The organism is Stenotrophomonas sp. STM01, assembly GCF_014852135.1.
Lineage (GTDB): Bacteria > Pseudomonadota > Gammaproteobacteria > Xanthomonadales > Xanthomonadaceae > Stenotrophomonas > Stenotrophomonas capsici.
This window is the reverse complement of the sequence record NZ_JACVBA010000003.1, coordinates 229,484-286,676: the sequence shown is the minus strand read 5'-3', so window position 1 is coordinate 286,676 and position 57,193 is coordinate 229,484. Positions and strand designations below refer to the sequence as shown.

Annotated in this window: 50 protein-coding genes (2 of these 50 cut by a window edge); 17 read left to right on the top strand and 33 right to left on the bottom strand. The window is 66.5% G+C overall.

All coding sequences use genetic code 11. The annotated features are described in order from the left end of the window. The 12 genes from guaA to ndk all read right to left on the bottom strand — a co-directional run. Positions 1-1,254, bottom strand: the 5' portion of a protein-coding gene (guaA, locus tag IB227_RS15515; protein ID WP_132862844.1) for a glutamine-hydrolyzing GMP synthase. It extends 312 nt beyond the left edge of the window; the window shows 1,254 of its 1,566 coding nt (coding positions 1-1,254); its start codon is at positions 1,252-1,254; its stop codon lies beyond the left edge, outside the window. A 104-nt stretch (positions 1,255-1,358) separates the two neighbouring features. Next, positions 1,359-2,816, bottom strand: a complete 1,458-nt coding sequence (guaB, locus tag IB227_RS15510; RefSeq protein ID WP_132862843.1) for an IMP dehydrogenase — start codon at positions 2,814-2,816, stop codon at positions 1,359-1,361. A 270-nt stretch (positions 2,817-3,086) separates the two neighbouring features. After that, a complete protein-coding gene (gene folD / locus IB227_RS15505; protein ID WP_192288127.1) occupies positions 3,087-3,968 on the bottom strand; it encodes a bifunctional methylenetetrahydrofolate dehydrogenase/methenyltetrahydrofolate cyclohydrolase FolD in 882 nt (293 codons plus the stop codon). Positions 3,969-4,049: 81 nt separating this feature from the next. Beyond that, on the bottom strand, positions 4,050-5,888 hold the full coding sequence (locus IB227_RS15500; protein ID WP_192288126.1) for a monovalent cation:proton antiporter-2 (CPA2) family protein: 1,839 nt from the start codon (positions 5,886-5,888) through the stop codon (positions 4,050-4,052). Positions 5,889-5,978: 90 nt separating this feature from the next. Further along, positions 5,979-7,118, bottom strand: a complete 1,140-nt coding sequence (gene moeB, locus IB227_RS15495; RefSeq protein ID WP_192288125.1) for a molybdopterin-synthase adenylyltransferase MoeB — start codon at positions 7,116-7,118, stop codon at positions 5,979-5,981. Between the two features lie 169 nt (positions 7,119-7,287). Next, positions 7,288-8,688, bottom strand: a complete 1,401-nt coding sequence (gene der / locus IB227_RS15490) for a ribosome biogenesis GTPase Der (RefSeq protein ID WP_192288124.1) — start codon at positions 8,686-8,688, stop codon at positions 7,288-7,290. A 12-nt stretch (positions 8,689-8,700) separates the two neighbouring features. Beyond that, a complete protein-coding gene (gene bamB / locus IB227_RS15485; RefSeq protein WP_192288123.1) occupies positions 8,701-9,897 on the bottom strand; it encodes an outer membrane protein assembly factor BamB in 1,197 nt (398 codons plus the stop codon). Beyond that, on the bottom strand, positions 9,897-10,538 hold the full coding sequence (locus IB227_RS15480) for a tetratricopeptide repeat protein (protein ID WP_192288122.1): 642 nt from the start codon (positions 10,536-10,538) through the stop codon (positions 9,897-9,899). Before IB227_RS15480 ends, bamB begins: the two co-directional genes overlap by 1 nt. A gap of 55 nt (positions 10,539-10,593) precedes the next feature. Then, on the bottom strand, positions 10,594-11,442 hold the full coding sequence (locus tag IB227_RS15475; RefSeq protein WP_192288121.1) for a helix-turn-helix domain-containing protein: 849 nt from the start codon (positions 11,440-11,442) through the stop codon (positions 10,594-10,596). Positions 11,443-11,448: 6 nt separating this feature from the next. After that, positions 11,449-12,249: a type IV pilus biogenesis/stability protein PilW gene (pilW, locus tag IB227_RS15470; RefSeq protein WP_192288120.1), complete on the bottom strand. Its 801-nt coding sequence runs from the start codon at positions 12,247-12,249 to the stop codon at positions 11,449-11,451. Next, positions 12,236-13,441: a 23S rRNA (adenine(2503)-C(2))-methyltransferase RlmN gene (gene rlmN / locus IB227_RS15465; protein ID WP_192288119.1), complete on the bottom strand. Its 1,206-nt coding sequence runs from the start codon at positions 13,439-13,441 to the stop codon at positions 12,236-12,238. Before rlmN ends, pilW begins: the two co-directional genes overlap by 14 nt. Before the next feature lie 21 nt (positions 13,442-13,462). After that, positions 13,463-13,888 carry a nucleoside-diphosphate kinase gene (gene ndk / locus IB227_RS15460; protein ID WP_108749396.1) on the bottom strand — a complete coding sequence of 142 codons (426 nt, stop codon included), beginning with the start codon at positions 13,886-13,888 and terminating at the stop codon, positions 13,463-13,465. Positions 13,889-14,101: 213 nt separating this feature from the next. On the opposite strand from ndk, the gene IB227_RS15455 reads away from it, so the two are divergent. The 3 genes from IB227_RS15455 (at position 14,102) to IB227_RS15445 (ending at position 18,447) form a co-directional block, all read left to right on the top strand. After that, a complete protein-coding gene (locus IB227_RS15455) occupies positions 14,102-14,752 on the top strand; it encodes a TetR family transcriptional regulator (protein WP_132862833.1) in 651 nt (216 codons plus the stop codon). A gap of 34 nt (positions 14,753-14,786) precedes the next feature. After that, positions 14,787-17,159: a 3-hydroxyacyl-CoA dehydrogenase/enoyl-CoA hydratase family protein gene (locus IB227_RS15450; RefSeq protein ID WP_192288118.1), complete on the top strand. Its 2,373-nt coding sequence runs from the start codon at positions 14,787-14,789 to the stop codon at positions 17,157-17,159. A 79-nt stretch (positions 17,160-17,238) separates the two neighbouring features. After that, positions 17,239-18,447 carry an acetyl-CoA C-acyltransferase gene (locus tag IB227_RS15445; protein WP_192288117.1) on the top strand — a complete coding sequence of 403 codons (1,209 nt, stop codon included), beginning with the start codon at positions 17,239-17,241 and terminating at the stop codon, positions 18,445-18,447. Positions 18,448-18,626: 179 nt separating this feature from the next. Here the strand turns inward: IB227_RS15445 and galU are convergent, their stop codons facing one another. From galU to cmk, 8 genes are all read right to left on the bottom strand, one after another. Beyond that, positions 18,627-19,505, bottom strand: a complete 879-nt coding sequence (gene galU / locus IB227_RS15440) for a UTP--glucose-1-phosphate uridylyltransferase GalU (RefSeq protein WP_192288116.1) — start codon at positions 19,503-19,505, stop codon at positions 18,627-18,629. Then, positions 19,505-21,418 carry a nucleoside-diphosphate sugar epimerase/dehydratase gene (locus tag IB227_RS15435; protein WP_192288115.1) on the bottom strand — a complete coding sequence of 638 codons (1,914 nt, stop codon included), beginning with the start codon at positions 21,416-21,418 and terminating at the stop codon, positions 19,505-19,507. Before IB227_RS15435 ends, galU begins: the two co-directional genes overlap by 1 nt. Continuing rightward, positions 21,419-22,399 (bottom strand): glycosyltransferase family 4 protein, encoded by a 981-nt coding sequence (locus IB227_RS15430; protein WP_192288114.1) that lies wholly within the window; start codon positions 22,397-22,399, stop codon positions 21,419-21,421. Positions 22,400-22,408: 9 nt separating this feature from the next. Continuing rightward, the gene (lapB, locus tag IB227_RS15425) at positions 22,409-23,587 is read right to left on the bottom strand and encodes a lipopolysaccharide assembly protein LapB (protein WP_192288113.1); all 1,179 of its coding nucleotides are present in this window, start codon (positions 23,585-23,587) and stop codon (positions 22,409-22,411) included. Positions 23,588-23,593: 6 nt separating this feature from the next. Then, positions 23,594-23,896, bottom strand: coding sequence for a lipopolysaccharide assembly protein LapA domain-containing protein (locus IB227_RS15420; protein WP_132862827.1), 303 nt, complete (start codon positions 23,894-23,896; stop codon positions 23,594-23,596). 77 nt (positions 23,897-23,973) lie between these two features. Next, on the bottom strand, positions 23,974-24,279 hold the full coding sequence (locus tag IB227_RS15415; protein WP_132866053.1) for an integration host factor subunit beta: 306 nt from the start codon (positions 24,277-24,279) through the stop codon (positions 23,974-23,976). 94 nt (positions 24,280-24,373) lie between these two features. Continuing rightward, positions 24,374-26,053, bottom strand: a complete 1,680-nt coding sequence (gene rpsA / locus IB227_RS15410; protein WP_132862826.1) for a 30S ribosomal protein S1 — start codon at positions 26,051-26,053, stop codon at positions 24,374-24,376. A 191-nt stretch (positions 26,054-26,244) separates the two neighbouring features. Then, the gene (gene cmk / locus IB227_RS15405) at positions 26,245-26,922 is read right to left on the bottom strand and encodes a (d)CMP kinase (protein ID WP_192288112.1); all 678 of its coding nucleotides are present in this window, start codon (positions 26,920-26,922) and stop codon (positions 26,245-26,247) included. 191 nt (positions 26,923-27,113) lie between these two features. Here cmk and ykgO point away from each other — a divergent pair, with 191 nt between their 5' ends. After that, positions 27,114-27,239 carry a type B 50S ribosomal protein L36 gene (ykgO, locus tag IB227_RS15400; protein WP_005409283.1) on the top strand — a complete coding sequence of 42 codons (126 nt, stop codon included), beginning with the start codon at positions 27,114-27,116 and terminating at the stop codon, positions 27,237-27,239. A gap of 10 nt (positions 27,240-27,249) precedes the next feature. Here ykgO and IB227_RS15395 read toward each other — a convergent pair whose 3' ends face one another. Then, positions 27,250-27,444, bottom strand: a complete 195-nt coding sequence (locus IB227_RS15395; RefSeq protein WP_192288111.1) for a hypothetical protein — start codon at positions 27,442-27,444, stop codon at positions 27,250-27,252. Between IB227_RS15395 and IB227_RS15390 the strand changes: the two genes are divergently transcribed. The 5 genes from IB227_RS15390 to IB227_RS15370 all read left to right on the top strand — a co-directional run bounded on the left by IB227_RS15390 (position 27,427) and on the right by IB227_RS15370 (position 31,708). Next, positions 27,427-27,756 carry a hypothetical protein gene (locus tag IB227_RS15390; RefSeq protein ID WP_192288110.1) on the top strand — a complete coding sequence of 110 codons (330 nt, stop codon included), beginning with the start codon at positions 27,427-27,429 and terminating at the stop codon, positions 27,754-27,756. The genes IB227_RS15395 and IB227_RS15390 overlap by 18 nt on opposite strands. An 83-nt stretch (positions 27,757-27,839) precedes the next feature. Next, positions 27,840-28,880 (top strand): agmatine deiminase family protein, encoded by a 1,041-nt coding sequence (locus tag IB227_RS15385; protein ID WP_192288109.1) that lies wholly within the window; start codon positions 27,840-27,842, stop codon positions 28,878-28,880. A gap of 171 nt (positions 28,881-29,051) precedes the next feature. Further along, complete coding sequence (locus tag IB227_RS15380; protein ID WP_192288108.1) at positions 29,052-29,939, top strand: carbon-nitrogen hydrolase; 888 nt, start codon at positions 29,052-29,054, stop codon at positions 29,937-29,939. A gap of 13 nt (positions 29,940-29,952) precedes the next feature. Beyond that, on the top strand, positions 29,953-30,483 hold the full coding sequence (locus IB227_RS15375; protein ID WP_192288107.1) for a GNAT family N-acetyltransferase: 531 nt from the start codon (positions 29,953-29,955) through the stop codon (positions 30,481-30,483). After that, the gene (locus IB227_RS15370; RefSeq protein ID WP_192288106.1) at positions 30,476-31,708 is read left to right on the top strand and encodes a TraB/GumN family protein; all 1,233 of its coding nucleotides are present in this window, start codon (positions 30,476-30,478) and stop codon (positions 31,706-31,708) included. The genes IB227_RS15375 and IB227_RS15370 overlap by 8 nt, the downstream gene beginning before the upstream one ends. A gap of 567 nt (positions 31,709-32,275) precedes the next feature. Here IB227_RS15370 and IB227_RS15365 read toward each other — a convergent pair. Genes IB227_RS15365 through IB227_RS15355 form a run of 3 tightly spaced genes read right to left on the bottom strand, consistent with a single transcriptional unit; the run spans position 32,276 to position 39,947 of the window. Continuing rightward, entirely contained in the window at positions 32,276-35,344 is a 3,069-nt protein-coding gene (locus tag IB227_RS15365) for an efflux RND transporter permease subunit (RefSeq protein ID WP_132862819.1), read from the bottom strand. A gap of 5 nt (positions 35,345-35,349) precedes the next feature. Then, positions 35,350-38,817: an efflux RND transporter permease subunit gene (locus IB227_RS15360; RefSeq protein ID WP_192288105.1), complete on the bottom strand. Its 3,468-nt coding sequence runs from the start codon at positions 38,815-38,817 to the stop codon at positions 35,350-35,352. After that, complete coding sequence (locus IB227_RS15355; protein ID WP_132862817.1) at positions 38,814-39,947, bottom strand: efflux RND transporter periplasmic adaptor subunit; 1,134 nt, start codon at positions 39,945-39,947, stop codon at positions 38,814-38,816. The genes IB227_RS15360 and IB227_RS15355 overlap by 4 nt, the downstream gene beginning before the upstream one ends. Before the next feature lie 225 nt (positions 39,948-40,172). Between IB227_RS15355 and IB227_RS15350 the strand changes: the two genes are divergently transcribed. Further along, a complete protein-coding gene (locus IB227_RS15350) occupies positions 40,173-40,559 on the top strand; it encodes a c-type cytochrome (protein ID WP_192288104.1) in 387 nt (128 codons plus the stop codon). Positions 40,560-40,568: 9 nt separating this feature from the next. Continuing rightward, positions 40,569-41,030, top strand: a complete 462-nt coding sequence (locus IB227_RS15345) for a cytochrome c (protein ID WP_132862815.1) — start codon at positions 40,569-40,571, stop codon at positions 41,028-41,030. A gap of 174 nt (positions 41,031-41,204) precedes the next feature. On the opposite strand, the gene IB227_RS15340 is transcribed toward IB227_RS15345, so the two are convergent. Together IB227_RS15340 and IB227_RS15335 are read right to left on the bottom strand one after the other, a co-directional pair. Beyond that, the gene (locus IB227_RS15340) at positions 41,205-42,995 is read right to left on the bottom strand and encodes a hypothetical protein (protein ID WP_192288103.1); all 1,791 of its coding nucleotides are present in this window, start codon (positions 42,993-42,995) and stop codon (positions 41,205-41,207) included. Positions 42,996-43,007: 12 nt separating this feature from the next. Continuing rightward, entirely contained in the window at positions 43,008-43,607 is a 600-nt protein-coding gene (locus IB227_RS15335) for an NfuA family Fe-S biogenesis protein (RefSeq protein WP_192288102.1), read from the bottom strand. 94 nt (positions 43,608-43,701) lie between these two features. Here IB227_RS15335 and IB227_RS15330 point away from each other — a divergent pair, with 94 nt between their 5' ends. From IB227_RS15330 to zupT, 3 genes are read left to right on the top strand one after another with little or no spacing between them, the layout of a single operon-like run. Continuing rightward, a complete protein-coding gene (locus IB227_RS15330) occupies positions 43,702-44,049 on the top strand; it encodes a 4a-hydroxytetrahydrobiopterin dehydratase (protein WP_132862812.1) in 348 nt (115 codons plus the stop codon). 1 nt (position 44,050) lies between these two features. Further along, the gene (locus IB227_RS15325) at positions 44,051-44,467 is read left to right on the top strand and encodes an energy transducer TonB (RefSeq protein ID WP_132862811.1); all 417 of its coding nucleotides are present in this window, start codon (positions 44,051-44,053) and stop codon (positions 44,465-44,467) included. 24 nt (positions 44,468-44,491) lie between these two features. Further along, positions 44,492-45,301 carry a zinc transporter ZupT gene (gene zupT / locus IB227_RS15320; RefSeq protein ID WP_132862810.1) on the top strand — a complete coding sequence of 270 codons (810 nt, stop codon included), beginning with the start codon at positions 44,492-44,494 and terminating at the stop codon, positions 45,299-45,301. A gap of 39 nt (positions 45,302-45,340) precedes the next feature. Here the strand turns inward: zupT and IB227_RS15315 are convergent, their stop codons facing one another. Next, a complete protein-coding gene (locus IB227_RS15315) occupies positions 45,341-46,312 on the bottom strand; it encodes an RluA family pseudouridine synthase (RefSeq protein WP_225591896.1) in 972 nt (323 codons plus the stop codon). Positions 46,313-46,722: 410 nt separating this feature from the next. Here IB227_RS15315 and rne point away from each other — a divergent pair, with 410 nt between their 5' ends. Further along, positions 46,723-49,884 (top strand): ribonuclease E, encoded by a 3,162-nt coding sequence (gene rne / locus IB227_RS15310; RefSeq protein WP_192288101.1) that lies wholly within the window; start codon positions 46,723-46,725, stop codon positions 49,882-49,884. A gap of 206 nt (positions 49,885-50,090) precedes the next feature. On the opposite strand, the gene IB227_RS15305 is transcribed toward rne, so the two are convergent. From IB227_RS15305 to ispG, 3 genes are all read right to left on the bottom strand, one after another. Next, on the bottom strand, positions 50,091-50,738 hold the full coding sequence (locus tag IB227_RS15305) for a response regulator (protein WP_132862807.1): 648 nt from the start codon (positions 50,736-50,738) through the stop codon (positions 50,091-50,093). A gap of 327 nt (positions 50,739-51,065) precedes the next feature. Further along, positions 51,066-51,755: a phosphatase PAP2 family protein gene (locus tag IB227_RS15300; protein WP_192288100.1), complete on the bottom strand. Its 690-nt coding sequence runs from the start codon at positions 51,753-51,755 to the stop codon at positions 51,066-51,068. Beyond that, complete coding sequence (gene ispG, locus IB227_RS15295; protein ID WP_192288099.1) at positions 51,736-53,001, bottom strand: flavodoxin-dependent (E)-4-hydroxy-3-methylbut-2-enyl-diphosphate synthase; 1,266 nt, start codon at positions 52,999-53,001, stop codon at positions 51,736-51,738. The genes IB227_RS15300 and ispG overlap by 20 nt, the downstream gene beginning before the upstream one ends. An 85-nt stretch (positions 53,002-53,086) precedes the next feature. Between ispG and IB227_RS15290 the strand changes: the two genes are divergently transcribed. Next, the gene (locus tag IB227_RS15290; protein ID WP_192288098.1) at positions 53,087-54,313 is read left to right on the top strand and encodes an ATP-binding protein; all 1,227 of its coding nucleotides are present in this window, start codon (positions 53,087-53,089) and stop codon (positions 54,311-54,313) included. After that, on the top strand, positions 54,310-54,876 hold the full coding sequence (locus IB227_RS15285) for a response regulator transcription factor (protein WP_132862803.1): 567 nt from the start codon (positions 54,310-54,312) through the stop codon (positions 54,874-54,876). Before IB227_RS15290 ends, IB227_RS15285 begins: the two co-directional genes overlap by 4 nt. 157 nt (positions 54,877-55,033) lie before the next feature. Here IB227_RS15285 and pgi read toward each other — a convergent pair whose 3' ends face one another. From pgi to panC, 3 genes are all read right to left on the bottom strand, one after another. Further along, on the bottom strand, positions 55,034-56,545 hold the full coding sequence (gene pgi, locus IB227_RS15280; RefSeq protein ID WP_192288097.1) for a glucose-6-phosphate isomerase: 1,512 nt from the start codon (positions 56,543-56,545) through the stop codon (positions 55,034-55,036). Further along, the gene (panD, locus tag IB227_RS15275; protein ID WP_192288096.1) at positions 56,542-56,922 is read right to left on the bottom strand and encodes an aspartate 1-decarboxylase; all 381 of its coding nucleotides are present in this window, start codon (positions 56,920-56,922) and stop codon (positions 56,542-56,544) included. Before panD ends, pgi begins: the two co-directional genes overlap by 4 nt. A 180-nt stretch (positions 56,923-57,102) precedes the next feature. Then, a protein-coding gene (panC, locus tag IB227_RS15270; RefSeq protein WP_192288095.1) for a pantoate--beta-alanine ligase crosses the window boundary here: on the bottom strand, positions 57,103-57,193 show its final stretch. It continues 752 nt past the right edge of the window; the window shows 91 of its 843 coding nt (coding positions 753-843); its start codon lies beyond the right edge, outside the window — the gene reads right to left on this strand; the stop codon is at positions 57,103-57,105.

Genomic DNA, 57,193 nt, shown 5'->3' with positions numbered 1-57,193 from the left:
CTCGGCGTACTCGCGCTTCACTTCGCCCAGGATGCGCACGCCCAGGCCCGGGCCCGGGAACGGATGCCGGTAGACCATCGCGCGCGGCAGGCCGAGCTCGACGCCGAGGCGACGCACTTCGTCCTTGAACAGTTCGCGCAGCGGCTCGACCAGCTTGAGCTTCATGTCTTCCGGCAGGCCGCCCACGTTGTGGTGGCTCTTGATGACGTGCGCCTTGCCGGTCTTGCTGCCGGCCGACTCGATCACGTCCGGGTAGATCGTGCCCTGCGCCAGCCACTTGGCGTTGCTGAGCTTGTTCGACTCTTCGTCGAAGATCTCCACGAACAGGTTGCCGATGATCTTGCGCTTGGCTTCCGGGTCGCTGACGCCTTCCAGCGCCTTGAAGTAGCGGTCGGCGGCATTCACGCGCACGACCTTCACGCCCATGTTCTCGGCCATCATCTGCATGACCTGGTCGCCTTCCTGGAAGCGCAGCAGGCCGGTATCGACGAACACGCAGGTCAGCTGCTGGCCGATGGCCTTGTGCAGCAGCGCGGCCACCACCGACGAATCGACGCCGCCGGACAGGCCCAGGATCACCTCATCGCTGCCGACCTGCTCGCGCACGCGGGCGATCTGGTCGTCGATGATGTTGGCCGCGGTCCACAGCGTGGCGCAACCACAGATCTCGGTGACGAAGCGCTTGAGCAACGCCGAGCCCTGCTTGGTGTGGGTCACTTCCGGGTGGAACTGCACGCCGTACCAGCGCTTGTCCTCGTTGGCCATCGCGGCCACCGGGATGCGGTCGGTCACGGCGGTGATGGCGAAGCCCGGCGGCACGTGGGTGACGTGGTCGCCGTGGCTCATCCACACATCCAGGCGCGGCTCACCGTTGTGGTCGGACAGCCCGCCCAGCAGGCCGTCGTTGCCCAGCAGCTTCACTTCGGCATGGCCGAACTCGCGCTGATCGGCGGCTTCGGTACCACCGCCCAACTGCTTGGCCATGGTCTGCAGGCCGTAGCAGATGCCCAGCAGCGGCAGGCCGCTGTCGAACACTTCCTGCGGCGCGGCCGGCGCACCCGGCAGCGTGGTGGTTTCCGGTCCACCGGACAGGATGATGCCCTTGGCGCCGAACGCGGCGATCTCGGCAGGATCGTGGTCCCACGCCCAGATCTCGCAGTACACGCCGAACTCGCGGATGCGACGCGCGATCAGCTGCGTGTACTGGGCGCCGAAATCAAGGATGAGGATCTTGTCGTTATGGATGTTGGTCATAAAGCCCGGCAGGTGATCAATGAAAACGGGAAACGATGCAAAACGGATGGCGGATAGAGAAAGAGGAACGGGACAGCGTCCTCGTTCCTCTTCTGCTTGCCGCATCAGGCGCGGTAGTTCGGCGGCTCTTTGGTGATCTGCACGTCGTGGACGTGGCTCTCACGCTGGCCGGCGCCGCTGATCTTCACGAACTTGGGCTGGGTGCGCATGTCCTCGATGGTGGCGCAACCGACGTAGCCCATGGTCGCGCGCAGGCCACCGATCAACTGGTGGATGATGCCGCCGACCGGGCCACGGTACGGCACGCGGCCTTCGATGCCTTCCGGCACCAGCTTGTCGGCGGTGGCGGCGTCCTGGAAGTAGCGGTCCTTGGACCCCTTCTCCATCGCGGCCAGCGAGCCCATGCCGCGGTAGCTCTTGTAGGAGCGTCCCTGGAACAGTTCGGTCTCGCCCGGCGATTCCTCGGTGCCGGCCAGCAGGCCACCGATCATCACCGTCGACGCGCCGGCGGCCAGTGCCTTGCCGATGTCACCGGAGTAGCGGATGCCACCGTCGGCGATCAGCGGGATGCGGTCCTGCAGCGCTTCGGCGACCAGGTCGATGGCGGTCACCTGCGGCACGCCGACACCGGCGACCACACGGGTGGTGCAGATCGAGCCCGGGCCGATGCCGACCTTGACCGCATCGGCGCCGGAATCCAGCAGCGCCAGCGCTGCCTCGCCGGTGCAGATGTTGCCGCCGACCACCTGCACGTTCGGGAAGGTCTTCTTCACCCAACGCACGCGGTCCAGCACGCCCTGCGAATGGCCATGCGCGGTGTCCACCACCAGCACGTCCACGCCGGCGGCGACCAGCGCCTCGACGCGACGCTCGGTGTCGCCACCGACGCCCACCGCGGCACCGACCAGCAGGCGCGTGGCGGCGTCCTTGGCGGCGTTCGGGTTGTCGCTCTTCTTCTGGATGTCCTTGACGGTGATCAGGCCGCGCAGTTCGAACGCATCGTTGACCACCAGCACCTTCTCGATGCGGTTGCGGTGCAGCAGCTGCAGCACCTCATCGGAGGCCGCGCCTTCCTTCACCGTGACCAGGCGATCCTTCTTGGTCATGATGTGGCGAACCGGGTCGTCCAGCTCGGTTTCGAAGCGCATGTCGCGGTGGGTGACGATGCCGGCCAGCAGGCCGTCGCTGCCCACCACCGGCACGCCGGAGATGTTGTGCGCCTGGGTCAGTGCCAGGACGTCGCGGATGCTGGTTTCCGGGCCCACGGTGATCGGGTCGCGGATCACGCCGGACTCGAACTTCTTGACCTTGGCCACTTCGGCGGCCTGCTGCTCCAGGGTCAGGTTCTTGTGGATGATGCCGATGCCGCCGAGCTGGGCCATGGCAATCGCCAGGCGGGCTTCGGTGACGGTATCCATGGCGGCCGAGACGATCGGCAACTTCAACCGCAGGTCACGCGTCAGGCGCGTGCCGAGGTCGACATCCTTGGGCAGGATCGTGGAGTGAGCGGGGACGAGCGAGACGTCGTCGTAAGTGAGTGCTTCAGCCTGGATGCGCAGCATCGGCGTGCCCGATTTGTGGGGAAGCGCGACATTTTACCCCTATTCGGGGGCCGATGTCAGGGGGCTGGTGCGACGCAGTGTCGCGTCCGGGAGGGGTTGTTCAGGCGTCCGTGGGGGAAAGCCCTTCCCTCTCTTCGTCCCTGCGCCCATGGCTAAGGGAAGGCGTGGTTCCTGCCGTGGATCAGGTCACGGCAGCGTCTGGCACCGGCTCCCTCCCCAGCGCCGCGGGCGCGAAGGGAGGGCTGGCGAGGGGCAAGCGCCCGCTCGAAATCAGCGCGCGGCTTCAGCGGCCTCGATGGTGTTCTGCATCAGGGTCGCCACGGTCATCGGCCCCACCCCACCGGGCACCGGGGTGATCCAGCTGGCGCGCTGCGCGGCAGCCTCGAAGCCCACGTCACCGACCAGGCGGCCGTCCTCCAGGCGGTTGATGCCGACGTCGATCACCACCGCACCCGGCTTCACCCACTCACCGGGGATCAGCTGCGGGATACCCACCGCCACCACCAGGATGTCGGCGTTGCGCACGGCCTGCTCAAGCACGTCCTTCGGGGTGAACTTGTGGCAGCTGGTCACCGTGCAGCCGGCGATCAGCAGCTCCAGCCCCATCGGACGACCCACGTGGTTGCTGACGCCGACGATGGTGGCATTGCGGCCGCGCACCGGCTGGTCGGTGTGGCCGAGCAGCGTGGTGATGCCACGCGGGGTGCAGGGGCGCAGGCCGAACTCGCGCAGCACCAGGTGGCCGACGTTCTGCGGGTGGAAACCGTCCACGTCCTTGCCCGGGTCGATCCGCTGGATCAGCCGGCTGGCGTCGGGGATACCCGGCAGCGGCAGCTGGATCAGGATGCCGTGGATCTTCGGGTCGGCATTGAGCTGGTCGATCAGGTCCAGCAACTGTGCCTCGGTGGTGCCTTCGGGCAGGTCGTAATCGAACGCCTCGATGCCCACCTTCTCGGCGGCACGGCGCTTGTTGCGCACGTACACCGCCGACGCCGGGTCGCCCCCCACCAGCACCACGGCCAGGCCCGGGCGTGAACGCCCTGCGTCCAGGCGCGCATCCACGCGGACCTTCAGGTCGTCGAGCAGTTCTTCGGCGATACGACGGCCGTCAAGGATGCGGGAGGTCTGCGCGGGTGCGGCGGAAACGGTCATGGGGCATGGGGGCGATGGCGGGGGAGCGTATTGTCCCCGATTACGGCAGGCGCGACACCTCGCCTGCGCCTATCCACGCCATTACCGGGCCGCATCGCCCTCCTCCTGCCCTGCCCCGGCCACCGCGTCGGGATTGAGCGTGCGCGATTCCCGGCGCGGCGGCGTGAACGGCGTGGGCTTGGGCCCGGCCGTGTTGCCGTACAGCAGACCAACGCCGGCCCCGACGCCGCCGGCCATCTCCAGCTCGAAGCGCTCGGCATCGCGGCGGCGGATCTCCTGGGCCACCAGGTCCGCCTCGAACTCCTCCACGCCCAGCTGCAGCAGCGCCGCCCGGCCGAACTCCACCGCCGATTCGAAGGTCTCGCGGATCTGGAAGTCCACGCCGGCGTGGATCAGCGACAGCGAGTGCTCGCGGTCATACGAGCGCACCAGCAGCTTGGCCTGGGGGAACTCATGCGTGGCCAGCTCGACGATGCGGTCGGCCGCGCCGCGGTCGTCCACGCATACCGCGATCGCCGCGGCGGTCTCGGCGCCGGACGCGCGCAGCACGTCCAGCCGGGTGCCATCGCCGTAGTAGACCTTGAAGCCGAAGTCGGCGGCGCTGCGGATCATCTCGATGTCGTTGTCGATGATGGTCACGTCCACGTCGCGCGCCAGCAGCGACTGGCTCGACACCTGCCCGAAGCGGCCGAAGCCGATCACCAGCACGGCACCGCTCAGCCCGTCGGCGGCCTCCACGCCATCGGTGGACACCTCCGCCTCCTTCACCAGGTGGCGATACACCAGCATGCACAGTGGCGTGAGGGCCATCGACAGCACCACCACCGCCGTCAGGTTGGCGTTGATCGGTGCATCGATCACGCCCGCGCTTGCGGCGGCGGCGAACAGCACGAAGGCGAACTCACCGCCCTGCGCCATCAGTACGCCACGGTCCAGCGCCTGCCGGTGGTCACTGCCCATCACCCGCGCCACCGCATAGATGCACAGCGCCTTGGCCGCCATCATCGCCGGCACCAGCAGCGCGATCAGCTTCCAGTTCGCCGCCACCACCGACAGGTCCAGGGCCATGCCCACGCTGAGGAAGAACAGGCCCAGCAGGATGCCGCGGAACGGCTCGATGTCGGCCTCGATCTGGTGGCGGAAGGTGGATTCGGACAGCAGCACGCCGGCCAGGAAGGCGCCCATCGCCATCGATAGCCCGCCCAGTTGCATCAGCAGGGCCGACCCCAGCACCACCAGCAGCGCGGCGGCCGTCATCACTTCCCGCGCCTTGGCCTCGGCCAGGATGCGGAACAACGGATTGAGCAGGTAGCGGCCCACGACTACCAGCCCGACGATGGCACCGGCACCGATGGCCACCCCCACCCAGCGCGAACCTTCATGCGCGCCGGCCTGCGTCGGCGCCATCCACGCCACCAGCGCCAGCAGCGGCACGATCAGCAGGTCCTCGAACAGCAGGATCGAGACGATCTTCTGCCCCGAGGGCAGGGTCAGGTCACCGCGTTCGGCCAGCAACTGCATCACCACCGCCGTCGAGGTCAGCACGAAGCCGGCCGCGGCGATGAAGGCGATCTGCGGCCGGTAGCCGAACAGCATGGCCACGCCGGTCAACACCGCCGCGCAGGTCACGATCTGCGCCGTGCCCAGGCCGAAGATCTCCTTGCGCAGGCTCCACAGGTGCGAGGGCCGCATCTCCAGCCCGATCACGAACAGGAACATCACCACGCCCAGTTCGGCCACGTGCAGGATCGATTGCGGGTCGGAGAACCAGCCGAAACCGAACGGGCCGATCGCCAGGCCGGCCACGAAGTAGCCAAGCACCGACCCCAGCCCCAGCCGCCGGAACAGCGGGACCACCACCACGGCGGCACCCAGCAGGGCGACGACCTTCACAAGTTCCGTCGAGGACTCGGCTGACATGTTGCTACTCCCAATCTGGAGGGCACACGATAAAGCACACCCTGTGCAAGCCGGATGCAGCGGCGCACGCGCCTGGCGGTCGCTGCGTAGTCAGCCTTGGTGCGAGCAGAAGGCCGCGTAGTCGATGTAGCCCGGGAACGGCACGCCGGGCGCACAGACCGGGCACGCCGGATCGGCGCTGATCCGGGTTTCGCGGAAGCGCATCTGCAGGGCATCGAAGCGCAACAAGCGCCCGACCAGCGGCTCCCCCATGCCCAGCAGCAGCTTGAGCACCTCGGTGGCCTGCATCACCCCGGCCAGCCCCGGCAGCACGCCCAGCACCCCGGCTTCGGAGCAGTTCGGCGCGAACTCCGGCGGTGGCGGCTCCGGGAACAGGCAGCGATAGCACGGTGCCACGCCGCGCTGGCGCCCTGCATCGAACACGCTCACCTGCCCGTCGAAACGCTCGATGGCGGCATACACCAGCGGCTTGGCGTGCTTGATGCAGGCATCGTTGAGCAGGTAGCGCAGCGGAAAATTGTCCGAACCATCCAGCACCACATCGACGTCCTGCAACAGCGCATCGACGTTGTCCGAGCTCACCCGCGCCTGCACGGCCTCGATGTCGACATGCGGGTTCAGGGCCAGCAACCGCTCGCGCGCGGAGAGCACCTTGGCCACGCCCACCGCCGCCTCGGCATGGACGATCTGCCGCTGCAGGTTGCTGCGCTCGACCACGTCGTGGTCCACGATGCGCAGGTGCCCCACCCCGGCCGCGGCCAGGTAGAAGCTGGCCGGCGCTCCCAGCCCGCCGGCGCCCAGCACCAGCACCCGCGCCTGCTGCAGGCGCCGCTGGCCCGCCTCGCCTACCTGCGGCAGCAGCAGGTGACGTGAATAGCGGTCGTAGAAGTCGCGGTCCGCCGCGTCCATCTGCGGCTGTACCAGTGGCAGCCCGGCCGTCCGCCAGGCCACCGTGCCGCCAGCGACCGAGGCCACGGCCGTGTAGCCGAGCGCCCCCAGCACCGATGCCGCATCGGCCGAGCGCCTGCCGCTCTGGCAGATCAGCACGATCTCCCGATCAAGCGCCGGCAGGTGGGTGCCCGGCGCAGCCAACAGTTCGTCCTTGGCAACGCCCAGGGCCCCCTCCGCCATCCCGCCGGCGCGCTCGTGCGCCTGGCGCACATCCATCAACAACGCGCCCTGCCGCTGCCGCTCACGGGCCTGTTCCGGGGTCAATTCACGAATGCTCATCCACTGATTATCGGCCAACAACCCCCGCAGGAGCGGCCTGGGCCGCAAAGCCCCCCCCCGCGGACCGCAAGCCCAGCCTCCACACCAGAGATTCCCACTGTCGCAGCCACGGGTACGGCATACGGGGCCCTGAATGCGAAAGGCGACCTTGCGGCCGCCTTCCGATGCATCACTTCTTGCCTTTCACGTGCTTCATCAAGCGCCGCTTGGCCTTGATCTGCCGCTCGGTCAGTACGTTCTTCTTGCCTTCGTACGGGTTGGCGCCTTCACGGAACAGGAACGTCACCGGCGTGCCCACCAGCTTGAAGCGCTTGCGGAAGAAGTTTTCCAGGTAGCGCTTGTACGAATCCGGCAGCTCCTTCAGGCGCGTGCCATGCACGATGAAGGTCGGCGGGTTGGTGCCACCCGGGTGCACGTAGCGCAGCTTGGAGACATGGCCGCGGATGCTCGGCGGCGGATTGGTCTCGTAGGCGATTTCCAGCGCCTTGTTGACCTCGCTGGTGCTGAACTCATGCGTGGCCGAGGCATGCGCGCGGTGCACCGCGCGGAACAGCTCGCGCAGGCCCGAGCCGTGCTTGGCCGAGATCCGGACCACTTCCGCCCACGGCACGAAGCCCAGCTTCAGCGACACCAGCGTTTCGGCCTGCTCGCGCTGGTAGTCGCTCAACCCGTCCCACTTGTTGATCGCGATCACCAGCGCACGGCCGGCATCGAGCACCGCACCCAGCACGCTGGCGTCCTGGTCGGTCACGCCTTCGCTGGCATCGAGCATCAGCACCGCGACCTGGGCCTGTTCGATGGCGCGCAGCGTCTTGACCACGCTGAACTTCTCGACCACCTCCTCCACGCGTGCCTTGCGACGCAGGCCGGCGGTGTCGATCAGGCGGTACAACTGGCCGTCGCGCTCCATGTCCACCGAGATCGAGTCACGGGTGGTGCCGGGCACTTCGGAGGCAATCATGCGCTCCTCGCCCAGCAGGCGATTGACCAACGTCGACTTGCCCACGTTCGGGCGTCCGCAGAAGGCAATGCGGATGCGGTTCGGGTCGTTGTCCAGCACCTCGGTCGTGCCTTCCTCGGGCAGACGTTCGATGATTTCCTCGACCAGGTCATCGATGCCCTGGCGGTGCGCGGCCGAGATCATCAGCATCTCGCCGAACCCGTAGCGGGCAAACTCCGAACGCACGGCATGCTCGTCCGTGCCGTCGATCTTGTTGATCAACAGCAGCGTGGGCCGCGCAAGCTTGCGCAGCCACGACAGGATCTCGTCATCCAGCGCGGAGGTGCCATCACGGGCATCGACCACGAATACGATCAGATCCGCCTCACCGGCGGCGGCACGGGCCTGACGCGCGGTGGCGCCGGCCAGCCCTTCCTCTTCACCGGCGATACCACCGGTATCGACGATCAGGAAGGGATTGTCCTCGTCCAAGCGGCAGACGCCGTAGTTGCGATCGCGGGTCACCCCGGGCTGATCATGGACCAGCGCATCGCGCGTACGGGTCAGCGCATTGAAAATGGTGGACTTGCCGACGTTCGGCCGTCCTACCAGGGCGACCAAAGGCAGCATCGCGTTTACTCCTTATTGGGCCAACCGGAATGCGGTCAGCTTTCCATCAACGTTCTGCACCAGCAGGATGCCGTCGGCGACGACCGGCTGCGCCAGGAGGGCGTCACCGCCACTCTTCGCGCGCGCGGCCAGCTCACCGTCACTCAGCCGCAACCAATGCACGTATCCCTTGTAGTCCCCCACCACGGCGTAGTCGCCCTGGATGGCGGCACCGGTGACCGAGCGACGCGCCAGCGCCTGCTGCGACCACATGGCCGAACCGGAATTCTTGTCCAGGCCGTAAACCGTACCCTTGCCGTCGGTCACCACCACGTTGCCCGACGAAATCGCCACGCCGCCAGCGCCACCATGGTCACGCGACCACAGCGGACGGCCGGTCGGGCCTTCGATCGCCATGGTCTCGTTCTTGAAGCTGGTGACATACAGCGTATTACCTTCCAGCACCGGTGCGCCGTCCACGTCGGCCATGCGCTCCAGCTCGGTGCGGCCTTCCGGCGTACCGACCATCTGTTCCCACAGCGGGCGGCCGTCCTGCATGGCCAGCGCGCTCAGGGTGCCGTCGTCGTTGCCGATGAACAGCACGCCCGGGCCGGTCACCACCGGCGCGTTGCCGCGCACGGTCAGCGTCGGCAGTTCCTGCGAATTGAACCAGCGCTGCTCGCCGGTGGCGGCGTCGAGAGCGGTGGTACGGCCATCGTTGCTGCGCACGAACACCAGGCCCTGCGCGACGGCCGGCGCGGTGATCACTTCGCCCGGCACCTTGGCCTTCCACTTCTCGCTGCCATTGGCCGCATCCAGGGCAATCACCTGCCCGTCCAGCGTGCCGATCACGACCAGGCCGTCACCCGCGCCCGGACCACCGGAAAGACGCAGCTTGGGCTGCTTCTTTTCCTTGGCCGGGACGTACTTCCAGATCTCCTTGCCGCTCTGCAGGTCCAGCGCATGCACGCCGCCTTCCACCGCCGCGGCATAGACGCGACCATCGTGCACCAGCGGCGCCTGACGCACGCCGATGCGGCCCTCGCCCTTGCCCACGCCGGTCGACCAGATGCGGTCGACCCGTACGCTCGGTTCGAACTTGACCAGCTCGGCCGGTTCCAGCGCCTTCTTGGCCGCCGCGTCCTTGCCCGCGAACCAGCCCTTGACGGTCGAGCAACCGGTCAGGGTCATCGCGACCAGCACCACGCCTGCAACATACTTGAGCTTCATCAGATCTTCTCCGCCGCAGGATCGGCCACCGTGCCGCCGGCATCCATCAACTTGGTTTCCAGCAGGCGGCGCTGCGGTGCAGCCACGTCAAGCTTGGCCAATGCCTTGGTGTAGAGGTCACGCGCTTCATCACGCTTGTCCTGCGCGACCTGGGCGTCGCCGCGGATCTCCAGGCTGGCGCTGTCCTCGGCGTTGCCGATCAGGGTCAGCGCCTCGCCGGCCTTGCCGGTCTCGATCAGCAATCGCGCGATGCGCTGGTCGATCAGCGTCTTGAACTCGCCTTCGGTCTTGAGCGCGCGCAGCGTCTTGATCGCGTCGTCGTTCTTGCCCGCCTCGACCTGGGCCTTGGCCAGCTCCAGCGACGCCAGGTCGGCGTAGATGCCGGCCTTGCCGCCTTCCAGCGCAGCGACTTCCTTGGCCGCCTCGTCCAGCTTGCTGGACTGCAGGCTGCGGGTCACCGCCTCATAGCGGACGTTGGCTTCAGCCAGCTTGCCGACCTGGTCCTTCTGCCACCATTGCCAGCCGGCGATGGCGCCGATGCCGAGTACCACTCCGCCGAAGATTCCGGCGCCATTCTTGCGCAGCCACGTGCGGACACGTTCGCTTTGTTCGTGCTCGTCGAGCAGGTCGTCAATCGCCATGCGTACTCTCGCCCACCCTGCCGGGGAGCCTTGTTGTATTGATCGGCGCCTTGCCTCAGGGTGAAACCGGCGCCACGGAACCGTCAGAGGATACCGTAAAGCGGGCGACATTACCGCGCTTGTAGGGCGTCAAATCGACGCTCCCGGCCGCCTGCTGGACCTCAACCTCGGCCGCATTGCCGAGCACCATGTGCCCGACCTGGCCGGCGTTGAAGCTACGGGTTTCACCAGCGCGGACCAGGGCCTTCTCGACCGTGGCACCGTCCGGTGCGGAAATGTTGACCCAACTGTCGCCCTTGAAGTTCAACGTCAGCGCCGAGGCCGCCGCGGCGGGCCGGGCAATGGGCGCCATCGAGGCCAGGTACGGGCCTTCCTGCCGTGCCGCGGACGGCACCGGCGCGGCAGCCGGCGACGCGGCGGCGCTCGCCGGGTCAGCGGCAACCGTCGTGGCGGCGGGCGGCACCACGTCCAGCGACGCGGTGCTGGGCGGCGCGCTGCGGGTGGTACTGCTGACCACGTACCAGATCGGCACGGCCAGCACGGCGGTGATGACCACGTAGACCGCGCGGCGGCCCAGGTTCTCGGCCATCCGCTTCATCGGCGGGGTATGGGTATGGCTGACCAGCTTGGGCGGCTCGACCGGCGCGATCCGCGCCTGCTCCAGCAACTGCCCCAGGTCCACCTTCAGCAGGCGCGCATAGCTGCGCAGCTGGCCACGGACGAACACCGGCGCCCCCAGGCGATCCCACTGCTCGGACTCCAGCGCGGACACAACCTGAATGGGCATTTTCAACTGACTGGCAACCGCTTCGAGCGACAACCCGGCACCCTCGCGCGCCTTGCGGAGCCGCTCACCACATCCCACCGCACTTTCGAAAGCGCTTACATCCGGATCATTGATCACAATGCATCAGCCCTGGGATTTCGAGGCCGCGTCCGAAGGGAACTCTTCGCGCAACCGCTGTTGGAATCGACCGACGGCACTCCTGTCGCCCAGCCGCTCTTCAATCTGAATGGCAAGTTGTAACACGGAAACCGTGGCCGGCGCAGCCGCCAAACGCCGCTGGTAGAAGGCCCGGGCCTCGAAATAGCGCCCATGGAGGACCTCGTTGCGCGCCATCGATTCCAGCGCGTAGGCGTTGTTCGGCGCCGACGCCAGCGCCTGGCGGAGGTTGTCCTCGGCGCGCTCGTTCTGGCCGGCATCGAGCGCACAGCCACCGGCGTTGGCCAACGCCTCGGCCCGGGAGCCGTAGTTGGCGTCGGCCAGGGCACGGTCAAACCAGACCAGCGCCTCGGCCGGATGCCCGTGCGAGCACAGCCAGACGCCGTAATTGTTCAGCTCCGCGCCCTGGGTCGGCGCCAGCTCGGCGGCCTTGCGGTACAGCGCGCCGGCCTCCTCGTCCTGGCCGCGCTGCGAGGCCACCAGCGCCTGCGCGGTGAAGGCTTCCGGGCGCGAGGCGTCCAGCTTCTGGGCGGAACGGGCGAACTTCTGGGCATCCTCCAGATCACCGCGACCGAAGCGATCGCCGGCCACGCCCAGCAGCTCGTCGTACTTCATCCGCTTGCGGGTCTGCGCGTCATCGCGCACCTCGTACACCGGCGCGACCGGCTTGTACCCCTTGATCTTGCCGATCCGCGCATTGCGCTCGCCGCAGCCGGCCAGCAGCAGCGCCACGACCGCCAGCAGGAGCAGCCGGTCAGGCCCGCGCATCCCCGTTTTCCTGTGCTTCCAGCAGACGGTTGAATTCGGCCTGGCGGCGGGTGCGGTCCATCACCTGGCCCTTGAGCTGGCCGCAGGCCGCGTCGATGTCGTCACCGCGGGTACGGCGCACCATCGTCAGCACCTGCGCGTCGAGCAGGATTTTCTGGAAGGCACGGATCTGCTCCTCGTCCGAACGCTCGTAGCGGGTACCGGGGAACGGATTGAACGGGATCAGGTTGACCTTGCCCGAATCCTTGGCCTGCACCGCGTTGTCGAACTGGCGCATCAAGCGCGCCAGCTGGCGGGCGTGCTCGGGCTGGTCGTTGATGCCCTTCATCAGGGTGTATTCGAAGGTCACCGAATCGCGCTTCTTGTTGCCGCGCAGGTAGCGCGCGCACGACGCCATCAACTCGGCGATCGGGTATTTCCTGTTGAGCGGCACCAGCGTTTCGCGCAGCTCATCATTGGGCGCGTGCAGCGACACGGCCAGCGATACGTCACTCTCGACCGAGAGGCGATCGATCTGCGGCACCAGGCCGGAGGTGGACAACGTCACGCGCTTGTTGGCCAGGCCGTAGCCCAGGTCATCGCGCATGATGCTCATGGCGCGCACGACATTGTCGAAGTTCATCAGCGGCTCGCCCATGCCCATCATCACCACATTGGTGAGACGGCGCATCTGGTGCGGCACGTTGCCCAGGTGGCGGGCGGCCACCCATACCTGGCCGATGATCTCGGCGGTGGTCAGGTTGCGGTTGAAGCCCTGGGTAGCGGTCGAGCAGAAGGTGCAGTTCAGGCCGCAACCGACCTGCGAGGACACGCACAGCGTGCCGCGGGTCTTGTCCGGGATGTAGACGGTCTCGATGGCGTTCTTGCCATCCACGCCCATCGCCAGCAGCCACTTGTGGGTGCCGTCGGCGGAGGGCTTGTCGAACACGACATTGGGGACGACGACCTCGGCATGGGCATGCAGCTTGGCGCGCAGCGCCTTGCCGAGGTCGGTCATCTGGTCGAAATCGGTGACGTAGCGGTGGTGGATCCACTTCATCACCTGGTGGGCACGGAACTTCTGTTCGCCGAGAGTCTCGACGAAGAACTTTTCCAAGCCCGCGCGATCAAGGTCGAGCAGGTTCTGCTTGCCAGCGGTCGGCGCCGTTTTCGGCAGCGGCTGGATGGCGGGTGTCTGTACGACCTCGTTCACGGCTTCAACCTTCTTTACTGCTTAGCGCGAAACCACTTCGGTGGCGGCGAAGAAGTAGGCCACTTCAATGGCGGCGTTCTCGACCGAATCCGAACCGTGGGCGGCGTTGGCGTCGATCGAATCAGCGAAATCGGCGCGGATGGTGCCCGGGGCAGCGTCCTTCGGGTTGGTGGCGCCCAGCAGGTCGCGGTGCGCCAGCACGGCGTTCTCGCCTTCCAGGGCCTGGATCATCACCGGGCCGGAGATCATGAACTCGACCAGAGCGTTGAAGAACGGACGCTCGCGGTGCACGGCGTAGAAGCCTTCGGCTTCACGGCGCGAGAGCTGCTTGTACTTGGCGGCCACGACCTTCAGGCCGGCCTTTTCGAAGCGGGCGTAGATCTCGCCGATCACGTTCTTGGCAACGGCGTCGGGCTTGATGATGGAAAGGGTGCGCTCCAGCGCCATGGGAATTCTCCGGTTGTTCAGGGCCGGTCGGCCCGAGGGTACATGAAAAAAACCCGCGTGCGGACGCGGGCTTAGCCTGAATTGCGGTGGCTAATTCTACCGGGTGCCCCGGCCCTTTGCACAGCGCCACGTGAATGATGTTGCGTCGCAGCATGACCAAGGCGCCCGGCCGGGCGTAGGATCCAAACAATCGTTTGATTGATTGTGACCGCCATGGGCAAACCTGCCAGCTTCTCCACCAAGGACCGCATCCTCGGCGCGGCCGAGGAACTGTTCGCCCAGCACGGCTTCGCCGGCACCTCGCTGCGCCAGGTCACCAGTCACGCGGACGTAAACATCGCGGCGGTCAATTACCACTTCGGGTCCAAGGAAAACCTGGTCAATGAAGTGTTCCGCCGCCGCATGGACGAGATGACCGCCGCCCGCCTGGGCCAGCTGGAACAGGCCCGCAGCAGCCAGCCCGGCGACCTGCGCGCGGTGCTGGCGGCCTTCGTCGAGCCGGCGCTGGCGTTGGCCCAGGACCGCCAGAGCGGCGGCGCCTTCGTCCGCGTGATCGCCCGCGCCTACGCCGAGAAGAACGACAACCTCCGCAAGTTCCTGTCCGACCACTACGGCCACGTGCTGCGCGAGTTCGGCAAGGCCATCGGTGCCTGCGTGCCAGGCCTGAGCAAGGAAGAGCTGTACTGGCGCCTGGACTTCCTGGCCGGCGCGCTCACCTACGCCATGGCCGATTTCGGCCTGATCAAGCGCCCGCACAACATCAGCGAGGCCGCCCACCGCAGCAAGGCCGCGCAGGAACTGATCCATTTCGCTGAAGCCGGTTTCCGTGCAAGCGCACGTACGCCGGATTCGTCCCTTACCTGATCCACCCGTCATCGCAGACCAAAGGTTTATCGATATGTCCAATTCCCTGCTTGTCCGCCGCGCCGCCGTCCTGGGCGCAGGCGTCATGGGTGCGCAGATCGCCGCCCACCTGACCAATGCCGGCGTCGACACCGTCCTGTTCGACCTGGCTGCCAAGGAAGGTCCGGCCGACGGCATCGTGCTCAAGGCCATCGCCAACCTGGGCAAGTTGAGCCCGGCACCGCTGGCGTCCAAGTCGCTGGCCGAAGCCATCACCCCCGCCAACTACGACTCGGGCCTGGAGCAGCTGCGCGACTGCGACCTGATCATCGAGGCCATCGCTGAACGGATGGACTGGAAGCAGGACCTGTACAAGAAGATCGCCCCGTTCGTGAACGAACACGCGGTGCTGGCCTCCAACACCTCCGGCCTGGGCATCAACAAGCTGGCCGACGTGCTGCCGGAAGAACTGCGCCACCGCTTCAGCGGCGTGCACTTCTTCAACCCGCCGCGCTACATGCACCTGGCCGAGCTGATCCCGGCCAAGACCACCGACAAGTCGGTGCTGGAAGGCCTGGAAACCTTCCTGACCACCAACCTGGGCAAGGGCGTGGTGTACGCCAAGGACACCCCGAACTTCATCGGCAACCGCATCGGCGTGTTCTCGATCCTGTCCACCATCCACCACACCCAGCAGTTCGGCCTGGGCTTCGACGAAGTGGACGGGCTGACCGGCCCGCTGGTCGGCCGCCCGAAGTCGGCGACCTATCGCACCTCCGACGTGGTCGGTTTGGACACCATGGCGCATGTCATCAAGACCATGGGCGACACCCTGCCCGACGACCCGTGGCACAAGTACTTCGCCGCCCCGGCATGGCTGGGCGCGCTGATCGGCAAGGGGGCATTGGGCCAGAAGACCGGCGCTGGCATCTTCCGCAAGGTCGGCAAGGACATCCTGGTCATCGACCTTGAAAAGCAGGACTACCGTCCGGCCGACCGCACCGCCGCACCGGAAGTGGTCGAGATCCTGAAGATCAAGAACCCGGCCGAGAAGTTCGCCAAGCTGCGCGAGAGCCAGCACCCGCATGCCCAGTTCCTATGGGCGACGTTCCGCGACCTGTTCCATTACAGCGCCTACCACCTGGCCGACATCGCCGAAACCGCGCGCGACGTGGACCTGGCCATCCGCTGGGGCTACGGCTGGTCGCTGGGCCCGTTCGAGACCTGGCAGGCCGCCGGCTGGAAGCAGGTGGCTCAGTGGATCGCCGAGGACATCGCCGCCGGCAAGAGCATGAGCAATGCCCCGTTGCCAGCCTGGGTGCTGGACGGCCGCGACGGCGTGCATGCCGCCGAAGGCAGCTACAGCCCGTCGCAGAATGCACTGGTGCCGCGCTCGTCGCTGCCGGTGTACCAGCGCCAGCGCTTCCCCGATGCGCTGCTCGGCGAGAAGTTCGCCCCGGGCCAGACCGTGTTCGAGAACGACGGCATCCGCCTGTGGACCGACGGTGACGGCATCGGCGTCATCAGCTTCAAGACCAAGATGAACACCGTCTCCGACCAGGTGCTGGACGGCATCCAGCACGCCATCGGCCTGGCCGAGAAGCAGTTCAAGGGCGTGGTGATCTGGCAGAACAAGGAGCCCTTCTCCGCCGGCGCCGATCTGTCCGGTGCGCTGGGCGCACTGCAGGCCGGCAAGATCGCCGAGTTCGAGGCAATGGTCGCCAACTTCCAGCGCACCAGCCAGCGCATCAAGTACGCCACCGTGCCGGTGGTGGCCGCGGTGCGCGGCCTGGCCCTGGGCGGCGGTTGCGAGTTCCAGATGCATGCGGCCAAGTCGGTTGCCGCGCTGGAAAGCTACATCGGCCTGGTCGAGGCCGGCGTCGGCCTGCTGCCGGCCGGTGGCGGCCTGAAGGAAATCGCCGTGCGCGCCTCGCAGGCCGCCGGTGCCGACGGCGACGTGTTCGCCGAACTGAAGAAGACCTTCGAAACCGTGGCCATGGCCAAGGTTTCCAACTCGGCGGTCAACGCCAAGGAACTGGGCCTGATGCGCGGTACCGACAAGGTCGTGTTCAACAGCTTCGAGCTGCTGCACATCGCCAAGGCCGAGGTCACCGCGCTGGCCGAGGGCGGCTACCGTCCGCCGCTGCCGGCACGCCGCATCCGCGTCGCCGGCGACGTGGGCATCGCCACCTTCAAGATGATGCTGGTCAACATGCTCGAAGGCCGCTTCATCAGCCCCTACGACTATGAGATCGCCGAGCGCATCGCCACCGTGCTGTGCGGCGGCAAGGTCGACCGCAACACGCTGGTGGACGAAGAGTGGCTGCTCACCCTGGAGCGCAAGCACTTCGTCGAGCTGGCCCAGCAGGAAAAGACCCAGGCCCGCATCGCGCACATGCTGACCACCGGCAAGCCGCTGCGGAACTGAGTGAGCGTGCTTCAGGCGCGACGCCACGGCGTCGCCCTCGCCCGCCCTCACGCTCACACCTATTGAAGAGATCACTGCAATGACCAAGCAAATCCAGGACGCCTACATCGTCGCCGCCACCCGCACCCCGGTTGGCAAGGCGCCCAAGGGCATGTTCCGCAACACCCGTCCGGACGACATGCTCGCCCACGTGTTCAAGAGCGTGGTCGCCCAGGCCCCGGGCGTGGACGTCAACCGCATCGACGACGCCATCATCGGCTGTGCCATGCCCGAAGCCGAGCAAGGCATGAACGTGGCGCGCATCGGCGTGCTGCTGGCCGGCCTGCCCAACACCATCGCCGCGCAGACGGTGAACCGCTTCTGCTCCTCCGGCCTGCAGGCCGTGGCCATGGCCGCCGACCAGATCCGCCTGGGCAACAGCGACCTGATGCTGGCCGGCGGCACCGAGTCGATGTCGATGGTGCCGATGATGGGCAACAAGATCGCGATGGCGCCGAGCGTGTTCGACAACGACCACACCGCCATTGCCTACGGCATGGGCATCACCGCCGAGAAGGTCGCCGAGGAATGGAAGGTCTCGCGCGAAGACCAGGACGCCTTCGCCCTGGCCTCGCACCAGAAGGCCATCGCCGCGATCCAGAACGGCGAGTTCAAGGACGAGATCAGTCCCTACGAGATCATCTCGCACCTGCCCGACCTGGCCGATGGCAAGCGCATCATCACCCGCAACAAGCTCGCCGACACCGACGAAGGCCCGCGCCTTGATTCCTCGGCAGAAGGCCTGGCCAAGCTGCGTCCGGTGTTCCGCAACGGCCAGTTCGGCGGCTCCGTCACTGCCGGCAACTCCTCGCAGATGAGCGACGGTGCCGGCGCGGTGCTACTGGCCTCCGAGCAGGCCATCAAGGATTACGGCCTGACCCCGCTGGCCCGCTTCGTCAGCTTCTCGGTGGCCGGCGTGCGCCCGGAAGTGATGGGCATCGGCCCGATCGCCGCGATCCCGAAGGCGCTCAAGCAGGCCGGCCTGAGCCAGGACCAGTTGGATTGGATCGAGCTCAACGAAGCCTTCGCCGCACAGTCGCTGGCGGTCATCCGCGACTGCGGTCTGGACCCGAGCAAGGTCAACCCGCTGGGTGGCGCCATCGCCCTGGGCCACCCGCTGGGTGCCACCGGCGCGATTCGTACCGCGACCATCCTGCACGGCCTGCGTCGCCGCCAGCAGAAGTACGGCATGGTCACCATGTGCATCGGTACCGGCATGGGTGCTGCCGGCATCTTCGAGTCGCTGTAATCCCACGCGCCGGATGACGCCGAAAGGGCGGCCCGCGGGCCGCCCTTTTTGTGCGCATCGACGTGATGCCTTGAACCCCACGCCCTGATGCTTCGCGTGATGCAGAAAGCAGGAAGGGCAGCCAGTGGCTGCCCTTCTGCCCGTCAACCTTGAAGGTCGACGCCCTGCAAGCGCGGGGCTTACTCGGCCAGCATCTTCTGCATGACTTCGCGCGCAGGGCCGGCCAGCTTCGGGTTCTCCAGCGCGAAACGGACCGTGGCCTCGACCAGCCCCAGATGCGTGCCGCAGTCGAAGCGGGTGCCCTCAAACCGATAGGCATCTACCTGCTCGCTGGTGAGCAACTGCGCGATCGCATCGGTCAGCTGGATTTCCCCGCCCGCTCCGGTCCCGGTGGACTCGAGCAGTTCGAAGATCTTCGGGCTCAGCACGTAGCGGCCGACCACGGCCAGGTCGCTCGGCGCGTCCTCCGGCCTGGGCTTCTCGACGATCTGGGTGATATGCCCCTTGCGCCCGTCGAACTTGTCAGTGGCGACGATGCCGTAGCTGCCAGTCTTCTCGTGGGGCACGTCCTCCACCGCGATGACGCTGGCCCCCGATGCCTCATTGAGATCGGCCATCTGCTTGAGTGCGCCGTCGCCACGATTCCAGATCAGGTCGTCCGGCAACAGGACTGCGAACGGCTCATCTCCGACGATCGGCTTGGCACACAGCACCGCGTGCCCCAGGCCCAACGCCTCGGTCTGGGTCACGAACACCGCGCGCACGCCCTTGGGCAGTACATGGCGGATCTGCTCCAACTGCTCGGTCTTGCCCGCGCGCTCGAGCTTCTGCTCCAGCTCGTAAGCCTTGTCGAAATAATCGGCCACCGCATGCTTGTAGCGGTTGGTGATGAAGATCAGCGTATCGCAACCGGCCTCGATGGCTTCATCCACCGCGTACTGGATCAACGGACGATCAATGATCGGCAGCATCTCCTTCGGCACGGTCTTGGTCGCAGGCAGGAAGCGCGTCCCCAGGCCCGCCACGGGAAACACCGCCTTCTTGATACGAACACTCATCAATGAATCCTTCCAGCTTCTTTGGTGGGGAACGGCACGACCTTGGCCGAGGTGCTGTGCATTCCCGGCTCCTCGATCGGCTTGAACTCGGGAATGGTGGTGGTCAGGATCTGCTGCATTGCCTCGAGATCATAGGAAGCAATGGCCTTGCGCAGCGCCGCCACGTTGCCAAGCACCAGGTCAGGCGAGAACTCACGCACGCCGGCCTCCATCACCTTGGGATGAACGGTCGGCTGGCAGTTTTCATCGTGGTAGAACAGGCTCTCGTGCAGCTTCTCACCGGCACGCAGGCCCGTGTAGACAATAGCGATGTCCGCGCCGGGCACCTTGCCGGCCAGCCGGATCATCTGCTCGGCCAGGTCACGGATCAACACCGGCTCGCCCATATCCAGCATGTAGATGGCGCCACGCGAGGACGAGGCGGCCGCCTGCAGGATCAGCAGGCAGGCTTCCGGGATCGTCATGAAGTAGCGGCTGACGTCCGGATGGGTGACCGTCACCGGCCCCCCCTTGCGGATCTGCTCACGGAAGAACGGCACCACGCTACCGACCGAACCGAGCACGTTGCCAAAGCGGACGGTGACGAAGCGGGTCGATGGCGCGCGCTTGTTCAGGCTCTGGCAGATCATTTCGGCGTAGCGCTTGCTCGCGCCGAGGGCGTTGACCGGATCCACCGCCTTGTCGGTGGAGATCAACACGAAATTCTCGATTCCGGCTTCCGCACAGGCCGAAGCCACGCACTCGGTTGCCAGTGTGTTGTTGCGCACCGCCTCGCGCAGCTGATCCTCAAGCAACGGCACCTGCTTGTAGGCGGCCGCATGAAACACGGTATCGGGACGGAAGGTACGCAAGGCATGGCGGATCACGGCCGGATCGCCACAATCGCCCAACACCCCCTGCACATCCAGGTCCGGGAAATTGCGCCGCAGCTCGGCCTGGATGTTGATCATCAGCAGTTCGCTGATTTCCAGCACGACGACACGGGTAACACCGTGCCGTGCGCACTGCCGGCACAGCTCCGAACCAATCGAACCACCGCCACCGGTCACCAGCACCGTGCGTCCCCGCAGCCAACCGCGGATCAGCTCCCAGTCGGGCAGGATCGGCTTGCGGCCCAGCAGGTCCTCGATGGCCACTTCCTTGAGTTCACCAGGAAGCGAGCTGCCCTCCAGGATATCGTTCAACCGCGGCACGGTCCGGAACGGCAACCCGGTCCGCTCGCACAAGCCCACGATGCGCTGCATGCCGGCGGCATCGATGGTTGGAATGGCAATCACGAGCAGTTTGCTGCTGGTCTCCCGGGCAACCGAGACCAAGTCATCGATCTTGCCAAGGATCGGCACACCATGCAGCTTCGCCCCTTTCAGATGACTGGAATCATCCACCAAGCCAACGGGCTCATAGTCGCCTGAGCGACGCAGGTCCTTGATCAGCCCTTCTGCCGCCTGCCCCGCACCGATGACCAGTACGCGACGTGCCCGCGCATCCGAATGCACGGACTGGTAGTCCTTCCAGGCCCGGTACAGCAACCGCGGCGTGCCCAGCAGCGCTGAAAGCGCAAACGGATAGACCACCAATACGGAGATCGGAATACCGTGAAGCCGCCGGTAGGTGAACAGCACAACGATGGCCAGCAGGCCAATGAAGCTCGCCTTGAAGATATTGATCAGGTCGGCAACGCTGGCGAAACGCCACAGGCCTTGATAAAGGCCGACCTTCCAGAACGCGATTCCTTGTATCGCCACCACGGCCAGCACGTCCAGCGAGAACAGCGGCTGGTCAGGCGCGTTGTCCAGCATCGCGTAGCGCGCGGCAAACAGCAGCTGCCACCCCAGCCAGACCATGACCAGATCGTGGAACATCACCGCATAGCGCAGACCACTACCGGGGAATCGATCATGCCAGGATGCCATTCAGTCGTCGTCCTTATTGAAAAGCCCGATGCGCAGGAAACCCCAGGCGGCTGCAAGCGCAGCCCCCCAGCCCAATCCCCCTGCCCATCCCCAACCTAGGGGAAGGCTTGAAAAGAATACCGTAAATGCCACTCCCGACAGCGTAAGACTGGCGTACATGACCGTGACAATGGCGTGACTTCGGCCACGTTTCACGAACCGCTGATACAGATGCTGGGTGTGTGGCTGCATCCAGCGCTCGCCTTTGAGTATCCGCGCCAACAAGGTGAACCCCGCATCAACAAGGAACACCGACGGCAATACCAGCCACAGCGGCGGGGCCAGCACTGTCGTGCACATGCCCAGTGCCAGCAAACCGGCTACGAGGTAGCCCAGCGCGCCACTGCCCACATCCCCCATGAAGATCCGGGCACGCGGGAAGTTGAACGGGAGAAACCCCAGGCAACCGGCCGCCAGCACTGCGCCCGCGACCCCCAGGGGCCAGGGCAAGAGCACTGCCACCCCGATGCCGACCAGCGCCGCCTGACTGGCGGCCAAGCCGTTGATGCCATCCATGAAGTTCCAGATGTTGATCAGCGACACCGCGAGGAAGGCACAGAACGCCGCCTTCAACGGGTCGCCGGTCGCCACCAGCACCACCCCGCCCAGCATCAGCGATGCAAGCAGGTGAACACCCAACCGTGGTAGCGCGGGAAGTGGCCGATGATCGTCCCACCAGCCGATTCCCGCCACCAACAGCAGCCCCGCCGCGAAGACCGGCAACGCGAACGCGTAAGCGGGGTACAGGAAAGCCAGAACGGAACAGGCAAACACCTGCGATGCAACGATCCCGACCCCGCCACCGCGTGGCGTGGTGACCTGGTGGCTGCGCCGCTCGCCGGGAAGATCGACCAATCGACGACGGATCGCATAGTGGATGGCCAGCCAGGTCACCCATGCCGCCAGCGCCAGCGTCGCCAGCGGCAGAAGTACGAACGGCATCGGCACGGTTCAGAGCACCGCGAAGTTCAGCAGCGGCTTGACCGTGCCCCACTCCTTGCAGCTCGGGCATTGCCAGTGGTGCGTCCTTGCACCGAAGCCACAACGCGTGCAGCGATAGGCCGGATTGCGGACCAGCAACTGGTCGGTGATGTGCTTGAGGTCCTGCAGCGTGGCAACCGGGTCAGCGCCCTCGGCCAGGGTCAGGTCGATCAGCGCGGACTCACCGCGCACCGAAGGACGATCCTTCAGCTGTCGTCCCAGATAGGCGCGTGCAGGCGCAGTGCCTTCCTGCTCCTCCATCAGGCGGGTCAGCGCCAGCACCGGCGCGATGCCGCGGTAGTGCTCGGTCATCTCAGCGAGGAACGCACGCGCGCCAGCCAGATCACCGACATTCCGGTAGTTCTTCAACAGCTGCGGCAGGATCTCCGGCAGGTAGTCCGGGTCATTGCGTGCCGCACGCTCGAACGCACGCACCGCGGCTTCGTCATTGCCGAAGTCGCTCTCCAGGCGGCCCTCGATGATGCCGGCACGCACGCTCATCGCATCCGCCGCATTGGCGCGGTTGATCGCCGCGCGCGCATCCTCCAGACGGCCCGCGGCGCGATAGCGTTCGGCCAGCTCGCATTCGAACTGCCCGATCAGCTTGCCCATCGGTTCGTCGGTGACCTGCTCGTAACGGGTGGCGTTCTCGATCGCCTTTTCCCAGTCGCGCTCGGCCTGGTAGATGCTGATCAGGTGCTTGAGCGCCTGCGGCGCACGCTGGTCCAGCCTGGCCAGGTCGGTGAACACGGTTTCGGCGCGGTCAAGCAGGCCGGACTTCATGTAGTCCTCGCCCAAGGCAAGCAATGCCTGCACACGTTGCGCATCGCTCAGGTCATTGCGGTTGACCAGGCCCTGATGCAGGCGGATGGCGCGATCGACCTCGCCACGACGACGGAATAGATGCCCCAGCGCCACCTGCGTCTCGAAGGTTTCCTTGTCCAGTTCGGCGATGTGCAGGAACAGCTCGATGGCCTTGTCCGGCTGCTCGTTGAGCAGGTAATTCAAGCCACGGAAATAGGTGCTGGAAAGCCGGCTGACCTGGTTCTCGCTATGCCGTTGCCCCCCACGGCGGCCCACGACCCAGCCGCTGAGCGCGGCAAGCGGCAGGAACAGGAAGAACCAGAACCACTCACTGATGAATTCCATCTGCGATCAGCGCCCGTCGAAAGGAGAAGGGGATTGCGTCGTTTCGGCCGGTGCTGCCGCCGCGTTGGCTGCAGCCACCACTTTGTTGGCACGGCGCAGCTTGGCGTACATCGGCACGACCAGGCCTGCCATCACCATGCCGCCGCCCACCAGGGCGCCGAGCAACAGCGAGGCGATGATTGCCACCCCGGAGGTGGTCTTGAGCATCCAGAAGGCCAGGCTGATCTGGATGGGTTGCGAGTTGAGCGAACCAATCACCAGTCCTCCGACGAGGACGGCCAGCAGGAGCACTAAACGAAAAATCTTCATGGCGCCGTCTGCTCCGATAACAAGAGCCGGTAGCTTACCGAATCAGCACATGAATTCGCAGCAGGAACCGGGCAGGCTCAGGCGGGATCGCTTTCCAGCGGGATGACGGAACTGACGCGCTCGCGCAATTCCTTGCCTGGCTTGAAGTGCGGCACGTGCTTGCCCGGCAATGCGACCGAGTCACCCGTCTTCGGGTTGCGACCCAGGCGCGGCGGGCGGTAATGCAGGGAAAAACTCCCGAAACCGCGGATCTCGATGCGATCCCCGGAGGACAACGAACCCCCCATCATTTCCAGCAAGGACTTCACCGCCAGATCGACATCATCGGCCTTCAGGTGCGCCTGGTGGCGCGCGAGGATTTCGATCAGTTCGGATTTGGTCATTGCGTACTCGCCAATGGCTGGTTCTCTAGCCTGAAGCGGCCCGGACTGATCGTCCGGGCCGCCCAGATACATCTACAACAAGGATGTCCGATTATTACTCGGACTTGTTGCCATTCAACTGCGCGCGCAGCAGGGCACCCAGCTGGGTGGTGCCGCCCGAAGAGGACTGGTATTCCTCCAGCACTTCGCGCATTTCAGCATCGTCCTTGGCCTTGATCGACAGCTGCAGGGTGCGGCCCTTGCGGTCCATGCCCACGAACTTGGCTTCGACCTTGTCGCCGACCTTCAGGAACTGGGTGGCGTCGTCGACGCGCTCGTTGGCGACGTCACGTGCCGACACGTAGCCTTCGATGCCGTCAGCCAGCTCGATGGTCGCGCCCTTGGCGTCAACTTCCTTCACGACGCCTTCGACCTTCGAACCCTTCGGGTTGGCAGCCATGTACTGGCCGAACGGATCCTGCTCCAGCTGCTTGACGCCCAGCGAGATGCGCTCACGCTCCGGATCAACCGCCAGCACGACGGCATCCAGGGTGTCGCCCTTCTTGAAGTTGCGGACCACGTCTTCGCCGGTGGTGTTCCAGCTGATGTCGGACAGGTGCACCAGGCCGTCGATACCGCCGTCCAGGCCGATGAAGATGCCGAAGTCGGTGATCGACTTGATCTGGCCCGACACCTTGTCGCCCTTCTTGTGGATGGCGGCGAAGGTTTCCCACGGATTGGCGGCAACCTGCTTCATGCCCAGCGAGATGCGGCGACGCTCTTCGTCCACGTCCAGCACCATCACTTCGACTTCGTCACCGACCTGCACGACCTTGGACGGGTTGACGTTCTTGTTGGTCCAATCCATCTCGGACACGTGCACCAGGCCTTCGACGCCCGGCTCGATCTCGACGAACGCGCCGTAATCGGTCACGTTGGAGACCTTGCCGAACACGCGGCTGTTGGCCGGGTAACGACGCGAGATGTTGTCCCACGGATCCTCGCCCAGCTGCTTCAGGCCCAGCGAAACGCGGTTGCGCTCGCGGTCGAACTTCAGCACGCGCACGTCCAGCTCGTCGCCGACGTTCACGACTTCGGACGGATGGCGCACGCGCTTCCATGCCATGTCGGTGATGTGCAGCAGGCCGTCGATGCCGCCCAGGTCCACGAACGCGCCGTAGTCGGTCAGGTTCTTGACGACACCCTTCAGGATCGCGCCTTCCTGCAGCTTGTCCATCAGCTGCTCGCGCTCTTCCGAATGCTCGCTCTCGACGACTGCACGGCGGGAAACGACCACGTTGTTACGCTTGCGGTCGAGCTTGATGAGCTTGAACTCCAGCTCCTTGCCTTCCAGGTAGGCCGGGTCGCGCACCGGGCGCACATCGACCAGCGAACCGGGCAGGAACGCGCGGACATCCTTGATGTCCACGGTGAAACCACCCTTGACCTTGCCGCTGATGCGGCCGGTGATGGTTTCGTTCTTTTCCAACGCTTCTTCCAGCTCGTCCCACACCATGGCGCGCTTGGCCTTCTCGCGCGACAGGACGGTTTCGCCGAAGCCGTTCTCGATGGAGTCCAGCGCGACCTTCACCTGGTCGCCCACGCCCACATCGATCTCGCCAGCGTCGTTACGGAACTGTTCGATCGGCACGATGCCTTCGGACTTCAGGCCGGCGTTGATCACGACCACGTCGCCGCGGACGTCAACGACGGTACCGACAACGATGGCGCCGGGCTTCAGCTTGGCCAGGTTGGCCTGGCTGGCTTCAAACAGTTCTGCAAATGATTCGGTCATTGGATTTACTCAGTTGAACACACGGACAGCGGATTCGTTGCGGAAACCCGGACTGTCCAGCCTGTTGTACGACCCCATGCAGGCGGCCGTGTGAATGGAAAAGCCCACCACGCACCATTGCGCAGCGGGGTTGTTGCAACTTCTCTTCGCGACTGCGGCCGGTGCACTGGCCACACTCAACACTGCGTGGATCACGGGCCCGTTGCGGGGACCAGATCCAGCACCTTGGCAACGACGTCGTCGATGCCAATTCCGCTGGTGTCGATGAAGACGGCGTCTTCGGCCGGCTTCAGGGGCGCCACTGCGCGCTGTGCATCACGGGCGTCGCGGGCCATGATCTCGCGCAGGAGGTCATCAAAGTTAACCGAAACCCCTTTTTCTTTCAACTGCTTATGCCGACGACTGGCACGTTCCTCGGCGCTGGCGGTCAGGAAGACCTTGAATGGGGCATCCGGGAAGATCACCGTCCCCATGTCGCGCCCGTCAGCCACCAGGCCCGGCTCGGCCCTGAATGCGCGCTGGCGCTCCTTCAGCGCCGCACGCACCTCCGGGATGGCCGCGATCGCCGAGGCCAGCGCGCCGGTGGTCTCCAGCCGCAACTCATCGGTGGCGTCGGTACCGTTGACCAGCACGCGCAGGCTTTCACCCTGTTCAGCGAACTGAACCCGGGTATCGAAGGTGCAACGCACCAGCGCCGAGGCATCGGAGGTGTCGATATCGGCCCAGCTCGCCGCCACGCCCACCGCCCGGTACAGCGCGCCCGAATCCAGGTAGTGCCAGCCCAGGCGGCGCGCGACGATGCGGCTGACCGTGCCCTTGCCGGCCCCGGACGGGCCATCGATGGTGAGAACGGGGGGGAGCTGGCTCATGTGGCTGCCTGAGTCTGAACGGGAATCGCGCTATTCTAACGCCCCGCGCGGACGCCCCGCGGCCCGATTTGCCGCAACCACTTGAACGCGCATGGAAATGCCCGGTAGAATGGCGGGCTTGAACGAGCGTCATCCTGCATATCCGCGGCCGCGCTCCTGAGATTCCCAACAGTTATCCGCCGAGGTATGCCATGAAAGTCCTGTCCTCCCTGAAGTCGGCGAAGGCTCGTCACCGCGATTGCAAGGTCGTTCGCCGTCGCGGCAAGATCTTCGTGATCTGCAAGTCGAACCCGCGCTTCAAGGCTCGCCAGCGCTGAGCCAACTGGCCTAGGCCAGCACCGGTCGCCGCAAGGCCGCCGGAATCCGCAAAAAGCCGCCTTCGGGCGGTTTTTTGCATCCGGCTTCCGGCAAAGACGTGTTCCAGCGCAACCAAACGACGCCAAGCCGGTTTTTCGTCGCCGTTTTTTGCTGTAATCGCCACTTGTCCTCTGGGGAGAAGCGACCATGAAGCAACTGTTCCAAGCACTGACCCTGACCACCCTGCTGGGCGGGGCACCGGCCGCGATGGCCGACACCCTGCTCATCGACCGCGCCCAGGAAAAGCCGGCCGGCGCCCTGCCGGCACGCGGCGACACCGCGCAGCAGGTGGAAGCCCGCTTCGGCGCACCGCAGGAGCGGCTGGAGCCGCGTGGCGGCCAGAAGCGCCAGTGGCCGACCATCAACCGCTGGGTCTACCCGGCGTTCACCGTGTATTTCGAACGGCAGCGCGTCATCGACGTGGTGGCCAACCAGGCCAGCCCCGGTGAAGTCGGGCCCAAGCCGCCGATCCGCTGACCCTTGTCCCGGCGGCCGGTGCCGGTCATCGGTCGCCGCCTACGCCCGCGCCAGTGCGTCGGGCCCTGAAACTGCAGGAAGAAATGAACGACACGCTCCGCTTCCCGGCCGAATGGGAATCCCAGTCCGGCGTCCTCATCGCCTGGCCACACGCCGACACCGATTGGGCCGAGCGCCTGGCCGAGGTCGAAGAAACCTATATCGCGCTGGTTGCCGCCATCACCCGCTTCCAGCCGGTACTGATCTGCGTGGCCGATGACGACGTCGAGACCTACGCCGAGATGCGCCTGCGCTCGAACCGGATCGACATGGCGCGCGTGCAGTTCGTCACCGCGCCGTACGACGACACCTGGCTGCGTGACTCCGGCCCGATCACCCTCACCCGCGCCGACGGCAGCTTCCAGCTGCTGGACTTCCGCTTCACCGGCTGGGGCGGCAAGTTCGACGCCAGCCTCGACGACCAGCTGGTCGGCGTGTTGCACGGCGCCGGTGTGTTCAACGCCAAGGCCGATGTCCGCAGCATTCCGTTCGCCCTGGAAGGCGGCGCGATCGACACCGACGGTGCCGGCACCCTGCTGACCACCTGGCAGTGCCTGCATGAGCGCCACCCGGAGCGTGACCGTGCCTCGCTGGGCGCGGACATGGCGCAGTGGATGCAGCAGGACCGCGTGCTGTGGCTGGACCACGGCTACCTGGAAGGCGACGACACCGACGCCCACGTCGATACCCTCGCCCGTTTCGCCTCGGCCGACAGCATCGTCTACCAGAACTGCGATGACCCTCAGGACTCGCATTACGCCGAACTGCAGGCCATGGGTGCAGAGCTGGCCGCACTGCGCACCGCCGATGGACAGCCCTACCGCCTGTTCCCGCTGCCGTGGGCACAACCGGTGCTGGACGAAGGTCGCCGCCTGGCGGCCTCCTACGCCAACTTCCTGATCATCGACGGCGCGGTACTGATGCCAGCCTATGGCGACGCGGCCGACGATGCCGCGCGCGACGTGCTGATGCAGGCGTTCCCGGGTCGCGAGATCGTGCAGGTCCCCTGCCGCTCGCTGATCTGGCAGAACGGCAGCCTGCATTGCATCACCATGCAGTTGCCGGCCGGCCTGCTCAAGCACTGAGCCGGCCGCGGAGGAGCCCGGCCATGCCCGGCTCCTCCGATCACCTTGAACACGCGGAAAGCCGCCGGACAACACCCGGCCGCACGCTGCCCGAAGTCGTTCAGCCCCCACCACGTCGCGCCTGCGCATCCGCGCTAACATGCGCGTTTTCCACCGCAGGATCCGCATCACATGAACGCGCGCAGCCCCCTTACCGTCGCCCTGGTCCAGGAGCGCAACCACGGCGATGCCGCTGCCAACCTGGCAGTGATCGAAGCACGCGTGGCCGAGGCCGCCGCGCAGGGTGCGAAGCTGGTGCTGCTGCAGGAGCTGCATAACGGCCCGTACTTCTGCCAGCACGAATCGGTAGACGAGTTCGACCTGGCCGAGCCGATCCCCGGCCCGAGCACCGAACGCCTGGGCGCGCTGGCGAAGAAGCACGGCGTGGTGATCGTCGGTTCGCTGTTCGAACGCCGCGCCGCCGGCCTGTACCACAACACCGCGGTGGTCTTCGAGAAGGACGGCACCCTGCTGGGCAAGTACCGCAAGATGCACATCCCCGACGACCCGGGCTTCTACGAGAAGTTCTACTTCACCCCGGGCGACATCGGCTTCAAGCCGATCGACACCTCGGTCGGTCGCCTCGGCGTGCTGGTGTGCTGGGACCAGTGGTATCCGGAAGCCGCGCGCCTGATGGCGCTGGCCGGCGCCGACCTGCTGCTCTACCCCACCGCCATCGGCTGGGACCCGGACGACGTGCAGGACGAGAAGAACCGCCAGCGCGATGCGTGGGTGCTGAGCCATCGCGGCCACGCCGTGGCCAATGGCCTGCCGGTGCTGAGCTGCAACCGCGTCGGCCACGAGCGCTCGCCACTGGGCGCCTCGGGCATCGACTTCTGGGGCAACAGCCACATCCTCGGCCCGCAGGGCGAGTTCCTGGCCGAAGCCGGCACCGAGCCGACCCTGCTGGTCTGCGACGTCGACCTGCAGCGCAGCGAACACGTCCGCCGCATCTGGCCGTTCCTGCGCGACCGCCGCATCGATGCCTACGGCGACCTGCTCAAGCGCTACATCGACTGACCCAAGGGTGCCCGTGAGCCTGCAGCTGCGTCCGGCCACCCCGGCCGATATCCCCGCCATCACCGCCATCTACGCGGCGGAGGTGGAAGAACTGGTCAACACCTACGAATACGAGGTGCCGGACGAAGTGGAGATGGCACGGCGCATGGCCGACATCACCGCGCGCGGCTACCCCTACCTGGTCGCCACCATCGACGACCAGGTCGCCGGCTATGCCTATGCCAACAGCTACCGTGCCCGCATTGCCTACCAGTGGACGGTGGAAAACTCGGTCTACGTCGATGGTCGCTTCCAGGGCAAGGGCGTGGGCAGCGCGCTGATGCAGGCGTTGATCGATGCCTGCACCGCGCGCGGCTACCGGCAGATGGTGGCGGTGATCGGTGAACCCACCAACACCGCCTCGATCAAGCTGCACGAACGTTTCGGCTTCCACCTGGTCGGTATCTTCCGCGGGCTCGGCCGCAAGCATGGCCGCTGGCTGGACACGGTGCAGATGCAACGCGCCCTCGGCGACGGCACCGACAGTGCCCCCTCCAATGAATGACGCAATGAACGACTCCTCGCAACACGCCGGCACTGAACTGCTTGCCGGCCAGCCGGTCCGCATCGTCGAACGCGACGGCGTGCGCTACACCCTGCTCGGCACGGCCCACGTCTCGCTGGCCAGCGTACAGGCAGTGGAAGAAGCCATCGGCAGCGGCCAGTTCGATGCGGTCGCGGTCGAGCTGGATCCGCAACGCCTGGTCGCACTGACCAACCCGAATGCGATGGCGCAGCTGGACCTGGTCGAGGTCATCCGCAAGGGCCGCGTGGCCCTGTTCGCGGCCAACCTCGCCCTGGCCGCCTACCAGCGCCGCCTCGCCGACCAGCTGGGCATCGAACCGGGCGCCGAGCTCAAGCGTGCGGTGACACTGGCCAAGGAAAACGACCTGCCGGTGCACCTGATCGACCGCGACGTTGGGCTGACCTTCCGCCGTGTTTCGCAGCGACTGGGCTTCTTTGGCAAGATCAAGCTGATCGCCGGCCTGGGGGCCGGATTGTTCTCGTCCGAGGACGTCGGCGAGGACGAGATTGAGAAGCTCAAGCAGGGCGACATGCTCGAGTCGAGCTTCGGCGAGTTCGCCAAGGAAAGCCCGGCGTTGTACGAGACCATCATCGGCGAGCGCGACCGCTACATGGCCACCCGCCTGCGCCAGGAGCACGACAGCGCGCAGCGCAACGTGCTCGCCGTGGTGGGCGCCGGCCATCTGGCCGGCCTGGCCCGCTATCTGGAAACCGACAACGAGCCGCCGGCGCAGTTGCGCGAGCAGCTCGAATCGGTGCCCAGGAAGCGCAACATCCCGTGGATCACGCTGACCATCCTCGCGGTGGTGCTGGCCGGCATCGGCATCGGCTTCTGGAAGGGTGGCATGAACATGGGCGCGCAGATGCTGGCGATCTGGGCGCTGTACACCGGCGGCCTGGCCGGCCTGGGCGCCCTGCTCGCCGGCAGCCACCCGCTAAGCATCCTCACCGCCATCGCGGTGGCCCCCTTCAAGCCGTTCCGCCTGAGCATCCCGACCGGTGCATTCGCCGCACTGGTGGAAACCCGGCTGCGCAAGCCGACCTACCAGGACTTCCTGCAACTGCGCGACGACGCGCAGACCCTGAAGGGCTGGTACCGCAACCGCGTCACCCGCATCACGTTGACCTTCATGCTGACCAACCTTGGCAGCATCCTGGGGCTGTGGCTGACGGGTTTCAGCGTCTATGGAAAGTTGGCTGGCTGAGAGACTCCCCCTTCTCCCACGCGCGCGAAGGCGGTGCAGTGCAGCGGATGAAGGTGCTTTGGTCTTTCGGCATGGATTATTCAAAGCCTGCCCTCACCCCAACCCCTCTCCCGCATGCGGGAGAGGGGCTTTGAGCGGCCTCCCTGCCATCCAGCTACACGATACGTCGGCAGGCGCTTCCTTCTCCCGCATGCGGGAGAAGGTGGTGCGGAGCGCCGGATGAGGGAGCTTTGGCCTTTCGGCATGGATTACTCAAAGTCTGCCCTTACCCCAACCCCTCTCCCGCATGCGGGAGAGGGGCTTTGAGCGGCCCGGCCTGCCATCCAACTCCACGCCAAGCCGGCAGGCGCCACCTTCTCCCGCATGCGGGAGAAGGTGGTGCGGAGCGCCGGATGAGGGAGCGTTGGCCTTTCGGTATGGACTATCCAGAGCCTGCCCTCACCCCAACCCCTCTCCCGTGTACGGGAGAGGGGCCTTGAGCAGCTTCAAGCGACCGCGGCGTTCACTTCGTCGCAATGAAAAGGCCCGCATCGCTGCGGGCCTTTTCAATTTCAACTTCGGGATGGATCAACTCTCCAGCGCCACCTCGCGCTCCGCCGGCAGACCGCGCGCGCGACGCACCGAACGTGCGGTGCCCCGGCGCAGGTCGTCCAGCAGTGCGTAGATGGTCGGCAGGAACAACAGGCTGACCACTGTCGAGAACGCCAGGCCACCGGCAATCGCGCGGGCCATCGGGTAGTACGGCGGCATGCCGTCGGCGGTCTGCGTGTTCAGGGCAATCGGGATCATCGCCAGGATCGCGGTACCCATCGTCATCATGATCGGGCGCAGGCGCTCGCGACTGCCTTCCACCAACGCATCGGTGCGCGCCATGCCACGCCGTCGCAGGTTGTTGATGTGCTCGATCATCACGATGCCGTTGTTCACCACCACGCCCATCAGCACCAGGATGCCGATCACCGCCATGATGTTCATCTCGGTGCCGGTCAGCCAGAACAACCAGTACACACCGAAGATGGAGAACAGCACGCAGGACATGATCGCGGCCGGGAACAGCAACGACTCGAACACCGCCGCCATGATCACCATCATCAACACCAACGCGATCACGATGGCGCGCAGCATCTGGTCCATGCCATCGAAGTTGATGTTGAAGCCGGCGCCATTGAACGTGTAGCCGTAACCCGGCGGGAACTCCATGTCGCCCAGCGTGGCCTCCACCGACTTGCGCGCGTCCTCCATCGACACGTCCTTGGCCAGGCCGGCCTCGATCCGCAGCATGGTCTGCCGGTTCAGGCGCTGGATCGCATTGGCGGCCGGGTTGACGTTGACGTCGACCATCGCCAGCAACGGGATCTCCTTGCCGGACGCGCTGCGCACCATGAACGAAGACAAGTCCTCGATGCTGTAGTGGTCCGAGCCGGCGAAGCGCACGTTGACCGGGATCTCCACATCGTCACGGTGGAAATCCCGCAGCGACGAGCCGCGCAACGCCATGCCGACGAACTGCGCCACCTGCTGCGCGCTGAAGCCGTAGGCCGCCGCGCGCTCGCGGTTCACCTGCACCGCCAGCTCGGAATTGGCATCACCGATGTCCACGCGCACGTCACGCAGCTTCGGGTTGCGTGACAGGATCGGCATGATGTCGTCGGCCAGCTCGCGCAGCGTCTGGCTGGAATCACCCACCAGGCTGAAGCGCACGCCCTGCCCTTCGCTGCCCATGCCGCCGGGCCAGCCGATGCCGATCTTGGCCCGCGCCGACTGCGGCAGGCCCTTGCGAACCTCCTCCTCGATCTTCTTGCTGATCTCGCGGTCGTCGATGTTCAGGTACAGGCGCGTCTGCGCCCAGCCCTGCTCCGAATAGCGGCTGTACACCCGCTTGACGTGGAACTCCTCGCGGTTGGCGTTGACGAAGTCCTCCACCCGCTGCACTTCCTTGCCCATCTCCTCCTTCGAGTAGGAGCCCTTCCACTGGTAGAAGATGTTGATCTCGTCCGGGTCGTTGTCGTCACCGCCACCGGCCGTGTTCATCATCGGGAACACGCTGATCGCCGAGATCAGCACGATGCCGGCCACGCTCCAGCCACGGTGCTCCAGCGTCCAGCGCAGCACGCGTGCATAGCGGGTCTGCAACCTGCTGATCAACGGTGACTTCACCGCCGGCGGCGTCTTCATGCGTGCCGACAGCATCGGGATCAGGCTCACCGCCACCAGCCACGATGCAAGCAGCGAGAAGGAGATGGTCACCGCCAGCTGCGACAGGTAGATGGTGATGATGTTCTTCTCGCCGAACATCATCGGCAGGAACACCACGCAATGGCACAGCGTACCGGCCGACAGCGCGATGGCGACGTGCCGGGTACCGATGATCGAGGCCAGCTCCGGCTGGTTGGGAAACTTCTCCCGCTCCTGGTAGATGCTCTCCACCACCACCACGGCGTTGTCGACGAGCATGCCAACCGCCAGCAGCAGGCCCATCATCGAGATGATGTTCAGGCTGATGCCGGTGAAGTACATGAAGCCCAGCGTCATGATGAAGCAGATCGGGATCGCCATCGACACCATCAGCGTCGACGGCCAATGCCGCAGGAACGCGTACAGCACGATCACCGACAGCAGCAGGCCGATCGCACCGGCCTCGGCCAACGCGAGCAACGAACTGGTCACCGCCTTGCCCGAGTCGTAGGCCACCTCGACGTCGACCCCGCGCATCGCCGGGTCCTGCTCGAGCACCTTGATCTCCTGGCCCACCGCACGCGACAGGTCCACCAGGTTGGCCGAACGCTCCTTGTAGATGTCCACGCCGACGCTGGGCTTGCCTTCCATCTGCCGCACGTAGCTCATGCGCTGCGGCTGCAGGCTGACATCGGCGACATCGGACAAGCGCGTGCCTCGGTTGTTGACCGGCAGGTTGCGCAGCGCCTGCAGCTCCAGCAGCTCGCCGCGGGGCTGTACGCGCAGGCGTCGTCCATCCTCGGTGATCTGCCCTGCGGACACCGAGAAGTTGGCCGCCTGCAGCTTCTCGACCAGTTCATTCAGGGCGATGCCATGCGCGCTGATGCGGTCCTTGTCCAGCGCCACCAGCACTTCCTGCTTGGCCACGCCTTCCACTTCCACGCGCGCCACGCCCGGCAGGCGCTCCAGGTGCTGCTTGATGCTGCGCTCGATCATGTCCGCGCGCGCGGTCAGGTCCTCGTTGCTATTCAGGCGCAGGCTGATCGCCTCCTGGTCGCTGGTGCTCCAGCGCTGCACGTAGTAGCGGCGGAAGTCATCCGGCAGCTGGTCGCGCACCGCGTCGATGCGCTCGCGCGCTTCGGACGCGGCCATGGCGATGTCGCGGCTCCAATCGCTGAACTCGACCTGGATCTGGCCGCCTTCGGCATTGGCACGCGAGTTCATCGTTTTGATGCCCGGCATCGTGGCGATGGCCTCTTCCACCGGGCGCAGCAGGTTGCGCTCGACTTCCTCCGGCGTCGAGCCTGGATAGGGCAGCGAGACAAAGAAGAACGGGATGGTGGCTTCCGGTTCGGACTCCAGCGGCAGCCGGAACGAGGCGATCAGGCCGATCACCACCATCGACACGAACAGCATGATGGTGGTGACGGGACGGCGGATGGACAGCTCGGTGATGTTCATCCGGTTCAGTCCCTGGCGCCGCCGATGGCATCGTCTTCGTGCGCGATCACCTGCTCGGCCTGCTCGGCGGCCAGGCGTGCACGACGGCCACGCTCGGCATAGAACTCATCCGGCTTGCGGTCCAGCAGGTCGTACACCACCGGGATCACCACCAGCGTCAGCAGCGTGGAGACCAGCAGGCCGCCGATCACGGTGATCGCCATCGGCGAGCGCACCTCGGCGCCCTGGCCGAACGCCAGCGCCAGCGGCAGGAAGCCGAACACCGCGCACAAGGTGGTCATCATGATCGGGCGCAGGCGCGAACGCGCACCCTCCACCAATGCCTGGCGCTTGGCCACGCCGTCCTCGCGCAACTGGTTGACCTTGTCGATCAGGATGATCGCGTTCTTCACCACCAGGCCCACCAGTAGGATCAGGCCGATGAACACCACCACCGATACCGGCGAACGCGACAGCAGCAATGCCGCCACCGCACCGACCAGCGCCAACGGGATGGTGAACAGGATGACGAACGGGTGCAGCAGCGATTCGAACTGCGATGCCATCACCAGGTAGACCAGGAAGATCGCCAGCCCGAAGGCGAACAGCAGCGAGCGGATCGATTCCCCCAGTTCCTCGCCCTGGCCACCGATGCGCATGCCGACATCGGTGCCCAGCGGATTCTTGGCGACCATGCTCTGCACTTCGGTGATGGCCTTGCCCAGGTCGATGTCACGCAGGTTGGCCGAGACGATCGCCACGCGACGCTGGTCGGCGCGGTGGATCTCGCTCGGGCCGGTGGTGGCAATGACGTCGGCCACCGAGATCAGCTCCACCGGCTTGTTGCCGCTGGGGTTGACGATCAGCCGCCGGATGTCATCCACCGAGGCACGCTCGGATTCCTGCACGCGCACCAGCACGTCGATCTTGCGGTCACGGAAGCTGTAGCGGGTGGCGACGTTGCCGCGCACCTTGTTGACCACCGCATCGGCGATCTGGCGCGTGGTCAGGCCCAGCGCGGCGGCGCGGTCCTGGTCGAACACGATCTGGATCTCCGGGAAGCCCTGCTCCACCGTCGACTTCACGTCGGCGTAGTGCGGGCTCTGGCGCAGCATCGCGGCCAGGCGGTTACCGGCCACGCGGATCGATTCGAGGTTGTTGCCTTCGATCTCGATCTCCAGCGGCGCGGCCAATGCGAACAACTCCGGCCGCGCGAAGTCCACCTGCGCTTCCGGCCACTGCTTCATGGTCTGGCGCAGGCTTTCGATCAGCGCCGGCTCACGCCGGGTGTCGCTCATCACCACCGAGAGCTTGCCGATGTTCTCGCCGCTTTCGGTCGGGCTGGCGTCCAGGCGGGTACCGGTACCGGACACGCCGTACAGCAGGCGCACGCCTTCTTCGCCGGCATGCTGGCGCTGCACTTCGCGCACCAGCGCATCGGTCCTGGCCAACGGCGTACCCGGCGGCAGCTTGGCGGTCATGTCGAAGCGGTCCTGCGCCAGCTGCGGGATCAGGTCCACGCCCAGCAGCGGCAGCGCAGCCATGGTCAGCGCGAATGCCAGCGCGGCGCCACCGAGCACCGGCCAGGGGCGCTTCAGCGCCGCCGGCAGGATCCGCAGGTAACCGGCCTCGGCACGCCCGTACGGCGCCATCGCCAGGTCACTGGCCTTGCGCATCACCGGACCCACCACCGCGGCGATGCCGCGGAAGATCCGCACCACCAGCCACGCCAGCGAGAAGAAGCCGTAGCGGAACAGCGCACCCACGCCACGCCCGGCGTAGGCCGCCGGCTTCTTCCAGCGGCTTTCCGGACGCCACGGCTCACGCACCGCCTCGGACGGGAACTCCAGCGGCGGACGCCCCTTGAGCGCGCTCAGCATCGGGATCAGCGTCATCGACACCACCAGCGACACCGCGATGGCGATCGACACGGTCAGCGCCTGGTCGCGGAACAACTGGCCGGCGATGCCTTCCACGAACACCAGCGGCAGGAACACCGCGATCGTGGTGAGCGTGGAGGCGACCACCGCCATGAACACTTCGCGCGTGCCCTTGATCGCCGCTTCCAGGATGCCCATGCCGCGCTCGCGCGCCTTGGCGATGGATTCCAGCACCACGATCGAGTCGTCCACCACCAGGCCGGTGGCCAGTGCCAGGCCGCCCAGCGACATCACGTTCAGGCTCAGGCCCAGCTGGCCCATGAAGAAGAACGTGGCGATGATCGAGATCGGCAGCGACAGCGAGATGACGAAGGTGCTCCAGCCATCGCGCAGGAACAGGAAGATGATCAGGATCGACAGGATGCCGCCGATGACCGCATCGATCTTCACGTCCTTGATGGCGTGGCGGATGAAGACCGACTGGTCCTCCACCATCGTCATCTCGATGTCCTTGGGCAGCTCCTTGCGGATCGTCTCCAGGCGCTTCTCCAGCGCGTCGGCCGTGGACACCGTATTGGCGTCGCCTTCCTTGTAGATGGCCAGCTCCACCGCCTCGTGGCCGGCACTGCGGATGACTGCCTCGCGTTCCTTGTACCCCTGCCGCACGTCGGCGACGTCCTTCAGGCGCACGCTCGGCGCACCGTTGCTGGTGTCGCTGCGCAGCGCGGCGATCACGTTCGGATCGCTGCTGCCCAGGATCGCCGTCATCAGCTGCGGGTTGGTGCCGGTCGAGCTGCTGGACGAGGCGCCCGCCGTGGTGGTCAGCAGCATTTCGCGCATCTGCTCGACCGTGGCGAACTGGTTGACCGTACGCACCAGGTAACGCTGCGAACCTTCCTCCAGGCGTCCGCCGGACAGGTTCACGTTCTCCTGCTGCAGGCGCTGGATCACGTTGTCCAGCGACAGGCCCAACTGGGCCAGCTTGCGCTGGTCGATGTCGACCTGGATCTCATCCTCCAGGCCACCGCCCACCTTCACCGCCGCCACGCCGGAGACCGGTTCGAGCTTGCGCTTGAGGTCCTCGTCGGCATAACGGCGCAGTTCCATCAGGCGACGGATCGCATCGGCCTCGTTGCCGGCGTCCTGCCGGGAGGACAGTGCAAGGCGCATGATCGGCTGGGTCGACGGGTTGAAGCGCAGCAGCACCGGGGCCTTGGCCTCCAGTGGCAGCTGCAGCGTCTCCATCTTGTCGCGGACGTCCAGGCCCGCCTGCTGCATGTCCGTGCCCCAGGCGAACTCGAGCACCACATCGCTCTGCCCGGTACGCGAGATCGACTTCAGCTTGCGCAGGCCCTTGACGATGCCCAACGCTTCTTCGGCCGGCTGCGAGATCAGCGTTTCCACTTCCGCCGGTGCCGCGCCCTCATAGTCGGTGCGCACCGTCAGCGTCGGGTAACTCAGGTCCGGCAGCAGCTCGACCTTCAGGCTGGACAGCGAGATCAGGCCGAACAGCACCAGGGTAAGCGTCATCATCGCGATGGTGACGCGGCGGCGCGTGGCGAACTCGATCAGGTCGAAGCCACCGCCGGACGCCGATGGTCCGTGCGCACTCATTGCTTGGTCGCCCCCGCGGCCGGTGCCTGGGCGGCCGCGGCCACCTTCTTCTCCTGCCCGATGACCTGCACGGCACTGCCTTCGCGCAGCGCCGCCTTGCCGGCAATCACCACTTCATCGCCGCTCTTCAGGCCTTCACGCACTTCGATCCAGCCGGCATCGTCGTAGCCCAGCTTCAGCGTGGCGCGTTGTGCCTTGCCGTCGCGCACGACGTACACGGCCGGCTCACCGCCGTCCTCCAGCAGCGCGCTGCGCGGCACCACCAACGCGTCGGCACGCTGGTCGTAGTTGATGCTCAGGCGACCGAACATGCCCGGCTGCAGGTCCCCTTCGCCGGAGAACGAGGCGACCACGCGGAAGGTGCCGGTGCCGTTGTCCACCACCGGCGCGACGCGGTCCACCGTACCGGTGAACGGCTTGCCCGGCAGCGCGTCCACCGCCAGCCCGACCGCCTGGCCCGGCTTGAGCTTGGCGATCTCGCGCTCGGGCACATTCAAGGTCGCTTCCAACCGGGAGCTGTCGACGATGCGGATGATCGGCGAGTTGATCTGCACGAAGTTGCCCGGCTTGATGTCACGCGAAGCCACCACGCCGGCAATGGGTGCCACCACCGTGGTGTAGGACAGCTCCAGCGTCGCCATGCGGTACTGGGCACGTGCGTTCTCAAGGTCGTAGCGCAGCTGGTCCACGTCGGCGGCGCTGACCAGCTGCTGCTGCACCAGCTTTTCGGCGCGGTGGTAGCTGTTCTCCAGCTTGCGCATCTGTGCCTCGCTCTGCGCCACGCTCAGGCGCGCGCGGTCCGGATCCAGCCGCACCAGCGCCTGGCCGGCACTGACCTGCTGTCCTTCCTCGACCAGCACTGCCAGTGCAACGCCCGACGTCTTGGCCACCACCTGTGATTCGGCCCGGGCCTCGAGCGCGGCGGTACCGGCATAGCTGGCGGCGATCGCGCGATGGACGGCCTTGGCCACCTCGACCGGAACCGCGTCGGACGCCTTCTGCTCCTCCGGAGCCTTGGCCTTGGCCTCTTCGCCGCCTGCCTTGCATCCGCCCAGCAGCAGAGAGGTGGTAATGAGAAGTGCAGCGGCGCAGCTTCCGGTGCGGCCGTGCTGAGAGAAGAATCGCGACATCGTCAGGTCCCTGGGGATGCATTGGCGGGGTGTTGTAGCAAAGTATTGCACCACCCCACAGGGACACCATGCCCCAAAGGTCATGCCCACCCCCTGCCTGCCCACAAACACTGACGCGCCGCAGCATCGGACCGGGTACCGGACCGGTAAATACGCGGGCTATACTCGGCCCGTTCCGTGTCCCCCACGGCGGAACAACAGACCCGCTTACCGGACAAGGAAACCATGCGCCCGCAGCCGCTCGCCGCTTGTTTCGTTCTGGCTTTCGCCCTGACCACCGGGGCCGCCCTCGCAGAACCGCCGTCTGATCCACCCGCCGCACCGGCCCCTGCACCCGCAGCCGCCGCGCCTGCAGCCCCCGTGGGGAACCCCGAAGCCGGACGCACCCTGGCCTATACCTGCCAGGGCTGCCACGGCATCACCGGCTACAAGAATGCCTATCCCAGCTACCGCGTGCCCAAGATCGGCGGCCAGTCGGCGCAGTACCTTTCCCAGGCGCTGACCGAATACCGCGAAGGCAAGCGCAAGCACCCGACCATGCAGGCCCAGTCGATGAGTTTCAGCGCGCAGGAAATCGCTGACCTCGCCACTTACCTGTCCACCGTCAAATAGGCATCGCCCATGTCGAAAGCAACGCACGCAACGCGCTTGTCCATCGTCCTGCTCGCTGCCCTGGCGCTGGCAGCGTGTACACAATCGGAAGTGGAATCGGCCAGCACCTCCGCCGGCGATCCCGGCCATGCCAGCGGCGAACACGGTTCGAGCTCCTCCGCCGGCCTGCCACAGGGCCGCATCGCCATCGGCGAACAGTTGGCCAATGCCAAGGGCAAGGCCACCGGCCAGAGCTGCATCGATTGCCACGGCGCGGACGGCAACGCCCCGATCGACCCCACCTACCCGCGCCTGGGGGGCCAGTACGGCGATTACCTCGCCCATGCGCTGCAGGCCTATCGACGCGGCGACCGCGACCACATGCTGATGACCCCGCAGGCCGCCAGCCTCAGCGACCAGGACATCGCCGACCTTGCCGCCTACTTCGGCTCGCGTCCCACCCAGTTGCGTGACCTGCACGGCGTGAACTGAGCCGGCCCGGCAACCGAACCACTCCGACAGACGCAAAAAAGCCGCCCAGGGGCGGCTTTTTTGCATGCCGGCGTGTTTGATCTCGCCTGCTTGAGCCTCTCTCCCGCCAGCATGCGGGGGACTGGTGAGCGGTTGGGTTTACGCCTCAAGCCGCACCAGCCGCGGGCAACCAACTCAGCGGCTGCCGTTGTCTTCCTGCAGTTCCTTCTTGAACGGGATGTCCGGTGGCGGCCGCGCTTCGGCCGGCTGCTCCTGCATGTTCGGGTTGGTCAGGCCACAGCCACCACCGAACTGCAGCATCGACACCACGCAGGAAATCTTGCTGCTGCTGCCGGGAATCGGAATCTCGATGCTCTTGATGCCCTTGCGCACCCATTCGGCCAGCAGCGACTCGTTGGGCACCCAATACTTGTCGAACGAGGTCGGAGTGAACTCATAGGGCGGCCGCTTGAGCCAGGTACCGGACTCGGCGATACGTTCGCGCGTCCAGCTGTCCGAATCACCGCCCGGTGCGCCCCGCTTCGGCTCCTGGCCCTTCTCGCCGTCCCCGGCTAGGCGCACGCTGCCGTCGGCGTTGAACAAGCCACGGCCCTGGTCCGACTGTCCGCCGGCGCTGCCTTCCACCTGCCGTCGGGAAGCCCCCCAATCATCCCCGCGCGTGGCCGCGGCCCAACCGCCGGAGCGGTCCTGCGCGGCGGGACCGGCACCGGCACTGCTGCCGGAGCGCGACGATGCCGCATTCGCCGCCGGGTTGCCGGCGGACGGCGCGCTGGAGGCGGTCGCTGCCGTCGTCGCACCCGTGGCAGCCGTCGACGTCGCCTGCGCAGCCCCCTCGGCACTGCGGGCCGCCGGTGCCTCCGCAACACCCGGTATCTGCCGCTCGCGTACGGCCATGCCCGGTGACTTCACCTGCACCTCGGGCGCATTCGAGCGCACCTGCGCCATCGATACCGCTTCGCGGGGCGCCGCCTCTACCTGTCGCTCGCGTACCGCGATCTCGCGCGAACGCACCTGTACCTCGGCGCCGCGCGCCTGCACGGCCGCCATCTGCACCTGCTGCCGTGGCGCGACCTCCACCTGGCGCTCACGCACCTGCATGTCGGGTGCGCGCACCTGTGCCTGGACTTCCGTCGGCTGGCGCACCTGCGGGGTCACCAGTGGTCGCTCGGTCGCCGTTTCCACCGTCCGTTCGCGCACGCGCACTTCCGGCGTGCTCACGCTGGGCAGGCTCACCGACGGCACCTGCACCGTGGGCGGGGTCAGCACGAAATCCGTGGTCGGTTGCGCGGTCTCGGTGACCTGCAGCGGTTGCGCGACGGGAGGCGCAGGCGTGCGGGTGGGGCTCTCCTCCGCCGGCATAGGCGATGGCTCGGAAGCCACATCGGCCGCCGCGTCGACTGGCACGTCCTGCCCGCGTTGCGGCTGCGCGGCAGCTGCCATGGACGCGGCATCGCCCGACGCCGCCGGTGCAACCGGGGCACCCGGCGCCCCCTGTGCCTGCGGCGCGCCGCCGCCTTCCGTGTCGGGAGTGCCGCGCCCGATGTATTCGACCTGCACGCGCTCGCCTTCCTCGGCGCTCGCATCCGGCGCATTGCTGCGGATCATGGCCACCCACAACAGCAACACCGCGAACAACAGATGCAGGCCAGCGCTGAAGAAGCCGGAGAACCAGCGCAGCCCGCGCTGGTCGCGCGGCGGCGGATCGTCGCCACCGTGCCAGAACATCAACGCGATGGCCTGCCACAACGGCATCAATTCCGGCACCGTGCCACGCGCGGGCGCAGCGCGCGCACCCATCAGCGCGCGCACGTCCTGGTCATTGAATTGGCTGCCACCACGCGATGCACGCGTGCGCAGCCAGTTGCTCCAGCTGTACGGCATGCCGGTGCGGCGATCATGCAGGATGCTGGCCTGCCGGCGGCTGGCCAGCAGGTTGATCAACTCGGCAACTGACGTCACCGGCATGCGGCGCTCAACTCAGCCCGCGCTGCCGCGCGGAATGTAAGGCGCCTGGCCACTGTCGTGGTCGGTGGCATCGCGCACGGCGGTCACGCCCGGCACACGGCCCATCAAGGTCTTCTCGATCCCCTGCTTCAAGGTCACATCGGCCATGCCGCAGCCATGACAACCGCCGCCGAAACGCAGCAGCACTACGCCATCGGCGGACACTTCCTGCACCGCCACACGGCCACCGTGCGAGGCCAGCTGCGGGTTGATCTCGTTCTCGACCACCCAATGCACGCGCTCCACCATCGACGCAGCATCGCCGGGTGCCTCACCCTTGATCTTGGGCGCCTTGATGGTCAGCTGCTGGGTACCGGCGGACTGGGTGACGAAGTCGATCTCCGCCCCGTCCAGCCATGCCACGCTGGTGGCGGCCACGTACAAGGTGAAACCATCGCAATCCACCGCCCATTCGTCACCGAGCAGTTCGGTCGGCTCGGCGAACTCCAGGCGCGCATCGGCACGCGGCGTTCCGGGCTCGACCGCGCTCAGGCGCACGCCCATGCCGGGCACGGCCTCGCGTTCGATCAACTTGCGGAAATAGCTTTGGGCGGTATCTGAGATCTGGATCATCCGGGTATTCTAGCCGTGTCTTGGTTGACGCTGATGGGACACTGATTCCAGGCGCGATACCGTTCATCAGTCCCTTGCCTTGAAGGAGGCTCCCATGGCCCCAGATCTGATCCCGCTCGTCCAGGCACACTGCATTCCCCGCCGCGGCCACGAAAACCGACTGGGCCAGGCGCGCCTGGCGGAGCTGCTGCCACAGGTCCCCGGCTGGGAACTGGCGGAGAACGGCCAGGCCCTGCTGCGCACCTTCCGCTTCGACAACTACCACGCCACGATGGCATTCGTGAACGCGCTGGCCTGGATCGCCCACCAGGAAGACCACCACCCCGACCTGGGCGTGCATTACGACCGCGCGGTGGTGCGCTTCTCCACCCACGATGTCGGCGGCCTGAGCGAGAACGACTTCATCTGTGCCGCCAAGGCATCCGCACTTACGGAGCAATGACATGAACCTGCGTCTGCTGTTGGGCGCGCTGGCCACCGCCACCGCCCTCGCCGCCTGCAACGGCTCCGACCAACCGGCCGCACCGGCCGTCGCCCCCACCGAAGTAGCCGCCGTGCAGACCCCGCCACCGGATTACCCGGCCGAGCTGGCCTGCGCCGGCGTGGGCGGCAAGAGCGTCCTGCGCGTCGTCGTCGGCCCGCAGGGCACGCCGACCGATGTCACCCTGGTCACCACCAGCGGCAACAGCCAGCTGGACGACTCGGCCATCGCCCGCGTGCGGGAATGGAAGTTCAAGGCCGCCACCCGCAATGGCCAGGCCGTGCCGACCACCATCCAGGTCCCGGTCAGCTTCAACCCGCCCCAGCCCAAGCCGGACGAGTGCTTCGCGATCGAGGAGCGTGCGCGTCGCGGCGGCTGATTGCCCCTGCCCGGCGCTTCCTCCATGCACGCCGTTTCCCTCGACAATCTCTGGGTCGCGTTCGGGCTGACCTTCGCTGCCGGCCTGGCCACGGCCATCGGCAGCCTGTTGGTGCTGTTCTCCAAGCGGCCCAACCCGCGGCTGCTGGCGTTCGGGCTGGCCTTCGCCGGCGGCGCGATGGTGTACGTGTCGCTGTCGGAGATCCTCAACAAGTCGGTCGCCTCCTTCGCGCTGGCCTATGGCGAGCGCCTGGGCTTCACCTACGGCACGCTCTGGTTCCTGGCCGGCGTGATCCTGGTGGTGCTGATCGACCACTTCGTCCCCAACCCCCATGAGACGCTGGACAAGCAGGACCCCGCGTTCAAGGAAAAGAACCGCAGCAGCATCCGCCGAGTAGGCCTGCTCAGCGCGGTGGCGATCACCGCCCACAACTTCCCTGAAGGCCTGGCCACGTTCTTTGCCACGCTGGAAAGCCCATCCGTCGGGTTGCCGCTGGCCTTCGCCATCGCCATCCACAACATTCCCGAGGGCATTGCCATCGCGGTACCGGTGTACTTCGCCACGGGCCGCAAGTCCTACGCCTTCGGCGCCAGCCTGTTGTCCGGGCTGGCCGAACCGGTGGGTGCGGCGATCGGCTTCTTCGCCCTGGCCGGTTCGCTGTCCAACGCCACCTTCGGCGCGGTGTTCGGCCTGATCGCCGGCATCATGGTGTTCCTGGCACTGGACGAGCTGCTACCGGCCGCCAAGCGCTATGCCAAGGGGCACGAAACCGTCTACGGACTGGTGATCGGCATGGCCACCATCGCCATCAGCCTGGTGCTGTTCAAGTGGTGAGATGAAGAAGGGGGTGATGCCCGCCCCCTTCCCTGCGCCTCACAGCCGGTCCAACGCCTCGGCCAGCTCCGGCGCCAGCGGCGCATTCAATACATAAGGTGTCTTGCCAGCGTCCAGCGCGAACTCCAGCGAAGCGGCATGCAGGAACAGGCGTTTCAGCCCGATCTGCTCACGAAGCCGCTTGTTGACCGCCGGATCGCCGTACTTGTCATCCCCGGCGACCGGGTGACCAATGTGCTGGGCATGCACGCGGATCTGGTGGGTACGCCCGGTTTCGATCCGCACCTCGCAGTACGAATGCCCGCCCCGCCGTTCCAGCACCCGGAAGTGGCTCAACGACGGCTTGCCGCCCTGGTTGACCTGGACATGGCGCTCCCCGCCCTGGCGCAGCCCCACCAGCAAGGGGGCGTCCACGCTCATCACGCCATCGGGCATGCGCCCGACCAGCAGGGTCAGGTAGCGCTTCTGGATGCCGCCATGGTCCTCGCGCAGCATCGCCTGCAGCTCGCTCAGGGCCGAGCGCTTCTTGGCCAGGATCAGCAGGCCGGAGGTGTCCCGGTCCAGCCGGTGGACCAGTTCCAGGTTCAGGTTCGGGCGCAGCGCACGCATGGTCTCGATGGCGCCATGGCTGATGCCACTGCCGCCGTGGCTGGCCACCCCCGAGGGCTTGTTGATCACCAGCAGCTTGGCATCCTCGAAGACGATGGCCTGCTCCATGCGCTGCAGGAAGCTGGCCGGCGGCGGCGCCTTGTCTCCGACCTCACTGAGATTGACGGGTGGCACCCGCACCTCTTCGCCGGCCTCCAGCTTGCGGTCGGCCTTAGCGCGACCACCGTTGACCCGAACCTGGCCGCTGCGGACCAGCTTGTAGACCAGGCTGCGCGGGGCACCCTTGAGCTGGCCGAGCAGGAAGTTGTCCAGGCGTTGGCCTGCCCGGTCCTCGGGGACCTTGATCATGCGCACGCTGGTCTTGCCCGCGGGCGGTGCTTGGCGGTGTTCGGAGTCAGTCATCTGCCTATTTATTCTGCTACACTCGGGGGGCGATATAAGGGTTTGATTTCGTTGGAAGTTGGTCAGGGCCAGAAGCCCCGCTCCCTACGAATCCGGCACAGTGCGCGGCCACCGCCCCCGGGGCGGCCATGTTAGCGGCTCGTCGGCGTTCCCGGCCATCGCCGGGTGTCAAAAGCACCTGAGCTGGACGAAACAAATGTCCCGTGCGACGCCCCGGCCATGGCCGGATGCGGCCGCCGGCCCTGAAACACCTAAAACAAAAATGAGAAGCGCTCCCGCGGCCTGCCGTGGTGTCGTAGCGCTGGAAGCCCAAGCCGCCCTGTCCGCGCCTGCGCGAATGGGCGGCGACCCGTGACCAGAGGCGAAACCCCATGGCGTTCCGCGCGGTAGCAGCGCGCGAGGAACGCACAATGAAGCGAATGCTGATCAACGCCACGCAGGCAGAAGAACTGCGCGTGGCCATCGTCGACGGGCAGAACCTGTACGACATCGACATCGAGCAACCGTCGAAGGAACAGAAGAAGTCCAACATCTACAAGGGCCGCATCACCCGCCTGGAGCCCTCGCTCGAGGCCGCCTTTGTCGAGTACGGCGGGGACCGCCACGGCTTCCTGCCGCTGAAGGAAATCTCCCGCGACTATTTCCAGGCTGGCGTCGACCCGCACAAGGCGGGCCTGAAGGAACTGCTGCGCGAAGGCCAGGAAGTGGTCGTGCAGGTGGACAAGGAAGAGCGTGGCAACAAGGGCGCTGCCCTGACCACGTTCATTTCCCTGGCCGGCCGCTACATGGTGCTGATGCCAAACTCGCCCTCCGCCGGCGGCGTCTCGCGTCGCATCGAGGGTGAAGACCGCGCTGCCCTGAAGGAAGCGCTGGACAAGCTCAACATCCCCGACGACATGGGCGTGATCATCCGCACCGCTGGCGTCGGCCGCGATGCCGAGGAGCTGCAGTGGGATCTGGACTACCTGCTGCAGGTCTGGCGCTCGATCGCCGAAGCCGCGCTGACCAAGCCGGCCCCGTTCCTGATCTACCAGGAATCGCGCCTGATCGTGCGCGCCCTGCGCGACTACCTGCGCTCGGACATCGGCGAGATCCTGGTCGACACCGAGGAGCTGTACGAGACCGCGCGCGAGTTCATGCAGCAGGTGATGCCGCAGACCCTGCGCAAGCTCAAGCACTACAAGGACGACATCCCGCTGTTCAACCGCTTCCAGATCGAATCGCAGATCGAGGCGATCTACGAGCGCAACGTGCGCCTGCCCTCGGGCGGTTCGATCGTGGTTGACCAGACCGAAGCCCTGACCGCCATCGACGTGAACTCGGCCCGTGCCACCAAGGGCACCGACATCGAGGACACCGCGTTCCAGACCAACCTGGAGGCCGCCGAAGAGGTCGCCCGCCAGCTGCGCCTGCGCGACCTGGGGGGCCTGGTGGTCATCGACTTCATCGACATGTCCTCGAACAAGCACCAGCGCGAAGTCGAGAACCGCCTGCAGAACGCCCTGAAGTACGACCGCGCCCGCGTCCAGCTGGGCCGCATCTCGCGCTTCGGCCTGATGGAAATGAGCCGCCAGCGACTGCGCCCGAGCCTGGGCGAGTCCAGCCAGATCGTCTGCCCGCGCTGCGACGGCCAAGGCCGCATGCGCAGCGTCGAGTCGCTGTCGCTGTCGATCATCCGCGTGGCCGAAGAACACGCCATGAAGGAAAACACCGGGCAGGTGCTGGTCCAGGCCCCGGTCGAGATCGCCAACTTCCTGCTCAACGAGAAGCGCGGCGCGCTGCGTGAGATCGAGCGTCGCCACGACGCGCCGATCATCATCGTCGCCGACGAGCAGCTGCACACCCCGCACTACGAAGTCACCCGCCTGCGCGAGAACGAGCTGGGCGAGGAATCGGGCAAGCCGAGCTACCAGCGTGGCACCCCGCGCAAACTGCCGGTGCACGCCCTGACCAAGGCCCAGCTGAACATCCCGCCGGCACCGGCGGTGACCCACGTCAAGCACAGCCAGCCGGCACCGGTCCGCGAAGTGGTCGAGACCGCACCGACGCCGGCACCGGTCGCCCCCGCACCAGCCCCGGCCGCGGGCGGCGTGATGGGCTGGCTCAAGCGCATCTTCGGTGGCGAAGGCACGGCAGCCACCGCGCAGCCGGCCCAGCCGCAGCGCCAGCACGAAGGCGGTCGCAACAACCGCAATGATCGCAACCAGCGCCGCGACAACCGCAACGGCAACAACGCCCAGAAGGCCGGCAACGGCAATGCCAACGGCAACCGCCGCGAGGACCAGCGTCGTGACGAACGCCGCGAAGACCGTCGTGAAGAGCGCCGCCAGAATGGCAACGCGCCGCAGCAGCAGGCCCAGAACCAGAACAACGGCCAGCAGCAGCCCAAGCAGCGCAACGAACAGCAGCAGCAACAGCCCAAGCAGCCGCGCAACGAGCAGCAGCCCAAGCAGCCGAAGCAGCCCAAGCAAGCCAAGCCGCAGGACGCCGACAAGGCCGTCCAGCAGCAGCCCGCTGCCGAGAAGCCGGCACGCCAGCCGCAGGCCGAGGCCCCCCGCGCTGCCGCCGCCGTGACTGCCGCCGTCGTGGTTGCCACTGATACCGTCTCGACGGACGTGGCGCCCAAGGAAAAGGTGTTTGCCGCTGAAGTCGCCAAGCCGGTCGCCGTCAGCGACGCCCCACTGGTCGTGGACAGCACGGTTGCCAGCGACGATGCCAACCCGGCCGCCGCTGCCGGTGACGAAGCCGCCGGTGAAGCCGGCAGCCGCCGTCGCCGCGGCCGTCGTGGCGGCCGTCGTCGTCGTCGTGGCAACGCCGAAGGCGCCGCCGCCGGCGAGGTGCTGGGCAATGAGTCCGACGAGGACAGCATCGATGAAATCGACGATGGCGAGGTGGCGGACGTTGCCCCCCATAAGTCAGCGGCCGCCCAGCCGGAGTTCGAGTTCGATGACGAGCCGGGTGAAGCCGCTGCCGTGAAGCCCGCTCCGGCTGCAGCTCCGGCCAAGGACACCGTTGCCGCACCGGCACCGGCACCGAAGGCAGAAGCCGCATCCGCAACCGTGGTCACCGAGCCGGTGGCGGTCACCCGCCCGGTGGCTGAGCAGGCCGCCCCGGCCGCACCGGCGACGGTGACGCCAGTCGTCGAACCGGCCCCGGTCGTGATCGAGCCCGCGAAGCCGGAAGCCGAGGCAGCACCGGTCCTCGCCGAGGTCCCGGCTACGGAAGCTCCCAAGGCAGCGGCGGAGGCTCCGGCGGCGGTTGACGCACCGGCCGTCGAAACGCCCGTCGTGGAAGCAACGCCGCTCGCCGCCGAAGCCACTCCCAAGGTGGAAGCCGCTGCAGCACCGGCGGTTGACGCACCCGCGCCAGTAGCCCCCGCAGCTGTCGAAGCACCGACAAGCAGCGCGGTCGCACCGGAAAACGGCCAGCTGTTCGAAGCAGCACCGGCCACGGTCGAAGTCACCGATGCCCCGGAAACCCGGAAGCCGGAAGCCATCGCCCACGTCGAACCGGTCAAGGTCGAGGAAAGCGACAAGGTGGAAGCCGAGTCCGACCAGCCGCGCAACGGCTGATCTCCTCGCCTCATCGCTGTAGCAAAAAGGGCGGCCACTGGCCGCCCTTTTTCATGCATGCAGGCTACCCGCCTCACCGCCGCAGCCTGCAACACCCACCACCGCTCGTGCATGCCTCCTGCATCACCGGCCCTGCCCTTTCATCCGCGGGCAAAAAGAAAGGGCGGCCTCGCGACCACCCTGCCTTCCATGCGATTTGAATTGGCTCAGAGCGCGCGGGCCGGATCACCCACGCCGTACTGCGTGGCCAACCGCGCCAGGGCGATGTTGTCCTGTACCCCCATCTTCTGGAACAGCCGCGCCTTGTGCGTATTGACCGTCTTGGCACTGAGGCTCAAGCGCCGCGCGATCTCCTCCTGGCGGTGGCCCTGGATCAGCAGCAACGCCACCTCCAGCTCACGCGGGGACAGGGAATCAAATGGCGACAGCTCGCCCTCCAGGTTCGACAGCGCCAGGTTCTGGGCAATGCTGTTGGCCAGGTAACGCTTGCCGGTGGCAACGTCATGCACCGCGCGGATCAGCTCGCGCGAATCGCCGGCCTTGCCCACGTACCCCGACGCACCGGCCTCCAGCAACCGCTTCGGCATCGGCCCATCCTCCAGCACCGACACGATGATCACCCGCGTGCCATGGTCGCCCTTGACGATGCGTTCGGTGATCTCCAGCCCGCTCAACCCGGGAAGGTGCAGGTCGCACAGCACCACGTCGGGGCGCAGCCGACGGATCTGCGGCAACGCGGCTTCGCCGCTGTCCGCTTCACCGACGACCTCTATGTCGGCCTGGCCGGAGAGGATCATCCGGATGCCCGTGCGCACAAGCGCATGGTCATCGATGAGAAAAACGCTGATGGTCATACCGCAGTCCTCGTACCGAGGTGATAGTTGAAGCCAGAGCCATTGCCCGCCGGGGGCACACGAGGCGACGGTCCCCACCGCCACCCAAGACCAAGGCCTTGCGTATTATCGACCAGAACCCGTCAGAACACTCTGCAACCGGATCAGCGCTTCGCTGACCGGATCACGCGGCGCATGACCTGCATCCCGTGCCGTCACGACGCTGAAACACTGCAACGACGCCGTTGGAGCTACTATCGCGTGATGCGCGGAGCTGATCCATCAGCCCTTTTCCCCCGCGCATTTAAGACTTTTCTTAGTAAAAATCGCTGACAATCTGACAGCGAATCATGGTGCCGGAAGCGACCAGCGGCGCCGGAACATCACCGTGTGGACGCCGATCACCCAGACCAGCGCGGCACACCAGCCTCCCAGGATATCGGAGGGATAGTGCACGCCCAGGTACACCCGTGACAGGCTGACCAGCCCCGCGAAGGTGATGGCGGCCAGCAGCACCGGCCAACGCCAGCGGGTGTGCCAGGTCAGCAGCACCGCCGTGACGGCCAGGGTCATCGAGCCCATGGCGTGCCCGCTGGGAAAGCTGAACGTGCTCTCCGGGGCGATCGATTCCCACAGGCTCGGGCGTTCACGCTGGAACAGCTGCTTGCTGCCCAGGTTCAGCAGCGCCGACCCCACGAACGCGGTGGCCGCGAATGCTGCCTTGCGCCAGCGCCGGCGCAGCAGCAGCACCGCCACGATCAGCACATCCAGCGGGATGACGCCCCATTCGTAGCCCAGCTTGGACAGCACCACGAAGAACGTGTTGAGCCCGGGCGTGGCCAGCCCATGCAGGTGCAACAGCAGCGCATCGTCGAAATGGAAGGCTTCGGCCTCATGAATGTCGTCGGCGAGGGTGACGAACCCCGCCAAGGGCAACAGCACGCCGACGAACAACAGCACCAGCCGCCACGCATTGTGGGCCAGCCAGCGCCGCACACCGGCGGCTTCGCTCCGGGACTCAGCCGAAGCTTCGCGCATACCGGGTCTCGACGTAGTCGTCGATCAGCGCGACGAATTCCTGGGCGATGTTCTCACCACGCAGGGTCACTTTTTTCTCGCCATCGACGAACACCGGCGCGGCCGGCGTCTCGCCGGTGCCTGGCAACGAGATGCCGATGTTGGCGTGACGCGACTCACCTGGCCCGTTGACGATGCACCCCATCACCGCCAGGGTCATGTTCTCGGCCCCCGGGTGGCTGACGCGCCACACCGGCATCTTCTCCCGCACATGGTTCTGCACCACCTTGGCCAGCTCCTGGAAGAACTCGGAGGTGGTGCGACCACAGCCCGGGCAGGCGGTGACCATCGGCGCGAACGCACGTTGGCCGGTGGTCTGCAGTAGTTCCTGGGCGACGATGACTTCCTGCGTGCGCGCCTGGCCCGGTTCCGGGGTCAGCGAGATGCGGATGGTGTCGCCGATGCCTTCCTGCAGCAGCACCGCCAGCGCCGCCGACGAGGCAACGATGCCCTTGCTGCCGATGCCCGCCTCGGTCAGGCCCAGGTGCAGGGCGAAATCGGAGCGGTTGGCCAGGTCGCGGTAGACCGCGATCAGTTCCTGCACGCCACTGACCTTGGCCGAGAGCACGATGCGATCGCGCGGCAGGCCCAGCTCCACGGCGGTCTGCGCCGAATCCAACGCCGAGCGGATCAGCGCCTCGCGCAGCACCCGGCCGGCATCCCAAGGCTGCTCGCGCTGGCTGTTCTCGTCCATCAACTTCGCGGCCAGCGCCTGGTCCAGCGAACCCCAGTTGGCGCCGATGCGCACCGGCTTGTCGTACTTGATCGCGAACTCGATCAGCTGCGCGAACTGGGTGTCCTTTTTCTTGCCGAAGCCGACATTGCCCGGGTTGATGCGGTACTTGGCCAGCGCCTCGGCACAGGCCGGTTCATTGGTCAGCAGTTGGTGGCCGTTGTAATGGAAGTCGCCGATCAGCGGCACCTCGATGCCCATCATCCGCAGCTTCTCGACGATGCGCGGGATGGCGGCGGCCGATTCGGGGTTGTTGACGGTCAGCCGCACCATCTCCGAGCCGGCGCGCCACAGGTCGGCGACCTGCTTGACGCTGGCCGCCACGTCGGCGGTATCGGTGTTGGTCATCGACTGGACGACCACGGGATTGCCACCGCCCACCTTCACACCGCCGATGGTCACGGCCTGGGTGATGCGGCGGGGCCACGCGGTGGCGTCGGTGGGCGGGGTTGGGCGAGTGACGGCGTCGTACATGGGCGGCATTTTAGCGCGCCGGCCGCCTCGCGGGCATGAACCCTCCATTGCACGACAACCGGCCCGACAGCATACGATGGCGCCCATGGAATCCCAGGACACCTCCTTCCTTCGTACCCTGTGCAGCCTGCGCTGGCTGGCCTGCGCGGGCCAGGCCGCCACCATCTTCGTCGCCACCTGGCTGCTGGGCCTGGAACTGCCGCAACAGCAGCTGTGGGCGGGCGTGTTCGTACTGGCCCTGTTCAACCTGTACGTCCAGCTGCGCGTGCACGACTCCAACCCGGCCCCGGTCACCGCCTTCGGCCATATCCTGGTCGACGTGACGGTGCTGACCTGGATGGTGGGCTGGAGCGGCGGCATCGCCAACCCGTTCGGTTCACTGTTCCTGATCCTGATCGCGCTGGCCGCGCTGGCCCTGCCCCTGCGTTGGACCCACGCGGTGGCCGCCGCCTGCGTCGGCGGCTATGCGCTGAGCGCGGTGTTCGGCCTGCCGCTGCAGGGTGGCTACTTCAACTCGATGGACCTCCACCTGTGGGGGGCGGCGGCCAACTTCCTGCTCTCCAGCGTGGTGGTGCTGGTGTTCTCCACCCGACTGGCCGCCGCGCTGCGCGAGCGCGAGAACCAGCTCGCGTTGCTGCGCGAGCGCTTCGTCCGCAACGAGGGCATCGTCGCGCTGGCCACGCATGCGGCCTCGGTCGCGCATGAATTGAACACGCCGCTGGCGACGATGACCCTGCTGGTCGATGACATCGCCGAACAGGGCAACGACAACCTGGAAATGCGCGAGGACCTGGAGACCCTGCGCGGCCTGCTGGTGCAATGCCGCGAGCGCGTCCTGGCGCTGGCCGCCCCGGCCGAAGGCGCGCGCAGCCGCGCCGACGTCTCCATCGGCCATATCCTCGAACAATGGCGGCTGGTGCGCCCGACCATCCAGCTGCGCCGCAATGCCAATGCCCCGCTCGAGCTGAAGCTGGACCCGGGCGTGGGCCACCTACTGCAGGTGCTTCTCAACAATGCCGCCGATGCCGGCGAGCGCAGTGGACGGGCGCAGGTGGACCTGGACATCCGCGTACGTGACGGCCAGCTCTACGGTGAAGTGCGCGATTACGGCCCCGGCTTCAACGCCAACGATGCGGCGTTGCCGGGCACACTGTTCAACAGCGGAAAAACCGATGGCATGGGCGTGGGATTGGCCCTGTCCCATGCCACCATGGAGCGCCTGCATGGCGAGTTGTGGATGCGTCCGGCCGAAGGCCAGGGAGCACGCGTCGGCTTCCGCCTGCCGTTGAACACCACCGAGGTAAATGCATGACTGCTCCCGCTTCCCACGGCCTGCTGGTCGATGACGACCCGCTGTACCTGCGCACCCTGCAACGCACGCTGGCGCGGCGCGACATCCAGACCGTGACCGCCACCGACACCGTCAGTGCGCTGCAGCTGGCCACCCAGACGCCACCGGCGTTCGCCCTGATCGACCTGAAGCTGGGCACCGAATCCGGCTTGAACCTGATCCAGCCGCTGCGCGAACTGCGCCAGGACATGCGCATCCTGCTGGTGACCGGCTATGCCTCGATCGCCACCGCGGTGGAAGCGATCAAGCTCGGTGCCGATGACTACCTGCCCAAGCCAGCGACCGTGCAAATGATCCTGCGTGCGCTGGGCGAGGACGACGAGGGCGGCGAAGAGCCGGACGACGTCGAGCCACCGGATTCGATGACCCCGATCAGCCGCCTGCAGTGGGAACACATCCAGCAGGCCCTGCATGAAACCGGCGGCAATGTCTCGGCCGCCGCACGCCTGCTCGGCATGCACCGCCGCTCGCTGCAGCGCAAACTGACCAAGCGCCCAAGCCCGGAACGCGACCCGAACCGATAGGCCCGGCAGCAGCGACTTCAGCCGCGAAGCAAGCGTCGCTGGCGAGCCCCCAAAGCCCCTCCCCAGCCCTCCCCTTCGCTGCGCGAAAGGGAGGGGGCGAAAACAAAAACGCCGTGCATCGCTGCACGGCGTTTCCATTTCAATCCATCCGCAGCAATCAGCGCAGCAGCGCCAACGCCTCGCGCGTCACCGGATCGGCGATCTCCACCGCCTCACCCTGCAACGCCGGCAGCAACTGGTTGGCCAACTGCTTGCCCAGCTCCACGCCGAACTGGTCGAACGCATTGATGCCCCAGACCAGCGACTGCACGTACACCGCATGTTCGTACATCGCGATCAGCGCACCCAGCGACTGCGGGGTCAGCGAATCCAGCAGGATCAAGGTGCTCGGACGACCGCCCGGGTACTGCCGGTGCGGGTCTTCGCTGTCCTGGCCGTTGGCCAATGCCTCGGTCTGCGCCAGCAGGTTGGCCAACAGTGCCTGGTGGTTGACCGTGTACGGATCATCATTGCGCACGCAACCGATGAAGTCGGCCGGCACGATGCTGGTGCCCTGGTGCAGGGCCTGGAAGAAGCTGTGCTGCACGTCGGTGCCTGCACCGCCCCACCACACCGGCACGGTGTCCACGTCGACCGGGCTGCCGTCGAGCTTGACCCGCTTGCCCAGGCTTTCCATCACCAGCTGCTGCAGGTAGGCCGGCAGCAACGCCAGGCGCTGGTCGTAGGTCATCACCGCGTGCGTGGCATAGCCGAGCACGTTGCGGTTCCAGATGTCGGTCAAGGCATGCAGCACCGGCAGGTTGCGGTCCAGCGGCGCACTGGCGGCGTGGGCATCCATTTCCGCCGCACCGGCCAGCAACTGGCCGAAGCGCTCGAAGCCGATGGCCAGCGCGATCGGGAAGCCGACCGCCGACCACAGCGAATAGCGCCCCCCCACCCAATCCCACATCGGCAGCACGCGCTCGGCGGCGATCTCGAACGCCTTGGCCGCGCGCTCCGGATTGGCGCTGACCGCGTACAGGCGCGCACTGCCACCCAGCCAGTCACGCAGGATCGCGCCGTTGAGCAGCGTCTCCTGGGTACCGAAGGTCTTGGAGATCAGGATGCCGGCAGTGGTCGCCGGGTCCAGTGTGGCCAGCGTGCGCTGCATCGCCGCGCCATCGACGTTGGAAACGAAATGCACGCGGAAGCGCGCGCCGCTGGCCGGACGCAGCGCATCGGCCACCAATCGCGGCCCCAGGTCCGAACCGCCAATGCCGACGCTGACGATGTCGGTGACATTGCTCGCTTCCAGCTGCTGGATCAGCGCACCCATGCGCTGCTGCACCGCCACCGCCTCGGCGTTGGCCGCAACCGCGACCGGCGCCTGGCTGGCGTTGCCGCGCAGGGCGCTGTGCAGCACCGCGCGGTCCTCGGTGATGTTGATCCGCTCACCGCCGAACAGGCGCTGGAAGCCGCCGGTGACATCGCGCGCGGCGGCCAGCTCCAGCAACGCCTGCAGGGCGGCGGCGTCGTACTTCTGCCGTGCGAAGTTCACATACAACGGACCGACCTTGAGCGCCAGGCGTTTCACCCGGTCCGGCTCGGCGGCCAGCAGCGTGGGGATACCCGTGCCCTGCAAGCGCTGGGCGTGGGTGCGCAATACGTCGAATCCGTTGTACGTGGTCATGCGGCCTGTGTAGGGATGCTGTCGTTGGTGTGGGAAATGCGGTTGTCGCCGTCGACGTAGACCAGCTTCGGCTTGAAGCGGCTGGCTTCTTCCTCGCTCATGCTGGCGAAGGCGGCGATGATGATGATGTCGCCCACCTGCACGTGGCGCGCGGCGCCGCCGTTGAGCGAGATGATGCCGCTGCCGGCTTCGGCACGCAGGGCGTAGGTGGTGAAGCGCGCACCGTTGGTCACGTCCCAGATGTGCACCTGTTCGAACTCGCGGATGCCGGTGGCCTGGAGCAGGTTGTCATCGATGGCGATGGAGCCTTCGTAGTTCAGCTCCGAGTGCGTGACGGTGGCGCGGTGGATCTTGGTCTTGAGCAGGGAAAGTTGCATGGCAATGCCGAAAACTGCGTGTGAAAGCGCGCAGTCTAGCACCCGCATGGCGGCTTGCCCGCACTGCAACAAGCGTGTTCCCGGGGACGGGGCCCGAAGACGCCGATGGCGCCACGAGGGCGCCATCGGCAGTCAGGAACAGGCATCGGCGGGACAGGCGAAGTCCCCTTGCTGCCCCATTCAGAACTCGACGTTGTCGATCAGGCGGGTGCTGCCCAGCTTGGCGGCCACCAGCGCCACGCGGGCACCGTCATGACTGTTCCCCGGCTCG

Excerpts from the sequence above, each read along its gene's own strand:
- guaB (WP_132862843.1), bottom strand. The coding sequence starts at position 2,816 with ATGCTGCGCATCCAGGCTGAAGCACTCACTTACGACGACGTCTCGCTC.
- folD (WP_192288127.1), bottom strand. The coding sequence starts at position 3,968 with ATGACCGTTTCCGCCGCACCCGCGCAGACCTCCCGCATCCTTGACGGC.
- IB227_RS15500 (WP_192288126.1), bottom strand. The coding sequence starts at position 5,888 with ATGTCAGCCGAGTCCTCGACGGAACTTGTGAAGGTCGTCGCCCTGCTG.
- moeB (WP_192288125.1), bottom strand. The coding sequence starts at position 7,118 with ATGAGCATTCGTGAATTGACCCCGGAACAGGCCCGTGAGCGGCAGCGG.
- der (WP_192288124.1), bottom strand. The coding sequence starts at position 8,688 with ATGCTGCCTTTGGTCGCCCTGGTAGGACGGCCGAACGTCGGCAAGTCC.
- bamB (WP_192288123.1), bottom strand. The coding sequence starts at position 9,897 with ATGAAGCTCAAGTATGTTGCAGGCGTGGTGCTGGTCGCGATGACCCTG.
- IB227_RS15480 (WP_192288122.1), bottom strand. The coding sequence starts at position 10,538 with ATGGCGATTGACGACCTGCTCGACGAGCACGAACAAAGCGAACGTGTC.
- pilW (WP_192288120.1), bottom strand. The coding sequence starts at position 12,249 with ATGCGCGGGCCTGACCGGCTGCTCCTGCTGGCGGTCGTGGCGCTGCTG.
- ndk (WP_108749396.1), bottom strand. The coding sequence starts at position 13,888 with ATGGCGCTGGAGCGCACCCTTTCCATCATCAAGCCCGACGCCGTTGCC.
- IB227_RS15455 (WP_132862833.1), top strand. The coding sequence starts at position 14,102 with ATGGGCAAACCTGCCAGCTTCTCCACCAAGGACCGCATCCTCGGCGCG.
- IB227_RS15450 (WP_192288118.1), top strand. The coding sequence starts at position 14,787 with ATGTCCAATTCCCTGCTTGTCCGCCGCGCCGCCGTCCTGGGCGCAGGC.
- IB227_RS15445 (WP_192288117.1), top strand. The coding sequence starts at position 17,239 with ATGACCAAGCAAATCCAGGACGCCTACATCGTCGCCGCCACCCGCACC.
- galU (WP_192288116.1), bottom strand. The coding sequence starts at position 19,505 with ATGAGTGTTCGTATCAAGAAGGCGGTGTTTCCCGTGGCGGGCCTGGGG.
- IB227_RS15435 (WP_192288115.1), bottom strand. The coding sequence starts at position 21,418 with ATGGCATCCTGGCATGATCGATTCCCCGGTAGTGGTCTGCGCTATGCG.
- IB227_RS15430 (WP_192288114.1), bottom strand. The coding sequence starts at position 22,399 with ATGCCGTTCGTACTTCTGCCGCTGGCGACGCTGGCGCTGGCGGCATGG.
- lapB (WP_192288113.1), bottom strand. The coding sequence starts at position 23,587 with ATGGAATTCATCAGTGAGTGGTTCTGGTTCTTCCTGTTCCTGCCGCTT.
- IB227_RS15420 (WP_132862827.1), bottom strand. The coding sequence starts at position 23,896 with ATGAAGATTTTTCGTTTAGTGCTCCTGCTGGCCGTCCTCGTCGGAGGA.
- IB227_RS15415 (WP_132866053.1), bottom strand. The coding sequence starts at position 24,279 with ATGACCAAATCCGAACTGATCGAAATCCTCGCGCGCCACCAGGCGCAC.
- rpsA (WP_132862826.1), bottom strand. The coding sequence starts at position 26,053 with ATGACCGAATCATTTGCAGAACTGTTTGAAGCCAGCCAGGCCAACCTG.
- cmk (WP_192288112.1), bottom strand. The coding sequence starts at position 26,922 with ATGAGCCAGCTCCCCCCCGTTCTCACCATCGATGGCCCGTCCGGGGCC.
- ykgO (WP_005409283.1), top strand. The coding sequence starts at position 27,114 with ATGAAAGTCCTGTCCTCCCTGAAGTCGGCGAAGGCTCGTCACCGCGAT.
- IB227_RS15390 (WP_192288110.1), top strand. The coding sequence starts at position 27,427 with ATGAAGCAACTGTTCCAAGCACTGACCCTGACCACCCTGCTGGGCGGG.
- IB227_RS15385 (WP_192288109.1), top strand. The coding sequence starts at position 27,840 with ATGAACGACACGCTCCGCTTCCCGGCCGAATGGGAATCCCAGTCCGGC.
- IB227_RS15380 (WP_192288108.1), top strand. The coding sequence starts at position 29,052 with ATGAACGCGCGCAGCCCCCTTACCGTCGCCCTGGTCCAGGAGCGCAAC.
- IB227_RS15370 (WP_192288106.1), top strand. The coding sequence starts at position 30,476 with ATGAATGACGCAATGAACGACTCCTCGCAACACGCCGGCACTGAACTG.
- IB227_RS15365 (WP_132862819.1), bottom strand. The coding sequence starts at position 35,344 with ATGAACATCACCGAGCTGTCCATCCGCCGTCCCGTCACCACCATCATG.
- IB227_RS15360 (WP_192288105.1), bottom strand. The coding sequence starts at position 38,817 with ATGAGTGCGCACGGACCATCGGCGTCCGGCGGTGGCTTCGACCTGATC.
- IB227_RS15355 (WP_132862817.1), bottom strand. The coding sequence starts at position 39,947 with ATGTCGCGATTCTTCTCTCAGCACGGCCGCACCGGAAGCTGCGCCGCT.
- IB227_RS15350 (WP_192288104.1), top strand. The coding sequence starts at position 40,173 with ATGCGCCCGCAGCCGCTCGCCGCTTGTTTCGTTCTGGCTTTCGCCCTG.
- IB227_RS15345 (WP_132862815.1), top strand. The coding sequence starts at position 40,569 with ATGTCGAAAGCAACGCACGCAACGCGCTTGTCCATCGTCCTGCTCGCT.
- IB227_RS15340 (WP_192288103.1), bottom strand. The coding sequence starts at position 42,995 with ATGCCGGTGACGTCAGTTGCCGAGTTGATCAACCTGCTGGCCAGCCGC.
- IB227_RS15335 (WP_192288102.1), bottom strand. The coding sequence starts at position 43,607 with ATGATCCAGATCTCAGATACCGCCCAAAGCTATTTCCGCAAGTTGATC.
- IB227_RS15330 (WP_132862812.1), top strand. The coding sequence starts at position 43,702 with ATGGCCCCAGATCTGATCCCGCTCGTCCAGGCACACTGCATTCCCCGC.
- IB227_RS15325 (WP_132862811.1), top strand. The coding sequence starts at position 44,051 with ATGAACCTGCGTCTGCTGTTGGGCGCGCTGGCCACCGCCACCGCCCTC.
- zupT (WP_132862810.1), top strand. The coding sequence starts at position 44,492 with ATGCACGCCGTTTCCCTCGACAATCTCTGGGTCGCGTTCGGGCTGACC.
- IB227_RS15315 (WP_225591896.1), bottom strand. The coding sequence starts at position 46,312 with ATGACTGACTCCGAACACCGCCAAGCACCGCCCGCGGGCAAGACCAGC.
- rne (WP_192288101.1), top strand. The coding sequence starts at position 46,723 with ATGAAGCGAATGCTGATCAACGCCACGCAGGCAGAAGAACTGCGCGTG.
- IB227_RS15305 (WP_132862807.1), bottom strand. The coding sequence starts at position 50,738 with ATGACCATCAGCGTTTTTCTCATCGATGACCATGCGCTTGTGCGCACG.
- IB227_RS15300 (WP_192288100.1), bottom strand. The coding sequence starts at position 51,755 with ATGCGCGAAGCTTCGGCTGAGTCCCGGAGCGAAGCCGCCGGTGTGCGG.
- ispG (WP_192288099.1), bottom strand. The coding sequence starts at position 53,001 with ATGTACGACGCCGTCACTCGCCCAACCCCGCCCACCGACGCCACCGCG.
- IB227_RS15290 (WP_192288098.1), top strand. The coding sequence starts at position 53,087 with ATGGAATCCCAGGACACCTCCTTCCTTCGTACCCTGTGCAGCCTGCGC.
- IB227_RS15285 (WP_132862803.1), top strand. The coding sequence starts at position 54,310 with ATGACTGCTCCCGCTTCCCACGGCCTGCTGGTCGATGACGACCCGCTG.
- pgi (WP_192288097.1), bottom strand. The coding sequence starts at position 56,545 with ATGACCACGTACAACGGATTCGACGTATTGCGCACCCACGCCCAGCGC.
- panD (WP_192288096.1), bottom strand. The coding sequence starts at position 56,922 with ATGCAACTTTCCCTGCTCAAGACCAAGATCCACCGCGCCACCGTCACG.